The organism is Myxococcus sp. XM-1-1-1 (assembly GCF_020037095.1).
GTDB lineage: Bacteria > Myxococcota > Myxococcia > Myxococcales > Myxococcaceae > Myxococcus > Myxococcus fulvus.
On the sequence record NZ_JAIQDH010000004.1, the window covers coordinates 115,038 to 171,554 of the forward strand.

Below are 56,517 nucleotides of genomic sequence, written 5' to 3' on the forward strand. Positions count from 1 at the left end.
TCCCGGACGCCGTCTCCTTCCGCGAGGCGCTGCTCGACAGCCAGGGCATCGGCCGGGTGCGGCCCGCGCCCCCGCAGCGCACGCGCACGTCGCGCGGGAGCATCTCCATCTTCGGCCACATCCTCCCGGAGGACGACGCCACGCCGCTGCACCGCGCGCTGCGCGAGGTCGCCTACGAGCAGGTGCCGACGGCCGAGCTGACGCCGCCGAAGATGGAGTCGCCCCGGGGCCTGCTCGTGCGGCTGGGGCTGGCCACGGACGCGGAGCTGGTGCCGGTGCGCCTGGGGGACGTGACGGTGGATGGCTTCTTCGCCACGTGGGCGGGGGTGCTGCCTCCGCTCGCCTCGCAGCTCCCGGTGGAGCTGACCTTCAAGGGCCGCAAGGTGGCGTGCGACTGCGACGTGGTCCGCCATGTCACGCGCGAGGAGGCACGGGCGTGGAACGGTGAGTCGGGGCTGCACGTGCAGTTCGCGGGCGAGGCGGCGCGGGAGCTCCTGGCGCACGCGCTGGGGCTGGGCTCGGGGCCGCGCGCGCTGGAGGCGGAGCCGGTGCCGGACGCGGAGCTGGCCCGGGTGTTGTCGCGCGCGGCGGTGGTGGAGAAGGACCCGTACGCGCTGCTCGGCGCGCTGCCGCACGAGGACTTCGAGGCGGTGCGCCGTCGCGCGACCTCGGCGCTGCGCAGGCTGAACCTCTTCCGTCAGCGCACCCTGCCCTTGGGGCAGCGTCAGGCGCTGGAGGCGCTGCTGCGCCGGGTGGAGGCGGCGGGCCGCATGCTGACCGACGTGGTGTCGCGCGCTGGCTACGACGCCACGCGGGGGAACCTCGCGGGGGTCGCCCGCTGCCTCGACGCGGGGCTGGCGGATGAGCAGGCGGAGGTAATGCGCGGTGCCTTCCTCGCGGCGCGTCCGCTGGCGGAGTCGCGGGCCCGGGCGCTCTTCACGCAGGGCCATGCGCTGGAGGTTCGGGGGCAGCACGACGCGGCTCTCGAGCGCTACGCGGAGGCGCTGGCGTTGGATCCGCTCAACGCCTCCTGGCTGCGCCACTACCAGGTCCTGCGCGGGCAGCCGCGCCCTGAGGTGCCGCTCTCCATCGAGAGCGCCGGCGTGGAGGTCACCGCGCACTGAAGGCACGCGTGTTCCGGAGGGGCGCTCCCAGCGGAGCGAGGGTGCGGAGGTCACCGCGCACTGAAGGCGCGCGTGTTCCGGAGGGGCGCCCCCAGCGGAGCGTGAGCGCTGTGGACTCAGGTCCGGCCTCTACCGAGGCCGTCCTCGTGACCCTGGCGATACGGCGAGCACGCACTCGGGCCTCTACCGAGGCCGCCCTCGTGACCCTGGCAATACGGTGAGCACGCACTCGGGCCTTGCCGAGGCGGCGCCCGCTGCCGAGGAGAGGTCGCTGGCACGCGCTCGGCGGCCGCGCCGTCGAGGCGGGGCCCACCCGAACTTCTCCGACCCATGAGGGCTCGCCTGGAGGGCGTTCGCCCCAGGAGGCCGGCCCGACTGGAGCGCTCGCCTCCCTCGACAGAGGGAGCCCGGAGCCCCGGTCGCCCCACAGCCGGGCGGGTGTGGGGGTTGATTGGCACCCCAGGGATTCACAGGGGCGCCGAGGGAGCATCGTTCAGCAGCCCGCGCAGGCCCCCTGTCGGGTGCCGGGAACCGTTGCGCTCGTGTAGAGTCCGCCGCCCTCTGTCATGCCCTCCGGTTCCAGGAGGAGGGCGGGGACACCTTCATGAACGCGCATATCTTCCGCGAGTACGACATCCGGGGTCTGGTGGACAAGGACCTCACGGCCGAAGTGGTGGAGCTCTTGGGCAAGGGCCTGGGCACCATCATCCGCCGCAACGGCGGCCGCTTCATCGCCGTGGGCCGCGACTGCCGCGAGTCCTCCACCCGCTTCCGCGACTCGCTCTGTGCCGGCCTGACGTCCACGGGCCTCAACGTCTTCGACGTGGGCGTGGTGCCCACGCCGCTGACCTACTTCGCCGCCAACACCCTGCCGGTGGATGGCCTGGCCATGATTACCGGCAGCCACAACCCGCCCGAGTACAACGGCTTCAAGATTGGCGCGGGCAAGACGACCTTCCACAGCCACGAAATCCAGGCGCTGCGCCGCCTCATCGAGGCGCGGGACTTCGAGGTCTCGAAGACGCCCGGCACCGTGACGCCGTACGACATCATCACCCCCTACAACCACTTCGTCCGGCAGACGGTGAAGGTGGGCCGCAAGGGGATGAAGATCGTCATCGACGCGGGCAACGGCACCGGCGGCGCCATCGCCGTCCCCCTGTTCGAGTCCATGGGCTTCGAGGTGGTGCCCCTGTTCTGCGAGATGGACGCGACGTTCCCCAACCACCACCCGGACCCCACCGTGGTGGAGAACCTCCAGGACCTCATCGCCGCGGTGAAGCGCGAGAAGGCCGAGGTGGGCATCGCCTACGACGGCGACAGCGACCGCATCGGCGTCATCGACGACCAGGGCAACATCCTCTGGGGCGACCAGCTCATGGTCCTCTTCAGCCGCTACGTCCTCAAGGACAGCCCGGGCGCGGCCATCGTCGGCGAGGTGAAGTGCAGCTACACGCTGTACGACGACATCGCCAGGCGCGGCGGCAAGCCCGTGATGTGGAAGGCGGGCCACTCGCTCATCAAGGCGAAGATGAAGGAGGAGCACGCGGAGCTGGCCGGCGAGATGAGCGGCCACATCTTCTTCAAGAACCGCTACTTCGGCTTCGACGACGCGGTGTACTCGTCCGCGCGCCTGCTCGAAATCCTCACCCACGAGAAGCAGAAGATGTCGGAGCTGCTCGCGGACGTGCCGAAGACCTACGCCAGCCCCGAGCTGCGCTTCGACACGAAGGAGGAGAAGAAGTTCGAGATGGTCAAGCGCGCCACGGAGACGCTGCGCGCGGCGGGCCACGACATCATCGACGTGGACGGCGTGCGCGTGACGTTCCCCGACGGCTGGGGCCTCATCCGCGCCTCCAACACCCAGCCCATCCTGGTGCTGCGCTTCGAGGCCAACACGCCCGAGCGCCTCAAGGAGATCCAGGCCCTCATCGAGGGCACCGTGGCCCAGGTGCAGCGTGAGGTGGGAGGGTGAGCGCGCCTCGAATCCTGGCCATCGCGGGCAGCCTGCGCACCGGCGGCTTCAACCAGAAGCTCCTGGCGCTGGCCGTCGAGAAGGCCCGCGCGCTCGGCGCGGACGTGGACGTGGTGGACCTCAAGACGGTGGGCGTGCCGCTCTACGACGGTGACGTGGAAGCCCAGGGCCTGCCCCCGAGCGTCGTCGCCCTGCGTGAGCGGGTGGCGAAGGCCCAGGGCCTCCTCATCTCGAGCCCCGAGTACAACTCGTCGATTCCAGGCGGCCTGAAGAACGCCATCGACTGGGCGTCGCGTGCGCCCGGCCGGCTGTTCCAGGGCAAGTGGACGGCCATCATGGGCGCCAGCCCCGGCAACTTCGGCACCGCGCGCATGCAGCCGCACCTGCGGCAGGTGATGTCGTCGGTGGGCGCGCTGGTGCTGCCCACGCAGGTGCACCTGGCGCGGGCCGCGGAGGCCTTCACGCCGGAGGGCCGGTTCAAGGACGACGCGCGGCAGCAGGAAGTCGAGGCGCTGGTGACCGAGCTGGTCCAGCGCGTGAAAGGCTAGAGGGGAACACCGCCATGCCGACGCTGGGAATCGACCTGGGGGGGACGTTCGCTCGAGCCGCCGTGGTGGACGAGGCGGGGAAGCTGCTCGCGTCGACCAAGGTGGCGCTCGCCGAGCGCAGCCCGTCCGGGGTGGTGGAGACCATCGCCCAGGCCGCCTCCGAAGCGGTGCGGTCCGCGGGTGTGCCGGTGGACGCCTGCGGCGTGGGCGCGGCCGCGCAGATCCACAAGGACTCCGGGGTGCTGTCGGTGGCCCCCAACCTGGGCTGGCGCAACGTGCCCCTGGGCAAGATGCTCACGGACCGGCTGAAGCAGCCGGTGAAGGTGGTGAACGACCTGTCCGCGGCCGCGTGGGGTGAGCTGCACGCGGGCGCGGGCCGTGGCGCGCAGGACCTGCTGGTGGTGTTCGTCGGCTCGGGCGTGGGCAGCGCCATCATCGCCGGCGGGCGCCTCCTGGAGGGCGCGGGCGGCGTGGCGGCCGAGCTGGGCCACATCAAGGTCGTCCCCGACGGGCGGCGCTGCGGCTGCGGCGAGCTGGGCTGCCTGGAGGCGTACACCGGCGGCCACAACCTCATCGCCCAGTCGAAGGAGCTGCTCGTCGCGGGCCGCGCTCCGCTGCTCGCGAAGCTCGTGGAGAACGACGCCTCCCGGCTGACGCCCGTGTCGCTGGAAGAGGCGGCGGAAGCAGGCGACGAGGCCGCTCGGGAGGTGTATGAGCGGGCCGCGCGTTTCCTGGCGCTGGCGGTGGCCAACCAGGTGACGGTGTTGAACCCGGCCAGGCTCATCCTCGGGGGTGGGGTGTTGAACCACTGCCCTGGGATGCGGCGCCGGGTGTTGGACGGTGTGAGGGCGTGGGCGTCCCAGACGTCCCGCGAGGGGTTGCTCATCGCCGACGCGGAGCTCGGCGACGACAGCGGCCTCATTGGTGCGGCACTGCTGGCCGCGTGACGTGAGAGGAGTGCAGTGATGGCCGAGTTCAAGGACCAGGTCACCTACCGCGGCAAGCCGGTGACGCTGGAGGGCGACGGGCAGGTGCAGGTGGGCGACCTCGCGCCCGACTTCACCGTGTACAAGGGCTTCTACGAGTCCCACCGCCTGTCGGAGCTCAAGGGGCAGGTGGTGGTGTTGAGCGTGGCGCCGAGCGTGGACACCAAGGTCTGCGCCATCCAGCTGCGCATGTTCAACCAGCAGGCGACGCAGCTGGGGCCGGACGTGAAGGTCTGGTACCTGAGCCTGGATTTGCCCTTCGCCCTCAACCGCTTCAGCGCGGCCGAGGGCATCCAGAACGTGGCGGTGCTCTCGGACTACAAGGACCGGGACTTCGCGCGGAAGTACGGGCTGTACATGAAGGAGCTGGGCCTCCTGGCGCGCAGCACCTTCGTGGTGGACCGCGAGGGCCGGGTGGTGTTCCGCGAAATCGTCCCGGAGATGATGCACGAGCCGGACTACGACGCCGCGCTGGAGGCGGTGCGCAAGGCGCTCTGAGGCACGCCTCGCGCCGCGCTCGACGCACGCTCAGGCGGGCACCATGCGGGCCTGCTTGAGGGCCATCAGCTCCAGGCCGCTGAAGGCGGCCACGGCCACGGCCTGCACCACGGTGAAGGCCACGCCCCAGACGGTGGGCTGCACCCAGCCCGTGGCGAGCAGCGCCAGGCTGTCCACCGTCCACAGCACGTTGGCGCCGATGATGGCCCAGACGAGCCCCCGGGGGACGAGGGGCCGGTTGGCCAGGAACACGAGCAGCGCGGCGAAGGGCAGCAGGCTGAAGCCCGCCGAGCGCAGCAGCGTGACGGGCAGGCCGAGCAGCTCGCTCAGGGGCTGGGCGGCGAAGAACATCAGGGCCCCGGTGGCGCCGCTGATGAGGCCGTCGGCGAGCAGGATGTGGCCCAGGAAGGTACGCGACGCGGGAATGGCGCTCATGGCTGTGTCCTTGGAATGCGGCGCCGGGGAAATCCCGCCGCCGTCTGGGGACACACATTGCGCGTGGGCGGTGCGCGGGTCGATTACGCGGGAGGTAATGGGCAGGCTTCCCCGTTGTTCCTAGGGTCAGGGGCATGATGATGCCGAGCCGTCCGGTGGGAGAGTTGCTGCGCGAGTGGCGTCAGCGCCGCAGCCTGAGTCAGTTGGACCTGGCGTGCCGCGCGGAGGTGTCCGCCCGCCACGTGAGCTTCCTGGAGACGGGGCGCTCCACGCCGAGCCGGGACATGCTGCTGCACCTGGCCGAGGAGCTGGACGTGCCGCTGCGCGAGCGCAACACGCTGCTCGTGGCGGCGGGCTTCGCGCCCGTCTACTCGGAGAACGAGCTGGACGGGCCGCGCATGACGGCGGCGCGCGAGGCGGTGGAGCTGGTGCTCTCCGGACACGAGCCGTACCCGGCGCTCGCGGTGGACCGGCACTGGCACCTCGTCACGGCCAACCGCGCGGTGGGCGTGCTCCTGGAGGGCATCCCCGGCGAGCTGCTCCAGCCCCCCGTCAACGTGCTGCGGCTGAGCCTGCACCCGGACGGCCTGGGCCGGCGCATCCTCAACCTGGAGCAGTGGCGCGCGCACGTGCTGGCCAGGCTGCAGCGGCAGGTGTCGACCACCGCGGACGCGACGCTGGCGGCGCTGCTCGACGAGCTGCGGGGGATGGGGCCGGTGCCGAGCCACGCGTCCGAGCCGGACTACGCGGGGGTGGTGGTGCCCCTTCGCATCATGACGCCCCGGGGCGTGCTGGCCTTCATCGGCACGACGACGGTGTTCGGCACGCCGGTGGACGTCACCCTGGCGGAGCTGGCGATTGAGTCCTTCTTCCCCGCGGACGCGGCGACGGGGGAAATCCTGCGCCGGGCCGCCGCCGAGGCCCCGCGGCGCTCCGACGCGTGAAACAAGGACGCCCCGCCTCGGCCATAGGGAAACCGGAGCGGGGCGCGGGTTTGGGGACTGCGACTACAGCGTGGGCGTACCCACGCGATTGCTGCAATACGCACTGGAGCCGCACGTGGTGCCGACGCTGGTGTACCAGGCCGTCTTGCGGGTGCCGTACTGGCGGTTGTCCGCGTGCACGTGCGCGCCGGTGGAGTTGCCCGTGGAGCCCACCAGGCCCAGCGCGCAGCGGTCGCAGGTCTTGGAGCCGGAGGACACGTTGGAGTTCAGGTGGAGCTGGCGGAAGTCCCAGCCGCTGCCGCCGGTGACGACGTAGTAGTTGCCCGCGCCGCCGTTGCAGCTGGTGCCGCCGCTGCAGTTGTTCGCACAGCCGCCGTAGTAGGCGTAGTAGCGGCTGACGTTGATCATCCCGCGGTGGTTCCACACGCTGCACGTGCCATTGCTCATGTCGAGCGCGTTGTGGCTGCTGCCCGAGCACGAGTAGTACGTCGTGGAGCCCACGCGCGCGGCCGTGTCACAGATGGGACCGACGGCCGTCGCCGACGACGCGCTCGTGGACCACCCCGTCACGGCCAAGGCCACCGTGGCCAACATCCACTTCATTGCCTTCATGGAACTGCCTCCTCTGGTTGTTTCGCTGCGGCACTGCCCGGTGATGCAGGGGTCACCTCCTCAACCGCTGCTTCTCGCGCAGCAGCAGGTGCCACTCCTGGAGGTTGAGCTTCAGCGCGGACAGCCACGCGTCGATTTCAGGGTCCATGCGCGGGTCCACGCCGCGCAGCGACTCCAGCAGGGGCCGCGCGGAGGCCTGGCCCAGCCGGGCGATGCCCTCGAGCGCCGCCTTGCGCACCGCCGGATTCGTGTCCCCGCGGAAGGCCTCCACCAGCGCGCGCCGCGCCCCCGCTGACTCCGCTCCCGGCGCGCCTCCCAGCGCCGTCGCCGCCGCCGCGCGCAGCTCCGGGGACTCGGCCTTCAGGTGCCGGGTGACGCGCTCCACCGTCTCGTGGCCCACGGCCTCCATGGACACCTCGCCCAAGAGCCTCGCCGCCACCGCGGGGTCCTCGGCCGCCGACGCCACCGCCACCGTCGTCTCCGACACCGTGCGGTCATGGCCCGAGTACACCTGCGCGCTCTCCGCCAGCAGGTTGTCGGCCACCGCCTGGCGCACCTCCGGGGAGCTGTCGCGCACCAGCTGCTCGTACGTCACCACGCCGCCGTTCTTCGCCATGAACTCCACGGAGGGTGTGGCCCTGAGGGCCCGCACCGCCGCCGCGCGCGCCGCCGGGTCCGCGTCTCCCGCGGCCCGGGCCAGCAGCGGCTGCACCAGTCCGGGCGACTCCGCGTGGCTCGCCTTCGTGGCCAGCGCCGCGCCCAGGGCCTCCAGCACCTCCGGCTGGTGCTCGCGCTCCAGCGCGGCCTGCAGCTCCCCGGCGGGCATGGCCAGCGCCGCCTCCCGCAGCCGCGCCTTCACGTAGTGCTTCAGCGCGGGCGAGCCGTCCTTCATCGCCGCGCGCACGTCGCGCAGCATCGTCTCCACCGAGCAAGTCTCGGGCGTCAAGAGCGGCGCGGCCGCGCTCGCGGGCCACGCACCCAGGAGGAACGACACCAGGAGCCCGCGCCCCCATCGCCTGTTCATGAGGGCATGCATCAGTGCGGCGCTCCTTCCTCGACGAGGCACGCGTGGTGCTCGCCCTTGCCCAGCCAGATGCGGGCGAAGTCCACGGTGCCGGAGGCGTACAGCTGCTGGAACTCGGTGTAGTCGCGCTGGAAGCGCGGGTCCTTCGCGGCGAGCCGCGCCAGCATCGGCAGCGCTCCCTCTCCCGCGGCGCGCACGGCGAAGCGGAAGATGGCCCAGCGCACGCAGACGTCGTGCTCCTTGTCGAACGCCGCCTCGTAGATTTTCAGCGCCTGCTCGGGCTCGCGCGTGACGCCCAGCCGGAAGGCGGCCATCTCCCGCACGTCGCGCTCGCGGTCCGTGGTGAGGATGTGCTCCAGCTCGTCGAAGGACTCCGGGCCGATGAGCGGGTCGGAGTACGACGGCATCTCCAGCGCGAGCAGCCGCACCGCCATGTCGTCCGAGGTGCCGGCGATGGAGAGCAGCTCCTTCCAGTACGGCGCATGGGTGCCCGTGCGCTCGAAGTCCTCCTTCATCACCCGGCCCAGCGTGCGCGTGGCCACCCACGCGGTGGAGTCCGCCGTCTCGTCCAGGGCCACCGCCTTGAGCCGCGCCAGGTCCCCGGGCGACAGCCGCCGCTGGGTCTCCAGGGCGTCCAGCGCCGCCGAGCGGTTCTGGGTCGGCAGGCTCTTGTCCTCGCCCATCCCCAGGAGCGCCGCCGACACCTTCGCGTCGTGCACGGCTGGCGCCGCCTTCACGGCCTCCAGGTAGAGCCCCAGCTCCGGAGGGCTGGCCTGCTTCGCCCACTCGATGACCTGCAGCGCGCGCCCCGCGTCCTGCCCCACCAGCTCCGTCAGGCGCTCCTGGAGGTAGGTCGCCAGCAGGTTGTCGCGGTGCCCCACTGCCACCCCCAGCGCCGCGCGCAGCGCGTCCAGCGAGGTCGCCTTGTCCAGCTCCCGCAGGCCATCCCAGCACCCGGGCATCGGCAGCTGCTCCACCGCGGGCGTCGGCTCCGAGGCCGGCGGCACCCCCGAGGGCGTGCCCACCATGACGCCGCTGGAGGTGGGCGGCCTCGCGGCGCTCGCGGCGGGGGCGGATTCATTCGAGGAGGCAGACAGGCCTCGGGTCAGCAGCGCGACGACCGAGGCCACCAGCACCACCCCCAACAGGACCACACCGGACTTTTTGGAGTTCATCAGGACGAAGTCGAGAAGCTCGTGATTCCTTTAATTCTTGATTACTTGGAAATCGCGAGCCAGGCAACGGCTTTGTCACGGCCGCGACGCGTCGCCTGCCTCCTGCGAGGGCGGGCGTGGGGCGCGGGCCTGGGGCGGACATAGCTTGAGGGGAGAGAGCTGGTTGCTGACTGGGGGAGTCGAATGCGCGAGCCGCCACCCGCCGCGTCCGGCGTCGAGGACGCACGTGAGCCCGCTTCGGGAGCGGTGCCCTGGCATGCCCTGCCGGTCGAGCGGGCCTTCGAGCGGCTGGAGAGCGGACCGTCAGGGCTGACGGACGAGCAGGCGCGCGAGCGGCTCTCCCGTCATGGGCCCAACGTCCTGGAGCGACAGAAGGGCGAGGGGCCGCTGAAGCTGTTGTGGCGACAGGTGAACAGTCCGTTCATCTGGGTGCTCATCGTGTCGGCGGTGCTGGCGGTGGTGATGGGCAAGGTGACGGACGGGCTGGTGGTGGCCGCCGTGGTGGTGCTCAACACGCTCATCGGCTTCGTGCAGGAGTTCCGCGCGGGCAAGGCCATCGAGGCGCTCAGCCGGATGGTGCCGCAGAACGCGACGGTGGTGCGCGCGGGCCACAAGCGCGCGGTGCCCGCCGCGGAGCTGGTGCCCGGGGATGTGGTGGAGATTGCCGCCGGGGACAAGGTGCCCGCGGACATGCGGCTGGTGGGCTCGCGCAACCTCCAGGTGGAGGAGGCCGCGCTCACGGGCGAGTCCGTGCCGGCGTCGAAGCAGCCCTCGGTGGTGGCCAAGGACGCGGAGCTGGGGGACAGGACGAGCGTCGTCTTCGGCGGCACGCTGGTGACCTCGGGCGTGGGGCAGGCGGTGGTCATCGCGACGGGAGGCGCCACGGAGCTGGGGCGCATCTCGGAGATGTTGAGCGAAGCGACGGATTTGCAGACGCCGCTGACGAAGGCGCTCGCGAGCATCGCCAAGGTCATCACCGTGGCCATCCTCGTCGTATCGGTGCTGCTGCTCGGGGTGGGGCTGTGGCGCGGGTATGACATGAGCGAGGCGGTGGTGGTGGCCATCACCCTGGCGGTGGCGGCGATTCCGGAGGGCCTGCCCGCCATCGTCACCATCGCCCTGGCCATCGGCGTGCAGCGCATGGCGGCCCGGCGTGCGGTCATCCGCAAGCTGCCCGCGGTGGAGACGCTGGGCAGCACCACCGTCATCTGCTCGGACAAGACGGGCACGCTCACGCGCAACGAGATGACGGTGCAGGCCCTGTGGACGCCGACGGGGCGCTACACCGTCACCGGCGTGGGGTACGCGCCCCGGGGCGAGCTGCGCCGCGACGGCCCGGCGCTCAGCGAGTCGCTCCTGCCCGACGACGCGAAGGAGCTGCTGCTCGCGGGCGCGCTGTGCAACGACGCGGCGCTGGAGGGCGGTGATGGCAACTGGCGCATGACGGGCGACCCGACCGAGGGCGCGCTGGTGGTGGCGGCGGAGAAGGCGGGCCTGCGCGTGGAGGAGTCCCGCTCGCGCTTCACCCGCGTGGACGCCATCCCGTTCGAGTCGGAGAACCAGTTCATGGCCACGCTGCACGACGATGGCCGCGAGGGCCGCGTGGTGCTCCTCAAGGGTGCGCCCGAGGTCGTCCTGGCGCGCTGCGAGCTGGACGGCGCCGTGTCACGCGAGGCGGTGCTGGAGGAGGTGGAGCGGCTGGCGCGGCGGGGCATGCGCGTGCTCGCGGTGGCGTCGCGGCAGGTGCCCGAGGCGAAGGACGACCTGGCGCTCGAAGACGTCGAGGGTGGGCTGGAGCTCCTGGGCCTGCAGGGGATGATGGACCCTCCGCGCGAGGAGGCCATCGAGGCGGTGCGCGCCTGTCACGAGGCGGGCATCGTCGTGAAGATGATCACGGGCGACCACCTGGCGACGGCGGAGGCCATCGGCGCGAAGCTGGGTCTTCAAGAGGCGGGGATGCCGGGCGTCGCGGGCGCGAAGCTGGGGGCGCTGGACGACGCGCAGCTGGCGCACGTGGCCGAGAGCACGAACGTCTTCGCGCGCGTGGCGCCGGAGCACAAGCTGCGCCTGGTGCGCGCGCTCCAGGGCCGAAGGCACGTGGTGGCGATGACGGGCGACGGGGTGAACGACGCGCCCGCGCTCAAGCAGGCCAACATCGGCGTGGCGATGGGAATCACCGGCACGGCGGTGTCCAAGGAGGCGGCGGACATCGTCCTCACGGATGACAACTTCGCCTCCATCGCGGCGGCGGTGGAGGAGGGGCGGCGCGTCTACGACAACCTCATCAAGTCGCTCGCCTTCGTGCTGCCCACCAACCTGGGGCTCGCGCTCATCCTGCTGTGCGGCGTGGCGTTCTTCCCCATCCAGGACATCGGCGGGAGGGCGGTGCCGCTGATGGCGATGCTGCCCACGCAGCTGTTGTGGATCAACCTGGTGGCCACGGTGTCGCTCGCGCTGCCGCTGGCGTTCGAGGCGCGCGAGTCGGACGTGATGCGCCGCAGGCCGCGCCGTCCGGACGCGCCGGTGCTCAGCCACTTCGTGGTGATGCGCACGGGGCTGGTCGCGCTGCTCATGGCGGCGGGGGCCATCGGCCTGTTCCTCTGGGAGTACTCGCGCGAGCTGCCGGCGGTGGGGCACTCGCGGGCGCTGGCCGAGGCGCAGACGATGGCGGTGAACACCGTCATCAGCTTCCAGATTTTCTACATGGTGATGTGCCGCACGCTCACCGGCTCCGTGCGCAAGGTGGGCCTGTTCAGCAACCCCACGGTGTTCATGGGCATCGGCGCGCTGGTGCTGCTGCAGCTCGCCTTCATGTACGTGCCCTTCATGCGGAGCATCTTCGGAACGGCGCCCCTGTCGCTGGAGGCCATCGGCCTGTCCGTGCTGGTGGGCGCGGTGGTGCTGCCCGCCGTCGGCCTGGAGAAGTGGCTGCGAGGGCGCAAGGACGGTGGCCCCGTGCAGCGGCCCCGCGCCCGGGAGCGGGGGGACGAGGACCACACGCCGCCGCCCGGCAGACGCGAGCGGCTGCCCGCGTAGGCGTCAGCGCTCCGAGCGGACCTCGCGCGCCGCCGCATCCGGGAGCGCGGGGTCCTCCGGCTCGTACACGATGTGGCAGCGGTCCAGCTTCGGCCCGCAGGCGTGGTCCAGGTCCGCGCGCGTGTCGCAGCCGGGACGATCCTCGCAGGTGTCCGGCAGGAACGCCCAGACGAACTGGAGCACGTTGCCCCGGCGCCCCTCGGGCAGCGCGGCGAGGAAGTCCTCGCGCCAGGTCTCGAACAGCTTCGCCAGGTACACCGTGTCGCGGTCCAGGCGCACGTGGCGCTTGTCGCCCACGAACCGGCGGCTGGCCTCGTTGAGCTGCGCGTCGAGGAACTCGGGCTGGAAGTGGGTGCTGTCCATGCGAGGCCCGCCGCGCGTGGCCTGGAACAGCGCCAGGTGGATGCGCGGGTCGGCGTACTCCCGGGCGAGGATGCGGTGGTGCAGCGACCACAGCGTCATGCGCTTGCCGCCCACCGGCCACGAGCGCCCCCAATAGAAGCGCCCGAGCAGCGGCCCGTGCACGCTCTCCAGATAGGGATACCCATCCACCACCTGCTGGAGCACCAGCGCGTGGTAGGCATTGAGCCAGAAGGCCAGCGCGTCCTCCGACGTCGGGAAGACGTCCGGACGGTTGTGCGGCGAGAACGACGCCAGCGATTCGACGAACCGGTCCAGCTCCGCGCGCTCGCGGCCGATGGAGGAGAAGTCCACATCCCCATCCGCGCGCACGTGCCGGAGCACCTTCTCGTAGCCCTGATAGTGGAAGGGCTCCGACGCGGACGGGACGGAGGCCGGCAGCAGGCCCTGCACATACAGCGCGGCCAGGGCGACCAGCGTGCTCGCGACGGCGAACACCACGGCGGGCACCAGGAGGCGGCGGCGGGAGGGCAGGGGAGCGTCCACGGGAGCGCGCAGCATAGACCAGTGCCGCGCCGTCCCGCTGCGGTCCACCGCTCTCCCGCCAGGAGGGTGGCCCGCCTACAACGTCCGACGCTGTCCCGACGCCGAGGACTCCGCGAAGGTGTCCAGTACCCGATGCAGCTTCAGCGCATACGCGAAGTCGGGCGCCAGCGACGTGCCCTCGTCCCAGTCCCGGGCGAAGGCCGTGTAGAGCTGGCCCGTCTGGTACGCGTCATCCGTGAGCGAGCCCTGTGGCCCCCAGACGTAATGCTCCGGCGTCGGCAGCGGCTGGAGCGGCTGGTCGTCGCCCCGCGCGCCGGACACCTTCAGGCCGTGTGACAGGTACAGGTCTCCCTCCGTGCCGGTGAAGGTGGCGCCGATGACGCCGCCGTTGCGCTTGCCCGCCTCGATGTGCGCGGACAGCAGCGCGCCGCTCGCCAGCGTTCCGCTCACCAGCACCTGGTCCGGCGCGGTGACGGGGATGACCTCGCCCGTCTCAATCAACGTCGTCTGCTCCAACTGCCGGGCCACGAGCGCGGACGCGCTCCGCAGGTCCCCCACCGCGGACAGCACCGTGTCCAGGAAGTGCGCGGTGATGGTGGCCAGCGTGTTGGCGCCCTGCGTGGCGTCCGCCGTGTAGCCGTAGGCCTTGGGCCGCCGGTGTCCGAGCATCGACGTGGTGACCTGCAGCGACACCGAGCGCAGCCGCCCCAGGTACCCCTCCTGGAGCAGGTCCTTCAGGTAGCGCACCCCGGGCGCCAGCCGCCGCTGCAATCCGATGACGGTGCGCACCCCCGCCCGCCGGGCCAGCGCCTCCAGCTCCGTCGTCTCCGCCAGCGACGCGCCCAGGGGCCACTCGCAGAACACGTGCTTCTTCGCGGCGAGCGCGGCGCGCACCAGCTTCGCGTGCTCGGCTGCCCGCACCGACACCACCACCAGGTCCACCTCCGGATGCGTCACCAGCGGCTCCGCGCTGGCGAAGGCGTGCGGCACGTCGAAGCGGCGCGCCGTCTCGTCCGCGCTCTCTTGCCGCGTGGTGCTCACCGCCGTGACGTGGAAGCGCGGCAGCGTCTGCAACGCGGGCAGGTGCGCATACGTCGCCCAGCCCCACTGGGGGCTCGCCCCGATGATGCCCACCCGAATCCGGTCCGACGTGCTCGTCCTGCGCATGGCCTCACTCCCTCGGGAGGACCCGGGCGGCGCTCCTCCTCGCCCACCCAGGTCCCCGTCGCCCACCAAGCTAGCGGCCGTCCTATTGTCCATCAAGACGACTGGTCATATTGAGTAAAAACTGCCCTGGAATCATGGGGTTGGTGGAACCAGGGGGCCCTTTTTGACGACCCGGGACGCGGGGCCGTAAAAGGGGCCGATGCCGAGAGCCAGTGTTCGCGACAGGCTGCTCGCCGCCGGTCTGGAGACGCTGCGCACGCAGGGCTTCAACGGCTGCGGCGTCCAGGACATCACCGACGCGGCGGGCGTGCCGAAGGGGTCCTTCTACAACCACTTCGACAGCAAGGAGGCGCTGGGCGCGGCGGTGGTGGACCAGTACATGCGCGCGAGCACGCAGGATTTGTCGCTGCTCCAGGACCCCGGGCGCACGCCGCTGCGACGGCTGCGCGACTACTTCGCCCAGCAGGTGGAGCGGCTGGTCGAGGGCCGCTTCGAGTGCGGCTGCCTGTTGGCCAACTTCGCCGCGGAGCTGGCCGACCACAGCCCCCTCATCCGCGAGCGCGTCGCCGCCTCCTTCACCGAGTGGTCCTCCCACCTCGAGAACGTCCTGCGCGAGGCCCAGGCCTCGGGCGAGGTGGCCCCGGACGTCGCGCCGGAAATGCTCGCCACCTTCATGCTCGGCGCGTGGGAAGGCGCCGTGCTGCGCAGCCGCGTGGAGAAGGGGCGCGCCCCGCTGGACGCCTTCCTGCGCCTGGCCTTCGACCGCTCCCTGGAGCAGGGGACTGCGGCCTGTTCCCTCCCGTCCGGGTGACGCGCCTTGACGCGCTGTCCTGGTTGATTGGGGATTGTTGCTTTCTCGCGTCTTGAGACAGAGTGCCCTCCGGAATCAAAGGGAGGGAGTCAGCTTTGTCCATACGTGTGGGTCTCGCCCGCGGGGTGTGTCTCGCGGTCCTGCTCTGTGGCGCCGGAGCGTTCGCTCAAGGCGTCTCGGTCATCACCGGCACCATCACCAGCGCGGAGGACAAGAAGGCGCTGGGGGACGCGGTGGTGACGGCCACCTCGCCGAAGCTGCAGGGTGAGCGGGTGGTGGTCTCGGATGCGAGCGGCCTGTATCGCATCCCGCAGCTGCCGCCGGGCACGTACACGCTGCGCGTGGAGCGCGAGGGCTTCGAGCCCTTCGTGCGTCCGGACATCGTGCTGCGGTTGGACCGGACCATCCGGGTGAACATCCAGTTGTTGCCCTCGGCGTTCGGCGAGGAGATCTCCATCAGCGCGGCGCCCACGCTGGACGTGGGCTCGAGCACGCAGGGCATGAGCGTGGACGCGGACTTCCTGCGCAACGTGGCCGTCATCCGGCCGGGCAGCAAGGGCTCCGCGTCGCGCTCGTTCGAGTCGCTGGCGGAGCTGGCGCCCGGCGCGGTGGAGGACCGCTACGGCGTGAGCGTCAGCGGCAGCAGCTCCCCGGAGAGCCAGTACGTGGTGGATGGCCTGTCGGTGAACGACCCGGGCGTGGGCACGCTGGGCACGCCGCTGTCGGTGGAGTTCGTCCAGGAGGTCAACGTCATCACCGGCGGCTACATGCCCGAGTACGGCCGCTCCACGGGCGGCGTGCTCAACGTCGTCACCAAGTCGGGCTCCAACGAGTTCCACGGCTCGGTGTTCGCGAACATGGCGCCGGGGGCGCTGCAACGCGACGGCCCCTGGGTGCGACAGGAGGGCTCCGTCATCTCCGCGCAAGGCCAGCCCTGGAACCAGGGCGACTTCGGCTTCGATTTCGGCGGCCCCATCCTCAAGGACAGGCTCTGGTTCTACGCGGGCGTGGCGCCGTCGTTCAATCGCATCCGCGTGGACCGGCAGCTCAGCCGGCTGGAGTACTGTGGTCCCGACAATCCGAGCTGCGGCGGACCGAACGATCGCGACAAGGACCCGGAGACGGGCTTCGGGCTGGTGACGCCCATCGAGGGCACTCGCACCACGCGCTTCGCGGACGAGCGCTCGCTCCAGTACATGACCAAGCTGACGTACCTCTTCAATCCGGACCACAACTTGTCGGTGTCGGTGTTCGGCACGCCGCGGTCCTCGGGAGGCGCGGGCAAGTTCTCCTATAGCGATGACGGTGACCCGGAGGTGTGCACGGGCCTTGCCTGCACCGGCTTCGTGCAGGGGTCCTACGAATCCATCGCCACGCGGCGCAGCAACGGCGTGATGGACATCGTCGCCAAGCAGTCCTCGTCCTTCTTCGGCAAGACGCTCCTGGTCGACGCGACGGCCGGTTGGCACCACCAGGCGGACAGCATCCTGCCGTCGGATGGCTCGGGCCTCTTGTCCCCCACGGGCCTGGCCGCGGAGCCGAACGTCTCCTGGCGCCGTACGAGCAATCCCGGCCCGCGCTCCATCACCGACTTCGAGACGCTGCCGGACCCGTCTGTCTGTGGCACCACGCCGGAGGAACAGCGGCTCTACTGTCCCGTCAGGACCTACTCCACCGGGGGGCCTGGCACCATCAGCGAGCAGGAACTGGACCGCTTCCAGGGCAAGGTGATGGGCACCCTCCTGGTCCAGGCACTCGGCCACCACATCATCAAGGCGGGCTTCGACGCGGAGCGGATGAGCTTCTACAACCACCGCGCGCGCACGGGCGGCGCCCCCTGGCAGGAGTGCGCCAACGGCCGCTGCTTCTTCACGCTCAACCAGTACGGCTATCTCGAGGGGCCGGACCAGCCGGTGTTCCTGGCGAGCAAGGAGGGCACGTCCACGTCGGTGACGATGGGCGGCTTCATCCAGGACAGTTGGTCCATCCTGGACAAGGTGACGCTCAACGCGGGCCTGCGCTACGACGTGCAGACCATCCGGGGGCTGGACGACAAGGTGGGCCTGCACCTGCCCAACCAGTGGTCGCCGCGCGTGGGGCTCATCTACGACTTCACCCAGCAGGGCCGCTCGAAGCTGTTCGTCAACTTCGCGCGCTTCTTCGAGAACGTGCCGTTGGATTTGGCGGACCTGTCCTTCCCGCAGCAGCAGCTCCTGTCCGCCACGTACGGTGCGGAGAACTGCATGCCGAGCGACCGGGAGTCACGGCTCACGGGCTGCATGGCGCCGGGCAACCGTCAGACCATCGGCAGCCGGGAGGGGCCGAACCAGCGCTGGGACGCGCAGGGTGGAGACCGCGTGCCGGTGGACCCGAACATCCGCGCGCAGTCCGCGGACGAAATCATGGTGGGTGGTGAGTACGAGGTGCTGCTCGGCCGCTTCGGCCTGACGTACACGCGGCGCGTGCTCAACGACGTCATCGAGGACATGAGCCGCGATGACGGCAACACCTTCTTCCTGGGCAACCCGGGCAAGGGGTTCTCGACGGACTTCCCCGAGGCGAAGCGCCACTACGACGCGGTGAACCTGTACTACCAGAAGGCGTTCACCGACGGCTGGCTGGCCCAGGCCAGCTACACGTGGTCCAAGCTGCGCGGCAACTACTCGGGTCTGTTCCGCGCGGACACCGGCCAGTTGTCGCCCAACCTCACGCGCGACTTCGACCTGGTGTCGCTGACCACCAACCGCGACGGTCCGCTGCCCGGGGACCGCACGCACTCGTTCAAGGCGTTCGGTGCGCGGGAGTTCAACCTGACGCGCACGACGAGCCTGAACGTGGGTGGTGGCTATCGGAGCCGCTCGGGCACGCCGCTCAACTACCTGGGCGCGCATCCTCGGCGCAGCGGCTCGGAGACGTTCATCCTGCCGCGAGGCAGCGCGGGTCGGCTGCCGTGGGTGCACAACATCGATACCCGCGTGAGCGTGAACCAGAAGCTGAGTGGCGACTACGTGCTGAGCATGTCGCTGGACGTGTTCAACGTCTTCAACTTCCAGCAGTACACGGCGGTGGACCAGACGCTGACGAATACGCGGGTCTACGCCATCGAGCAGGGGGGCAAGCCCGCGGACCTGTCGGCGTGCCTCGTCGCCAACAACCCGGACTGCAAGGTCATCTCGACGGCGACGAACCTGCCCATCGTCCCCGCGGACATCAACCCCAACTTCAAGCGTCCCACGGCCTACCAGGCGCCGCGCTCCGTGCGGCTGGGCGCGAAGCTGACCTTCTAGGCGCTCGCCATGAAAGGACATCTGCCAATGATTCGTGGAATGGGATGGAGCGCGCTGGCGGCGCTGGTGCTCGCGGGCTGTGGGGTGGAGGACCCGGAGGCGCAGTGTGTGGTGGCCCGGGCCGTGACGGATGGTTCCATCGGCTCGTTCGCCACGGTGTACACGCTGCTGCCGGGACAGAACCCCGACCTGCAGTGCGCGCGGTTGGCGCCGGAGGCGGTGGGGATGCAGAAGTACTTCAGCCAGGACCCCAAGGCGCCGGACACGGTGGCGCTGCGCAGCGCGCGGATGGGGAAGCTGCTGGTGGACTTCAAGGACCGGCCGGACCTGGATGCGTCGCACACGCCGTACTCGGTGGGGCCGTTGGCCAGCGAGGGGCCGGGGGCGGACAATTTCTGCGACGTGCCGCAGTTGTCGACGACGCGTCTGGAGGTGCCGGCGACGGACACGCTGCCCGCGCAGAGCTTCGCGTACGAGTGGTCCAACCTGCGCATCTACAACACGCCGGGCATTCCGGGGACGCAGTTCAAGGCGGACCTGCGCTACTCGGAGAACGGGTGCACGGCGACGTATCAGGCCAAGGGCATCTGGCCGGTGGTGAGCTGCGCCACCGCGGGCAAGCCGGACGACGTGAAGTGCGACCCGTACCCGGACTTCGAGGCGGGCCGCCTGCGTGGCTCGGGTATCAATCCCGTGTTCCCGGTGAAGTGCGACCCCGTCGCGCTCATCTGCGTGCTCACGGGGGAAGTGCCGTCCGACGAGACGCCCTGAGCGAGCGTCGAGCCCCTTCCCGCTTCTGTGGATTGAAGCGGGGAGGGGGCGTGGCTCCTTGCGCGGCGGCCTGCGCGGAAGGGGCGCTGGTGAGTGAGTGTCAGGCGAGCTGAAGCCGCGTGCGTCGAGTCCGTCCTGCTCCGTGCGTTGGCGCGAGCTGCAAGAGCCTCTCCGCGAGAAGACGCCCCGAGGGCCGAGTCCCTTCCTGCGCTGCACGTCGCTGCAAGCGGAAGGGGCGCGCCGGTGAGCGGCCTTCAGGCGAGAGATGCCGGGCTCGGTCTCGCCGAGTCCAGGCTCGCTCGGGACAGTCGAACGGGTGGGCTCCTACTGGAGTGGGGTGGACTTCTGGTCCACGCCCGACACGCGGCGCCACTGCGCGAGGCTGCGGGTCTCCTCGGGGTCGGCCTTGAAGGTGCCCTCGGCGGCGTACTGGTTGCCGTCCATCTTCAGGCCGGGGCGGTGCTTGCCCAGTCGCACCAGGTGCCGACCCTGGATGGAGTTGCCGCGCACGGTGAGGTTCTCGCTGGGCGCGCCGTTGGAGCCCAGCCCGAGCATCATCCCGAAGCCCTCCGTGTCGGAGATGGTGTTGCCCACCACCGTCACGTCGCGCGAGTTCTCCACGCGGATGCCCGCGCCGTCGCTGCCGCCGCTCTGGGTGATGCCCTTGATGGTGTTGCCGCGCACCACGACGTTGGCGGGGCTGGGCTGGTTCCCCTCGCGCGAGCCGCCCACCGCGATGCCGCGTCCCGCGTCGGAGATGCGGTTGCCCTCGATGCGCACGTTCCGCGCGGAGAAGTGGACGACGACGGCCTCGCCCGCCGACGTGGGGGACTTGCGGAAGCCGTACATCGTGTTGTCACGGATGACGACGTCGTGGCACGTCTTGATGTCCACGGCGTTCTCGTCGTTGTCGTGGAGTTGGTTGCCCTCGATGACCACGTTGCGCGCGGGCGCCTGACCCTTGCGGTCCGGCAGCAGGCACTGCACCGAGTCGCCCGAGTTCCCGTGGATGTCATTGCCGCGCACGGTGATGTTCCGCGACGTGGCCTGGATGACCACGCCGTGCGAGTCGCCCTTGGGCGCCCGGCGGAAATCGTGGATGTGGTTGTTCTCGATGAGCACGTCGCGCGCGCCACCGTGCGTCGCGACGCCGGCGCCCAGCGTGCCGTGGTGGATGTGGCAGCCGGTGAGCACCGCGCCGGTGGTGTCGCCCTCGAAGAGGACGGCGAAGCGCGGCTGCCCGCGCACGTCGATCTCGAAGCCCTCGATGACCCAGTGGGGCTTTCGCACCTGCACCAGCGTGCCGCCGCGCGCCGTCGGAATGATGCGGGGCTTGCCCTCGCCCAGCAGCGTGATGGGGGCGTTCGGCTTGCCGGCCTTCACGGCGGGGCCATCGATGAAGACCCCTTCCTCGTACTCGCCTGCCTGGACGCGGATGACCTCGCCAGGACCCGCGGTGCGCACCGCGCGGCCGATGGTCCGGAACGGGGCGCGCTTCGTCCCCGCGGCCATGTCGTTGCCCGAGGGGCTCACGTACCACTCGCGGGTGAAGCGGCGGGGACGCGGGGAGGAGGCCTTCGCGACGCTCTCCTGGCTGCCCTGCTCCCGGGCACTCGGGGGCTCTGCCGCCCATGCGGGCGTCGTGGCCCACATGGCGCAGGCAAGGCCCCATCCCAGTGTTCGCTGGCCGACCCTCATCCCCATCCCCTTCCGCACGAGACCGTCCCCAAGGTGCGCACGATGGCGCCCTGGGGAAGCGGGGCGAGGTGGGAGTTGTGCGCCCTGGCGAGCGAGGCGCCGGGACGGAGGACTCCAGGAGCGACGAACGGTCCTCGGAGCCCTCCGCCAGGGGGCTCAGGGAGGCGCGGGCGTCTTGAACTCGGGGATGAGCTCGCCGGTGAGGCGGATGCTCTTGAGCACGGCCTCGTGGGAGAGGGCGCCCACCTGGTGGAAGGACATCAGCGCGTCGATGCCCAGGGCCTCGTAGCGCTTGAGGCCCTGGCGCACCTGGTCCTTCGTCCCGACGATGAGCGAGTCCTGGGCGCTCAGCACCTCCCAGACCTGCTCATCGGGCACGGCCTCGCCGGACATGATGCGGCCGAGGATGCGCTGGGCCTGGGACTGGGGTGCGTTGGGGTCCTTGCGTCGCAGGTACTGGCCCGTGAGCCCGCCGCCAGCGGGGTCCTTGGCGAGCGCTTCCAGCTCCGCGGCGGATTTGACGAAGTGGTCCTTGGCCTCGAAGAACGTGAAGGAGCCGCTGGTGTACCAGGCGGCGGCCTTCGCGGCGCCGTTCTGCATCGCCTCGCGCTCGGTGTCAGCGCAGTGCACGAAGGTGAAGAAGGCCACCTGGTCGTTCACGAAGTCGCCGACGGGCTCACAGCGGGTCCGCAGCGCTTCGCGGTAGAGGTGGATCATCTCCGCGACTTCTTCGGGGGAGGCCCACAGCGTCACGCCGAGCGCGCCGACGCCGTTGCGTCCGGCCTGTTCGAAGGACGCGGGGCTGGAGCACGCCTGCCACAGCGGCGGGTGCGGCTTGCGGAAGGGCTTGGGGATGACGTTGATGTCCTTGACGCGGAAGTCGGGTGAGTCCCAGGAGAACTTCTCCTGGGTCCACAGCTTCGGAATCATCTGGAAGGCCTGCTGCATCTGCGAGCGGGTGGCGTCGGGCTCGATGTTGAAGACGCGCCACTCGGGGATGGTGCTGCGGGCCATGCCGAGCTGGAAGCGGCCGCCGCTCAGGTGGTCGAGGAACGCGGAGCGCTCGGCGATGCGGATGGGGTGGTTGAAGCGCGCGGGCGCGAGCGCCGCCGAGTGGCCCACATGGATGTTCTGGGTGCCCATCGCGATGGCGGTGAGCATGACCTCGGGTGCGGAGCTGTAGCTGAACTCCACCGCGGTGTGGTGCTCCACCTGCCACCAGACGCCGTAGCCCATCTCGTCCGCGAGCCGAGCCTGCTCCAGCGTCTCACGGATGATTTGATGCTCGTGGTCCGCGCCAGTCCACCGCTCCTTCGGGTGCTGCATCTCCGAGAAGATGTCGAGTCTCATGTCGGGTCCTCCCCCTGTAGACCTCGGGTTGCGGAAGACTGTAGCACCGTGGCTGCGGTAATCAGATGCCACGACCCAATCCTTGTCATGGAGAGGGCCTGGGTTGACATCCATTGTTTGTTTCGGCGGAGGGGCCCGCAAGCGCCGGTTCCTCGTGATGAACGTGCGGGCACCCGGAGCCGAGGAGTCAAGACGCCGCGCGGCCACCGATTTCCGGGAAGCGCGCATAGGCGCGCTGGAGCGCGTCCAGATGAGCGGGGTCGTCCAGGTCGAGCGGCGCCTCCGTGAGCTGTACGACCCAGCCCCCTGTCGCCGTGCGTCGAGCCCGTGAGAGCAGCTCCGCGTCACGGGCGGGGTCCGGGAACCCGATGGCCTGTGCGGCGGCGGAGGACCAATAGTTCAGCCACCCGAGGTGACGTGGCGTCTCAGGTGAATGGATGTCCCATGGCATCTTCAACGCGGGCAGTCCGAGTGGCGGCTTGCTGGGGCCGTATCTCTTCGGGCCGGTCTGGTCCGCGATGACCTCCATGATGGCCCCCGGTGCCACGAGGCCCCACAGCGCCCGGATGCCCTCTGCCACTTGCTCCAACACATCCGCAGCTGCCGCGAGAGCGACCGTGTCCTGCGGTAGCTTCGCATGAACCTGAAGCTGGGGCTGGCCTCCTGGACTCTCACTGGCGAGTTGTTGCCGCCCTACAACCGTCACCGGGTAGCGCTCGTCCCCGTTGCAAACAAGAGGAAACTCTCCGCGTGCGGCTGCCTCGGCGAGCCATGCGTCGCGCTTGGGTATCGCGATGAGCTGACCTTTATTTGAAACCTGCCACGTCATGCTCAGGCCGGGGAACGCCCGCTCCAAGCCGTGGACGGCAGCGAGCGGACGGCCATCGTTCTCACTGAGCGCAGATGCATAGAGGTTCAGAATGAGGCGGTTTCGAGTGCTCATCGCGTGCACCCCGTCACGACAATGTCAAAGGTGTCGTCTGCCATCTTCAGTTCAGCTTTGTGCGTAACGGTGCTGACGCCAATGACGAAGTCATAGCCACAAGTCCGTGCGATACTCCGCGCATCCTTGAACTCTCTTATCTGGTCTTCGATGACCCGTTCCCGGAGGAAGTCACTGTACGTGTCGAACTGGTAGGTCTTGATTTCCCATAGGACACGCGCACCGACTTGAAGCGCATCGAAGCGCTTGCCACCCACCAGCACGTCCATTCCAGGATATCGGTTGGGCGGAAACTTATCGGCGCACTCGTCATGGGCGGCATCCTCGCCCGCGTGCGGCACCGGGACGGGCTTGCAGTCCGGGCGGCGCTCACTCGCCACTGGCTCGGTCGGCCCTGGAGGAAACCAATCCTGTCCTGATGGTTCGGGCTTTCGGTTTGCCGCAGGCTTCTTGAGGGGCTGCGTCTGGACCTCTGGCCGCGCGCTCGCACGGGATGCCCGCCGATACGCAGCCAACTCCTCGCTGATGGCGGCTGCCACCACGACCGCACCTGCGACAATCACGGCCCCGACGATGATTTCGGGCGCAATCAGAACGCAGACGCCCAAGCCAAGTGCGGCGGCTCCCGCGGAGGCGACCGAGCATCGTCCCGTGACATCACGAAACTCGAGCCGGTCATGGTCGAGCGAATGGAAGCACCGCTCCACCAGCACGGCCCATTCGTTGGAGGCCTCCCGCACCACACAGCGCCCGTCATCCACCCACGGCAGAGTCGCCGCTCTCTGGAGGTTGGCGACCCTGGAGTCTTGGGCCGCTGAGCCTCGTGTGTTCGACTCTGTCGTCGCGCAGGCCGAGAGTAGCAGCAGAAGTGCGGCGCAGGCGCGGAGTCGCATGGTCACGTCCGTTCAATCAGGCCGGGCTGTCGCGGGTCAAGGAGGGCCAACCGCGTCCGAGCGGGGACAGCGCCGCGCGGCCACTTCAGGCATTCTCCCGCGCATGGCACAGCCACCTCCCTTCCGGACCTACGCGAAGATGCCCGCGGCGGGCGAGCCGAAGTCGGTCCCCAGTCCCGGCGGCCCGTGGATCGCACTGGAGAAGGTCCATGGCGCGCAGCTCGTCATCGCCGTGCGTGAGGGACAGGCGTGGTTCGGCAAACGCAAGGCGTGGCTGACCGAGGAGGAGTCCTTCTTCGGATGGCAGCTCGGCCGAGCACAGCTGGGCCACGCCGCCGAGCAGATGGCCCAGGCGCTGGGGGCGGCCACCAGCACGTTGTACTTCTACGGAGAGCTCTTCGGCGGGCACTATCCGCATCCCCAGGTGCCACCCGTGCCGGGCCTGTCCGCCGTGCAGACGGGCATCTGGTATGCGCCAGACCTTCGCTGGTCTCCGTTCGACGTCCTGCTCGCGCGAGATGATGAAGACGAGGGCGTCTTGCTGGCCCACCCGGAGCTGGAGGCCGCGGCGAGGGACGCGGGGCTCATGACGCCTCCCGTGCTTCGCAGGGGAACCCGCGGCGACATGGACAGCGTCCCCACTCGGTTTCCGACGCGGGTCCCCGGCCTGTTGGGGTTGCCGACGCTCGTCGACAACGTGGCGGAGGGGCTGGTCATCAAGAGCGAACTGCGCGCCTCCCCGAGCGCGCGTGCCTCCGTCAAGCGAAAGATCGACGAGTTCAGCGAGGGCCGCTTCGACGAGAGCGAGGCATGGAGTCCGAATCAGGCCCTCTCGGTGGAGACGCTCGTGGACTGGTCCGCGCGATTGGTCAACCCCGCGCGAATCGCCAGCGCCATCTCCAAGTGTGGACGCGACCACGTCGACGCCCTGCTCGACGAAGTGGTCCTCGACGTGCGCGTGGACCTGGAGCTGGCGTTCCCGCTTGCCTATCGCTCGCTCGATGTCGCGGCGGAAGAACTCCTCTCGTCTCGGATTCGCGAGCGAGCCCGTGTGCTCATCCAAGCCGCGCTGGTGCCTCACGGTGTGTGACGACAAATGGACAGCATCCCGCCATCTTCAATCGGCCTCCCATTTTCTTCTGTCGCCGTGAATACACGCAGTCTTCAATTTTGCGCGGGCAAGTAATTATTGATTTCCAGGCAACTCGTTCCTGAGCGGCAAGAAAACCCATTCGTCACACATCACCGAATGGGTTTCCCCTCACCCCTGGAGCGACATGAGAAGACAATTCCTGGCACTCACCGTGCTGACGCTGGCTGCGACCAGCGCCGCCGCGGCGGACCGCATGAATCCGACGGACCTGCGCCGCGTGACGAAGGCGCGTGAGCACCTCGTACCCGCCGTCGCGAAGGAGTTCGGACCCAAGGCCCGGTTCGTCCACCTCTTCGGGCAGGGCAAGGGAATGCTGGCCGGCGTCGTCGCGGAGATTCCCGCCGACGCCCTGGGCACGGACGAGCTGCCGCTGCTGGCCATCGTCCAGTACGACGAAACCACGGGCGCGGTGCGCGTGGTGGGCCGTGAGTTCAAGTACCGCGAGGCCCGCACGGTAGGCCCCGAGGTGGCGCTGCTGGATGGCGAGGGCAATCTGCACCTGCGCGACGCCAACGGCCGCGAGCGTCTGCTGGCGCAAGGCGTGGGCGGGGACCTGTTCCCCACGGCGAAGGGCGACGCCCTGGTGGCCACACTGGCGATGTCCCGTGGGCCCAAGCACGAGACCTCCGTGGGCCTCATCGACCTGAAGGGCCGCGTGAAGGTGCTGGCGGATGGGCCCGGCGTGGACGCGACGCCCAGCATCTCTCCGGATGGACGGACCGTGGTCTTCGTCTCCGGCCGCACCACCGTCGCATCGTTCTACGTGACGGACGTGGACGGCGCGGCGCCCAGGCAGCTCACCAACCTCGGGATGGACAGCACGATGCTGTATGGCGGCCCGCCCAAGGGCTTCGTGCCACCGCCCGTCTCCAGTCATCACATGACGTGGTTGAGCGACGACGTGCTCCGCTACAACGCGGGTGGCGGCGAGTTCTGGAAGCTGAACGTGCGGACGGGCGAGGCCTCCGCGGACCTGGGCGGTGAGAAATGAGTCTCGCGATTCGGCAACTGCTCATGCTGGCGCTGTGTGTCCTTCCAGCCCTGGCCTCCGCGCAGACGATGTTCCGCTTCCCCGCGTCGCAGCTCGCGGACCAGTGCGGCAACGGCGGCTGTACCGTGAGCGCGTACAAGGATTACGGCGGTCGGGACTACGCCTGTGGGGGTGTGCGCTACAGCGGCCACACGGGCACGGACTACGCGCTGGTCGGCGGGTTCAGCAAGATGGACTACGGCGTCTGGGCGATGAATGCCGCGCGGGGCTACATCGAGTCCAACGTGGATGGGTATTACGACCGGTGCAACTACTGGAACCAGTCCAACCCCTACGCCGCCTGTGGCCTCTACACGGCCAACTACATCATCATGCGGCACCCGGACAACACCCAGACCTGGTACTGGCACCTGAAGGCCTATACGCAGCAGTTCGCCCGGGGCACGTCGCTCGACTGCGCCTACTGGATTGCACGGGTGGGCTCTTCCGGGGCCTCCACGGGGCCGCACCTGCACTTCGAATACTGGGTGCCGGGCTACGGCACGGATGACCCGTACGCGGGTTCCTGCGGCACTCCATACACGCGTTGGACCTCACAGGGCGCGTACCGGGGCCTGCCGGGAATCGCCTGTCAGTAGCTCACGCTTCCATCGCCGGCGTGGTGGGTTGGGATTGCCCGCCACGCCTGGCGTAGGATGAGGCGTGCACTCTCCAAGATGGCTCCTCCTGGTTGCCCTGACGTTCGCCTGCGTCGCCTCCGCGGCAAGCCCCGCTCCCAGCTACCGGACCCGGGCCATCGAGGGCTGGACGGTTCGCATCGATGACCGCCTGCTGTCAGCGGCGAACAAGCCCCTGACGGACAAGGCCCTGGTGCTCCTGGGGGCGCAGCTCAAGGAGGTCGTCCGGCTCATCCCCGCGGGGCCCGTGGCGCAGCTCCGCAAGGTGACGCTGTGGCTGTCGCCGCCCTATCCCGACGCGCCGGATGCGGCCCGGTACCATGCTGGCAGGGTCTGGCTGGGCCAGCCCGGTCGCAACATGGCGATGCTGAAGGGCATCGAGTTCTCGAACGTCCTCATCTTCGAGAAGGAAACCAGGCGGATGCCGCTCTTCGTGCTCCACGAGCTCGCCCACGCCTATTACGACCAGGTGCTCCACCAGCACGCCGACATCCGGGCCGCCTATGCGCGCGCGGTGGCAAGCAAGAACTACGAATGCGTGGAGCGTCGGCGTGCGTCCGACAAGCCCATCACGTTCGAGCGTGCGTATGCCATCCTCGACGACTGGGAGTACTTCTCGGAGACCTCGGAGGCGTTCTTCGGCCGCAACGACTACTTCCCATTCACGCGTGAAGAGCTGGCCAGTCACGACCCGGGCATGCTCATGCTGCTCGAGCGGATGTGGCAGATGCCCACGACCACGGCCACGCCTCCCGCCACGCCACCTCCGTCCGCCGACTTCGATGCGCGTTGCTACTACCGGCTGACGACCCTGTGGCAGGGCGAGGGCATGTCGCTGGACATCCTCGGGGATGGCAAGGACGACAACGTGCCCATCCTCGCCAGGTCGGCGGAGCTCACGGGTCAGAAGTGGAAGGTGACGCCGGAGGCCAACGGCTACTACCGGTTGACGACCCAGTGGCGTGGGGCCGACCTGTCCCTGGCCAGCACCGCCGACAATCGCCCCCTGCTCGTCAAGACCGCGGATGTTCCGGAGCAGCGGTGGAAGTTGATTCCGGAGCCCAACGGCATCTATCGGCTGACCACCCAGGCGCAGGGTGATGCGCAGTCCCTGGGCATCCTCAATGACAGCAAGGAGAACAACATCTCCGTCCTCTCCAAGACGACCTGCAATGACTCGGCACAGTTGTGGAAGGTGACCTCCGAGTGGCCCGTGAAAGAGGCGCTGTGAGCGACGCCCCGATGGGCGTGCTGGCCACTCGTTCGGGTCAGGGCGACTCCAGGGCGAGGTCGTCCGCTCCCATGGGTCCATCCTTGTCACGCGAGGGTCTGGGCTGACATCCATTGTTTGTTTGAAGTGAGGGTGTTTCCCGGGCGCGAGGGAATGGTCTACTTCGCGGGCTCGCACGCGCTGGTTCCCTCAAGGCGCGTGTGAGCGTTTCCCCACGGCCCGCGACCCTCCGCTCACCTTGCATCCACCTCCTTCGTCGGAGGGCGAGGCCGTTTCCTGCTCGTGCTGGAAAGGAACGCCCGAATGAGGATGCAAGCCAGGCAGCGCTGGAGTCAGTTGTGTTGGGTCATCGCGATGGTGTTCACCGTCTGGGGCTGTGGCTCCTCCGTTGAGCAGGAGCAGACGGGCTCCGTGGAGTTCATGAGCGCGGTGTCCGACGCGCTCGCGGGAGAGGACGTCACCCGCGTCACGGTGACGCTGACGGCCACGGGCGTGCCCGCGTCGACGGTGGTGTTGACGCAGGAGTCCGGGGCGTGGCGCGGCACGTTCCACCAGGTGCCCGTGGGCAGCGCGCGGACCTTCACGGCGGAGGCGTTCGATTCGCAGGGCGCGCTGCGCTATCGCGGCGTGGCGGAGGGTGTCACCATCGTCGCGGGCGAGACGGCGGTGGTGGCAATCACACTCCAGTCGCTCTCCAGTGGTACCCCGTTCGAGAACACGGTGCCGTGCATCGACTCGCTCATCGCGTCGGCGAGCGTGGTGATGCCGGGTGGGAGTATCGTCCTTCGCGCCACGGCGCACGACAAGGACACCCAGGACACGATTTCGTACGCGTGGAGCGCGACGGGTGGTTCCTTCACCACGACGGGCACGGCGACCACCACGTGGACCGCGCCGCAGGTGGCGGGTGAGTTCGCGCTGACGCTCACGGTGACGGACTCGCGTGGCGCGGCGACGAGCCTGCGCATCGACGTGCGGACGCTGTCGACGGATGGCGGGGCGGGGATGGGCAGCGCGAACGTGACGGTGTCCTTCAACATGGCGCCCACGGTGCGCGGAATCACTGTCACCCGTTCTCCGGTGCCGGTGGGGCAGGGGACCACTGTCACCGTGGACGCGGTGGACGCGGATGGGGATGCGCTGAGCTACCAGTGGTCCACGACGTGCGCGGGTGCGTGGACGCAGGCGACGTCCGCCGCCGCGACCTTCACGCCGAGCGCCGTGCCGGCCGGTGACCCGTGTGGCAACTGCGCGCTCAACGTCAGCGTGTCGGACGCGCACGGTGGACGGACGCAGGGCACGCTGCGCATCTGCGTGGGCCCTGGCACCGGTCCGAGCATCCCTCCGCGCATCGTGCAGGCGTACCAGTCCGCGACCACGGTGGCGGGCGGTGAGTCGGTGACGCTGCGGGTGCTGGCGGAGGATGGAGATGGCGGGGCGCTCGGCTTCGGCTGGGCGGCGAGCGTCGGCACGCTGGGCACGGCGACGAGCGGCTTCACGTCCAGCGAGGTGCGATGGACGGCGCCGGCCTGTGTCGCGCAGGGCAGCGCGCCGACCGTGACGGCCACCGTCACGAATGCTCGCGGCTTCTCCGCGTCACACACGTTCAACGTGAGCGTGGTGAACGGGACGAACTGTGGCAGCGGCTCCGCCGCGAAGTGGGATGCGACGGGGAGCTTGCAGGTGGCACGCGCCCGCCATGAGTCGGTCCTGCTGCCATCCGGCAAGGTGCTGGTGGCGGGAGGCTACAGCAACACGTCGACCTTCGCCTCGGCCGAGCTCTACTCGCCGGACACTGGGACGTGGACCGCGGCAGGTAACATGCGCCGAGGGCGCATCAACCACACGCTGACGTTGCTGCCTTCGGGCAAGGTCCTGGCGATTGGCGGGATTACGACCGTGAGCGCGGGGAGTGAGACGCAAGAGGTGGATGTGTATGACCCCCAGACGAATACCTGGTCTGCAGGGCCCTCGATGACGTTCGCTCGGGAGACGCACACCGCGACGCTGCTCGCATCCGGCAAGGTGCTCGTCATTGGTGGGGCGAATTCGGCCAGCGGTGGAGGTCGCATCCCGGAACTCTATGACCCGGAGACGAACGCCTGGACGCCCGTGGCGAGCATGAGCGCCGCGAGTCGTCTGGGCCACGTCGCGCTCCAGTTGCCCTCGGGCAAGGTGCTGGTGGCCGGCGCTGGCGGCGTGGCCGAACTCTACGACGTGGCGACCGACACGTGGGCCCCCGCCACGGGGCTGACGGGAACGAATTGGACGCGCGCCTTCCTATTGCCCTCGGGGCGCGTGCTGCTGCACGGCGGCACCACCTTGTTGGAGTATGACCCCGCACTCAATCTGCAGCGGACCGTCGGCTCCTGGATGCATGGCCGGAGCTGGTCGTTCCTGCTCATGCTGCCCTCCGGACAACTGCTGCACACGGGCGGGACGGACGCGATCTCCGCCACGGGCGAGCTGTTCGACCCCGCGACAGGGACCACCCGCTACACCGTGAGCATGCCGGGCGCTCGCGGCGGGGGACGCCCCATCCTGTTGTCCTCAGGCAAGGTGCTCGTGGAGGGCGGCTTCATCTTCGGCTCCTCGAGTACGACCTTCCTCAACACCGCGGCCCTCTACACGCCGTAGGCCGCATCACCCCGCCACCCTCGCGTGACCCGGCGCGAGGGTGACGGCCCCTCTCCGGGCACCTGTGCGCTCACAGGCTCGGGTGCCCATCCCCCACGGCTCCAAACACGTGCCCCCAACCCCCGAACCACGTATGCAGGAGCGCATGAGCCGCGCTGACTCCCGTGGAATCCTCTTCGACCTCGACGGCACGTTGGTGGACTCGCTGCCGGACATCATCGACAGCTTCCTGTACGCCTTCCCCGCGAATGGCCTCCAGGCACCCACCTACGCGCAGGTGCGCGCCCTCATCGGCCTGCCGCTCGACATCATGTACGCGGAGTTCGCGCCCCAGCACGTGCCCGCGCTGTGCGCCTCCTACCGCGAGCACTACCCGCTGAACTTCCACAAGAACTCCCGCCCGTACCCCGGCGTCCTCGAGCTCCTCCACACCCTGCGCGAGCGCGGCTACCTGCTGGCCGTCGCCACCACCAAGAAGAGCCCCATGGCCCGCCGCTTCGTCGACGCCATGGGCCTGGGTGACGTCCTCCACCACGTCCAGGGCACCGACGACTTCCCCCACAAGCCCGCGCCGGACGTCCTCCACCGCGCCCTCGCCGCGCTCGGCACGCAGGGCCTGTGGATGGTCGGGGACACCTCCCTGGACCTCCGCGCCGGCAAGGCCGCCGGCCTGCGCACCTACGGTGTCACCTGGGGCACTCACCCCGTGGAGGAGCTCGCCCGTGAAACGCCGGATGAGCTCCAGCCAGACCTGAAAAGACTGCTGGAGCGCCTTCCTCCCCTGTCCTGAGTGGCCCGCTATACTTGGAAAGTATGGAGCCACTGCCCGACGTCCTTCGTCACTTCCATCCCGTGCTCCCTTCCGAGTCCCTTCGCCGAGAGCCCGTGCGCGTGGAGGTGGCCGGTCGCGCCTACGCGCTGTTCCGGGACGAGAAGGGGAGCCCCGCGGCGCTGGCGGACACGTGTCCCCACCGCTTCGCGCCCCTGTCCAAGGGCAAGGTGCGCCCGGACGGCCGGCTCCAGTGCCCGTACCACGGCTGGCGCTTCGACTCGCAGGGCCGGGGCTCCAATCCCAGCCAACCCGAGCTCAAGCACTGCGACGTGAAGAGCTTCCAGGTCGTGGAGCACCACGGCTACCTGTGGCTGGCCCACCGGGAGACGCCGCGCTCGGCCCTGCCCGAGCTGCCCCTGAACGACGGCTACGTCTTCGGCGGCAGCTTCTCGGTGCCCTTCGAGGCGCCGCTGCACGTCTCGCTCGACAACTTCAGCGAGGACGAGCACACGCCCTACGTGCACACCCGCCTGGGCTGGGACGACCCGCACGCGGGCCAGGTCGAGTTCGACGCGAAGAACCACGACGACCACACGGAGGTCCATTACCGCGCCCCCCAGCGCCCCGCGCTCCTGATGAAGCTGCTCGGCGTGCGCGACGGCGACTTCTTCCACAATGACTGGCTGACGCGCTTCGACCCCGTGCAGAGCGAGTACGTCGTGAGCTGGGTGTCGCCCACGGGGGAGAAGCGGCCGTTCATCACCCGCGCCAACATCTTCTTCGTGCCGGAGACGGCCAGGCGCACGCGCCTGCATGTCTTCTCCTTCCTGCGCTGCGTGCACCCGTGGCTCACCCCCTTCCTGCCGGTGGCGGCGAAGGTGGCGCGCGAGCTCACCCGCTGGGAGATCGTCGACGACGCGCGCTTCATCCCCACCGTCGCGGACACGCCCTACAGCCACAAGGGCATGCGGCTGGACCGCTACGACAAGCCGCTCGTCCACCAGCGCCGGCTGATGGAGCGCATCTATTTCCGTCAACCCCGCGCCGTCACCGAGGACGAGGTGCCCGCGCGCGAGGCGGTAGGCTGAAGGGCGCATGAGCCTGGATGAACGCGTCCTCGAAACCCTCGTGGCCCAGCGAAGGCGCTTCCTCGCCTTCCTGGCCCCGCGTGTCGGCAGCCCCGAGGAGGCCGAGGAGGTCCTCCAGCTCGCCCTGGTGAAGGGCCTGGAGAAGGGCGAGGCCCTGCGCGACGAGGAGAGCGCGGTGGCCTGGTTCTACCGCCTCCTGCGCAACGTGCTGGTGGACCGCCACCGCCGCGCGCGGCGCGAGTCCCAGGCCCTGGCCCTCGAGGAGGCCGAGGCGCCTCGCTCCACCGAGGACACCGCCGCGCTCGAGTCCACCGTGTGCGCGTGCGTGGCGGGGCTCGCCGACACCCTCAAGCCCGAGTACGCCCAGGCCATCCGCCGCGTGGACCTGGAGGGCACGCCCGTCTCCGCCTTCGCGGGGGAAGAGGGGCTCACCGCCAACAACGCCGCCGTGCGCCTGCACCGCGCCCGGCAGGCCCTGGGCCGCAGGCTCATCGAGCTGTGCGGGACGTGCTGCACCCACGGCTGCGTGGACTGCGTCTGCGAGCCGGACCGTCCCCGCGTGGGTGACGCGCCTTCATCCTGAGGTGGGGTGGAGCCGCGGTGCCTGCATCCGCGCACGCAAGGCGCGAGGGCTCGACGCGGTAGGGCTTCCCGGGGCCGTCTTGCTTCGTGGAGTCATGTGCTCCACGAAGGCTCGACGGATTCCCGCTGGACGGGCGTCAGTGCGCCGGTTGAGCGGGTTCCTGTTGCGGCTGCGAGCCAACCCCGACCCGGGCCTCGTACGCGTTGCAACCGCTCGCGCCGGAGACCTTCAGGTCGAACTTCCGCAGACTCGCCTGCATGCAGCGCTGCGTCTCGTTGTCACTGGGGTTGGGCTTGTCGCTGGCGAAGTAGCGACAACCCTTGCAGGTGCCCCACGTTCCTTCCGCCATGTTGACCTCCTCGGTGAAAAGGGTGCTTCGACTTCTCTCCGAGGGTGGGGCCGGTGGTGGGCTCCCACAAGAGCCCCGCCCACCCGCCCCGGGAAGCGGTCGCCCCGGTGCCTGGCGTCGAGCGTCCAGGCCACCGGATGGCGCTCGAAGCCTACTGCTGCTCGGGTGCCGGCTGCTCCGTCTGCACCGGCGCGTCCTGCGGCGCGGTCTGCTGCTGCAACTGGGTGGCGTCGCCGGGCAGCGGCTGCACCACGGGCGGCGCGGCGCTCTCGTCCTTCAGGTCCGAGTCGAGGCTGCGCGCCTCGAACGCACCCACCGAGCGCAACAGCTTCAGCGCCGCGACGGAGGCCTGGAGCCGCTCGGCCACCAGGCCAATCTCCGCCTGCGTCAGCGCCGTGTTCGCGTCCGCGACCTCCAGGTACGTGGCGACGCCCGCCTTGAAGGAGACGTCCGTCAGCCGCTGGCCCTCACGCGCCAGCTCCACCGTCTGCTCCGCCTTGAGGCGGTTGGCCAGCGCGCTCTCCAGGTCCAGCTGCGCCGTCTTCACTTCCTGCCGCGCCGTCAGCTCCGCCTTGCGCTGCGTGGCCAGCGACTCGGCGATGCGGGCGGAAGCCTCGGAGAGGTTCGCCTCGCGAAGCCCGCCATCCCACAGCGTCCAGTTGGCGCCGAAGGTGATGAGCCACACGTCCGAGCGGCCCTGGAAGCCCGCCGCGTTCGCCACGCGGAACTGACCGGTGACGCCCAGCGTGGGCAGGTAGCTGAACCACACGCCGCGCTTGTTGATGCGCGCCAGCTCCGTCGTCTCACGGGCCGCGGCCACGTCCGCGCGCTGCTCCAGCGACTTCTGCACCAGCACCTCCGCCTCCGTCTTCACCGGCACCTGCGGCTCGGGAGGAGGCGCCACCTCGAAGTCCGGGCTGTCCAACGCCAGGAGCGTCGCCAGCACCAGCTTCGCGGACGCCAGCGCGTTCTTCGCGCGGATGAGGTCCTGCTCGGCGCGCGACAGGTCCTGCTCGGCGCGCAAGAGCGCCACGCGCGTCACCGTGCCGGCGTCGAAGCGGATCTTCGTGTCCTTGGCGCGGGCGCCGTTGAGCTCCACCAGCCGCTCCTGCACCGTCACCGCCTGGGCCTGCGCCGCGGCGCCGTAGTACGCCTGCGCCACGCCGAAGAGGATTTCGCGCCGGGCCTGCTCCACGTTGAGCTCCGCGACGCGCTCGCTCTTGTACGCGGCCTGGATGCCCGCCCACAGCTGCGGGGCGATGATGGCCTGACGCACCTCCGCCTGGAACTGGCGCTGCACCAGGGGCTGGATGACCACCGGCTCGGGGCCCAGCGGGCCGGGGGGGATGATGGCCGCGTTGGAGTTGCGGATGATGGCCGCGCCCACGGTGACGGTGGGCAGGTAGCCCGCCCACGCCTTGCGCGACGCCGTGTCCGCCTGCCGCAGCCGGGCCTGGGCCGCCTTCAGGTCCAGGTTCTCCTTGCGCGCCTGATTGAGCGCGTCCTCCAGTGTCAGCACGGGGGGCGGTGCCGCGGCCAGGGTGGCCGCCAGGGTCAACGCCAGAAGTGAGCTCATAACCGCCTCTGCCTCCTCGTGGAGCCCCGCGCCGGCGCGGTGTGCCCCATTTGCGTCCTCGAAGGACTTGCTACGGGTTGTGTCTTGGGTGCGCGCGCCCGGACGTCTTGCCCGGGTGCGTCATGCTCTGTGGGAATTCAGCGCGAAGTGCCGAACCGGCTCTTATGAAGTTCGTCCGCCGCCGCATCGCTTCTTCCGCCGTCCTGTTCCGGGTCCGGCCCCACATAGGCCATGTCGTTCTATTTTGGAAGCTCCGGAATGTAGTAACCCTCAATAGTTGATGAAGTCAATTGTTTAGGTGGGCGGGGTGAATTACCATGAGGGGCATGAGCGGAAGCAGCGAGAGTCTGGAGCGACGCGGCAGGTCACCGGACGCCGGGCAGCAGGCCCCTGAGGAGGCGGGGCTGCCCAGGCAGGCGTGGACGCTGCTGTTCGAGCTGATGCACGCGCACATGCGCAACTTCCCCGCGCTGGCGGCGGAGTTCGAGCTGTCCCCGGTGCAGGCGCACGTGGTGCGTCAGCTGGGCGAGGGCCCGCTGGCGATGAGCACGCTGGCCAACTACCTGTCCTGTGACGCGTCGAACGTGACGGGCCTGGTGGACCGCATGGAGGCGCGGGGCCTCGTCGAGCGGCGCAGCAGCGAGCAGGACCGGCGCGTGAAGATGCTGGTGCTGACGGAGGCGGGCGTGGCCCTGCGCGAGCGGCTGCTCGAGCGGCTGGCGGAGCCGCCCGAGCCCATCGCCGCGCTGTCGGACGAGGACCTGCGCGCGCTGCGAGACATCATGCGCCGGGCGCTGCGCTCGCAGTGACGGCGCGCCCCCGGCGCCTTCAGTCCAGCAGGAACGTGTACGAGTACTTCATCTCCGTGGAGACCGCCTCACCGCCCTTGATGGCGGGCTTGAAGCGGAAGCGCTTGATGGCGTCGCGGGCCGCCTCGTTGAGGCCGTAGCCCGGGCCGGAGAGCACCTTGGCGGAGACGACGCGGCCCTCGTTGTCGATGGTGATGGACAGCGTCACCGTGCCCTCGATGCCGGCGCGGCGCGCCTCCTCCGGGTAGGGGACCTTCACCTCGGAGGCCACGGTGGGCTCGGAGTCCACCTGGTAGATGGGCGTGTACTTGGGCGCCGAGTACCCCTTCACGTCCTTGGGGTCCTTCGCGGTGCTGTCCACCTTGCCGTAGGACGTGTTGCCCACGGGCGCGGCGAACGAGCCGGCGCTGGTGGTGGACGACATCGTCATGCCCACCACGAGCGGCGGCGGCTTGGCCTGGGGCGTGGGCGGCGGCGGCTCGTTGGGCGGCGGCGGGGCCTGCTCGGGCGGGGGCGGCTGGGGCTTGGACTCCGCGACCTTGATGGGCGGCGGCTTGACCGGCTTGGGCTTGGGCGGAGGCGGCTTGGGCTCCTCCTTCTTCTCCTCGGGAGGCGGCGGCGGAGGGGGCTTCTGTACCTCCACCATGACCAGCTCCACGGGGCGCTGCACCACCGGCCGGGGCCGGTCCGCCATGTGGCTCAGGTACCAGAAGCCCACGCCGTGCAGCACCAGCGACACGAGCAGGAAGGCGCCCACGAACACGAGCGAGCGCTCGCGGCGGGGAAAGGAGTTGTCTTGGAGGACCGCCTGGCTCATGTGCTGGGTCGTGCCGTCAGGGAGTGGCGGGCGCGGCCGCGGGGGCCACGTCCTTCTCGATGTTGAGGGCGAACTTCGCGATGCCCTGGCCCTTCACCGTGTCGATGAGGCGCATCACCTGACCGTAGGCGATGGTCTGGTCGGCGCTGATGATGGCGCGCGTGTCCTTGTCCTTGGCCACCGCCTCCGCGACCTTGGTGGTCAGCTCCGGCTCCGTCACCTGCGCGCCGTCGAAGTAGAGCTTGCCCTCCTTGTCGAGCACCACGTTGACCAGGCCCTGCACCGTCTCGCCGCCGTTGGCCGCGCGGGGCAGGTCCACCTCCACCGTCTCCCGGACGATGAAGTTCGCCGTCACCATGAAGATGATGAGCAGCACCAGCACCACGTCCACCAGCGGCGTGACGTTGATGCCGGTGATCTCCTCTTCGTTGTCCTGCGCGCCGCCCGCCATGGCCTAGCGGACCTCCGCGGCCCGGGCGGCCGTGTCCGGCGTGCGACCCGAGGCGCGCATGCTGCCGACGAGCGCGTGGCCCAGGGCGTTGGTGCGGCTGGTGACCGTCTTCAACTGACGGTTGAAGATGTTGAAGGCGACGACGGCGGGAATCGCGACGGCCAGGCCCACCGCCGTGGCGACGAGCGCCTCGGAGATGCCGGCCATGACGGTCTGCTGGATGGCCGCGCCCTTCACGTTGCTGGCGCCCAAATCATTGAACGCCTTGATGATGCCGAGCACGGTGCCGAACAGACCGATGAACGGCGCGTTGTTGCCCAGCGTGCCCAGGAAGGACAGGAAGCGCTCGTACTGGGGACGCTCGCGCGCGACGGTGGAGGCGATGACCTGCTCCACGGTGTCGGCGCCCTGCGCGCTGGCGGCGAGCGCCTCGCGAATGACGGCGGCCTCCATGCCCGTCTTGCCCTCGATGGCCTTGCGCCCCGCATCGAAGTCGCCCTTCGCGAGCCGCACCGCGAGCGCCTCCGAGTCCGGCAGCCGGTGGCGGGCGAAGTACACCGCGCGCTCCAGCATGATGGCGATGGAGAGCACCGAGAGGACGACGAGAATCCAGAGGACCCACTCGGCGGACGTGAGCGTGACGCCGAGCAGCTTGCTGCTGAGCCAGCCGAGCTCGGAATGCCCTGACTGGGCCAGGAGGATGGGGGGGAGCGTCATGCGCCCATCTGTTTCTCCGTCCGCCCTGAAAGTCAAATGGATCAGCCGGTTTGTCCGCTTCCCGGGCCCTCGGGCCACGACTGGAAACACATTTGTTGCCCGGCCGTCCGCCCCTTTTCAGGCCCGTCTCCCCACGCGGACTCGGAGTGCTGGTCCGCGTGGGTCCGGCACCTTCATTGGGGTGTCATCTTGAGCAGGCGGCCGTTCGGGTCGTCGGTGAGCAGGTACAGCGCGCCCTCGGGGCCCTGGACCACCTCGCGCACCCGCGCGTTGTTGGCGGGCTTGAGCCGCTCCTCGCCCACCACCCGGTCATCCTGGAGGACGAGCCGGATGAGCGCGTGCCCCGACAGCGCCCCGATGAAGATGTTGCCCTGCCACTCAGGGAACAGGCTCCCCGAGTAGATGGTCATCCCGGATGGAGATACCACCGGGTTCCAGAAGTAAACGGGTTGCTCCATGCCCGGGCCCTGGCCGGACTGGTGGATGGGGGCTCCGGAGTACTCGGTGCCGTAGCCGATGGTGGGCCAGCCGTAGTCCTTGCCGCGCTCCACCAGGTTGAGCTCGTCGCCGCCCAACGGGCCCATCTCCGCCTCCCAGAGCCGGCCGCGTGAGTCGAGCGCGGCGGCCAGGATGTTGCGGTGGCCCAGGGAGAAGATCTCCGAGCGGGCGCCGACCTGGTTGTAGAAGGGGTTGTTCGAGGGGACGGTGCCGTCGGGGAAGATGCGGACGATCTTGCCGAAGTGGCTGTTGAGCTGTCGGGCCTGGACGCGGCCGGGGAGGATGGAGCGCTCGCCCAGCGTGACGAACAGGGTGCCGTCCGGGTGGAACACGATGCGCCCGCCCGCGTGCAGCGTCGAGTCCAGCGTGGGCTTCATTCGGAAGATGATTTGCAGGGCCTCGATGCGCGGCTGGGGGCCGTCCACCAGCTTGCCTCGCGCGACGGCCAGGCCGTTGCCCGCGGTGGGCCGGCCGTTGCCCGCCTCGCGCGGCTCGTAATAGCTCCAGTAGATGTAGCGGCTCTGGGCGTAGTCGGGGCCCACCTCCACGTCCATCAGCCCGCCCTGGCCCCGGCCGTCCACGGGCGGCAGGCCCGCCACGGGCGCGGACTTCGCGCCCTGCTGCGTGACGATGTAGAGCTTCCCGGTGGGCTTCTCCGTCACCAGCATCCGCCCGTCCGGGAGGAAGGCGATGGCCCAGGGGTAGTTGAAGCCACTTGCAATGGTGGTGACTTTGTAACGCGTCTGCGAAACGACGACGGGGCCGTTGGTCTGGCCGGGGAAGGCGGGAGGGAAGGGGGACGCCAGGGCCGCGGCGCCCTGTGGGGTCTGGGGCGGCTCGACGGGTTTTGCTGTCTCCGGGGGTGGGGGCGCGGCGCTCTGGGCGTGGGCGGTTCCCGTGAGGGACAGGAAGAGGGCGCAGGCGAGGCTCGACAAAGACAGACACAAGCGCATGGGGATCCTCGGCGGGTGGTGGGTGGTCGAAGGGCAGCTAACCATCGCGTGCGCGGGCCGAGGCCCGAGGCTCGGGTGGCTGTGGCCGGTTGGACAGGTGAAGGGTTCGGCGTCAGTCCTTGCGGGGCGGCGCACGTCCCTTCGGGGCATGAAGACCGTCGCGACGCTGACAGAGGACGCCGACGCTCCGGGAACTGGGAGCGCGGCCCGCACGCTCCTGGTCCTCGACCTGGACGAGACGCTGATTCACGCGCGCGAGACGCCGCTGGCGCGCGCGGCGGACCTCGAGGTCTTCGGTTACCACGTCTACCTCCGCCCGCATCTGGCGCGCTTCCTGGCGGACTGCGCGAGGCGCTTCCGGCTGGCCCTCTGGTCCGCGGCGTCGGACGACTACGTGGCGGCGCTCACCGGGCGCATCCTCCCGCCGGGGCTCCGGCTCGACTTCGCGTGGGGGCGCAGCCGGTGCACCTTCGCGGCGGACTCGGCGCGTATCCAGGAGGAGGGGTTCATGGACCCGTCGCACTACGGCTACGTGAAGAAGCTGCGCAAGCTGCGGCGTCGGGGCTACCGGCTGGAGCGCGTGCTCATCGTCGACGACACGCCGGCCACGTGCGTCCACAACCATGGCAACGCCATCTACGTGAAGCCCTTCGAGGGCGACGTGGAGGATGCCGAGCTGCCGGCGCTCTCGCGCTACCTGGCGACGCTCGCGCACCTGCCCGACGTGCGACGGCTGGAGAAGCGGGGCTGGAGGACGGCGGGGACTTGAGGGACAGTCAGGAGCCTTCCTCCTGGAGGACTCCCGCATGTCGAACACGCCGCCCGATGACGATTCCTGGCGCTCCGTCCCGCCGCCGCCCCGGCCGCCGCACATGCCGCCCTCGCCCGAGGCGCCCGCGAGCGACCCGCGGATTCCCGAGGGCAGCGCGGACTACTCCGCGGCGTTGGCGGACTCGGCGGCGTACAAGCGCGGGGACATCGCCTTCGAGGAGCTCCAGCGGCGCGTGCTCGCGCGGGCGCTCCCGCCGCACCCCCTGGGGGACGCGTATCTCATGATGACGCCCCCTCCTCCGCCCCCCGGCATGCTCTCGAGCTTCAATCCGTTGCGGATGCCAGGCGACTGGCGCGGGACGTGGGGCGAAGTCGCGATGACGCTCTTCGCGGGCGACATCACCCATGCGGAGTACGAGCGCCTCCACGCGGCGGCGCATCCAGACTGCCGGCGCTGAGCGCCTGGCGTCACTCGGGATAGGACGACTTCGCGCTCGGCTTCGGTGCATCGCGCTGGCGCCGGTACTCCTCCATGTTCCGGCGGTACGCGGCCTCGCTCTCGAGTTCCTGGCGCAGCTTGTCCGGGTACTCGGCGGCGATGATGGGGGCGAAGGTCTCCAGGGCCTCCTTGAGCGCGGGGAAGGGCACCGCGTCCTTGTCGACGAGGATCTCCCAGGGCTCCGACGTCGAACCCCGCTGCATGGTGAAGCCGACGCCCTGCTCCAGCCAGGTCTGGGGCACCTCGATGCGGAGGATGCCGTGGGTGTTGCTGTCGCAGTCCTGCATGGAGACGGCTTTGGGGTACCTGTTGCGGCCCTTGGCGTCCCACCGCTTGTATTCGATGCCGCAGGCCTCGAGCGGTCGGAGCTGCTCCTGGACGGAGGCGAGCTCGGCCAGGTCTCCCACGTCCGAGGTCCGCAGGAAGCCCTCCTTCTGCAGGCCGATGGCCACCGCGGCCAGTCCCCCGCCGGCCGCGAGGATGAAGCACAGCATGACGAGCACCCACCAACTGGATGGCTGCTTGCGGGGGCCGGGGAGCGCGGGGAGGGGCGCGGGCTCGTGCATGTCGATGTTCTCGAGGGCGGCGCGTCCGAACAGCGGCGCCGCGTGGTAGCCGCAGAAGAAGGCGGCGAGCCAGGAGAGGGCGCGCACCCAGTTGGCGGTGGGCGTGACGGGCAGGAAGGTCAGACCCTGGAGCCACACGAGCGTCTTCGCCGCGAGCATGCCCGTGGTGAGCACCATGGCCGTGGCGAACAGGGTGACGTTCACGAGCGTCATGAAGGTCGACGAGCGCGAGCGGGCGAGGGGCAGGACGGCGGGGAGCAGGCGCAGCAACTTCGGGTACACCCACCGGCCCACGAAGAATCCCGCGAGCAGCGGAATCCAGAGCAGCAGCATGCCGAAGGCCTGGGCCTTGAAGAGTGGATCCATGCAGTGAAGATGCTCCGAGTGGCTCGCCCCTTGAAAGCCCCTTCGCGCAGCCGAAAGGCAAAAGAAACCCAGGGGCGAAAAGCGCCCCCGGGTCGAGGGCCTACTTGCAGATCTCCTTGGTCAGCTTGTCGCGCTGGGCCTGCTCGGAGGTGGCGCGCTTGACGGCGTCTTCCATGGCGTCGTCGGCCTTCTCCAGCGCGTCGAGCGCGCGGCTGTGGGCGCGGCCCTTCTTGGCGGCGACGAGCACCTCGCGCATGTCCTTGCGAGCCTGCTTCAGGGTGGTGAGCTGACCCTCGCGCTCGACGTACTCCTTCTTCGCCGCCTTGCACTCGGGCGTCTGCGCGGACGCGCTCGACGCGAACAGGATTGCGGAGATTACGAACCAACGCACACGCCACCTCCAGGAGAAGGACCTGGGCGCGAGTATAGGGCGGCGCGGCGACGGGGTGCAGCGGCGCGAGCACGCCGGGCTCACGTGGAGACCCGGCGCGTCGCGTGGGGCTTCAAATCTTGCGGTCCGGCACGTCGGTGAGGGCGGGGTTGCGCTCGATGACGGGGCCGAGCACGTCGTCGATGCGGCGCATCAGCTCGGGCTCCAGCTTCACGCCGGCGGCCTTCACGGTGTCGTGGACCTGCTCGGGGCGGGAGGCGCCGATGATGGCGGAGGAGACGCCCTTGTTCTGGAGCACCCAGGCGACGGCGAGCTGGGCCATGGTGAGGCCGGCCTCTTGCGCGAGCGGCTTGAGGTTCTGCACGCGGGTGAGCACGTCCTCCTTGAGGAAGCGCGCGATGAAGCGCGAGCCGGTGGGGTCGGTGGCGCGGCTGCCCGCGGGCGGCGGCTTGCCGGGGAGGTACTTGCCGGTGAGCACGCCCATGGCCATGGGGGACCAGACAATCTGACCGAGGCCCTCGTCGAGGGACGCGGGGATGACGTCTGCCTCGATGACGCGCCAGAGCATGGAGTACTGGGGCTGGCTGGAGACGAAGGGAATCTTCAGCTCGCGGGCGAGCTTCGCGCCCTGGCGGATCTGCTCGCCGGTCCACTCGGAGACGCCGATGTAGAGGGCCTTGCCCTGACGGACGATGTCGGCGAAGGCGAGCATCGTCTCCTCGAGCGGCGTGGCGGTGTCGAAGCGGTGGGCCTGATAGAGGTCCACGTAGTCCGTCTGGAGGCGGGTGAGCGAGCCGTGGATGGACTCCATGATGTGCTTGCGCGACAGGCCCCAGTCGTTCTTCCCGGGGCCGGTGGGCCAGTAGACCTTGGTGAACAGCTCGTAGCTGGCGCGGCGCTGGCCCTTGAGGGCTCGGCCGAGGACGGACTCGGCGCGGGTGCTCGCGTAGACGTCGGCGGTGTCGAACGTGGTGATGCCCACGTCCTGCGCGGCCTTCACGCACGCGAGCGCGGCCTCTTCTTCCACCTGGGAGCCGTGCGTGAGCCAGTTGCCGAAGGAGATTTCACTGACGGCCAGACCGCTGCGACCAAGATGACGGAAGTTCATGGGGTGGCGAGCCTAACCAGCCATGGCGCGCCTCGCACGGCTTTGGGAGGGCAACAGTCCACCGGCCCACGCCACCCAGGCGATGTAGACGAGCTGGAAGGGGAGGCGCAGCCAGAAGTACCAGTCCGGGAAGGGCAGCACGTGTGAGGCGGAGTTGGCCGAGGCCTCGTGGAGGTTCGCGGGGAGGATGGCGACGAGCAGCGCGATGAGGCCGAGTGCCGCGAGCTTTCGGGTGCGCGGGAGGAGGAGGCCCACGCCGCCTGCGACTTCGAGCACGCCGGACAGGAGCGTCCAGAAGCGGGGTGAGGGGAGCTGCGGCGGAATCATCGCGTCGTAGCGCGCGGGCATGAGGAAGTGCATGACGCCGGCGCCGATGAAGAAGACGCCCGCGGCCACGGCGGCGCGGCTCGCGGGGGTGGAGAGCGCGGGCAGCCTGCGCAGCGGGGGCAGGTGGAAGAGGGCGAAGAACGAGAGCAGCACGAGGGCGAAGGACACGGCGAGGCTCCTGGCTCGGAAGGTCGGGAGGGGTCCCGGCCTGACGCTGCTCAAGATGCGTCGAGGGCCCTGGCCTGGGCTTGAACGAACTGGCTGCGACGTTGGAGGAAGGAGGGCGTGGTGCCGAACATGCGCCGGAAGGTGCGCGTCAGGTGGGCGGAGTCGGAGAAGCCGGCGGCGTGCGCGGCCTCTCCGGCGGTGCGTCCGGAGGCGATGGCGCCGGCGGCGCGCTGGAGTCGGAGCCAGAGGAGATAGGGGCGCAGGGGCACGCCGGTGGACTCGGTGAAGGCGTGCATCAGGCGGCCGGAGGACAGGCCGGCGACCTCGGCGAGCGCTTCGAGGGAGGTGTCCTCGGGAGCGGGGTCGGCGCGCAGGTGGCGCAGGAGCTTGCGCACGCGAGGGTGCATGCGCGGGGCGGCGGTGGTGCTGGGGCCGGCGAGGGCTTCCAGCGTGGACTCCATCCACGGGCCGATGTCCGCGTGGGGAATGGGCCCCGCGCGCTGCAGACTGGCGAGCAGGGCGTCGCGCGCGGCCTCGTCGAAGAGTCGGACGGATTCGGTGAGGGACGCGCGGAGGCGCAGACCGTCATGGCTCTCGGGCTCGACGAAGAGGAGGACGACCTCCGTGCCTCGGGCATCGAGCGCGTGTGGGACATCGGGCCCCACGAGGACTCCGGCCGCGCGCGTGTCCTTCCTGGCCGAGTCCACGCGGATGGAGAGCGTGCCCGTGCGGCACAGCATGAGGTGCATCGCGTGGTGGGCGTGCTTCGACGACATGTCCCCGGGGCCCCACATGGCGAGCGCAGCCGGCCACACCACCAGGGGCATGTCCGGCCACGGAGCGCGAGGCGCGAGGTCAGGAGGTCGGGCGAGCAGCATCCGCCCGCAGGCTACCAGCGGTCCCTGGAGAGAATCACCGCGCTGTACGCGCCCAGGGACACGGCTCCGCGCGCGGGCATTCCATCCCGCGCTCCCCACGTGCTCCAGAAGTCGTGCACGTGCGTGCCGCCGAAGTCCGGTGAGTAGCCCTGCCAGTCGCTGTTGAACCGCACCCGCCACAGTCCATCCGAGGGCAGGCCCAGCTCGTACCCGCTGAACGTCCGGTGCCCCAGGTTCACGATGACCACCACGTCGTCACCCGCTCCACCGTGCTGCCACCGGTGGAACGCGAGCACCTTGTCGTCGTGGTTCAGGTGGAAGACGTTGACGCCCTCGCCCCGCAGCCCCGCGCTCGTGTCGTGCCAGTTGCGCCGCAGGCGGATGAGGTCCCGATGCGCCTGGAGGATTCCCCCGAACCAGTCCGACTTGTTCCAGTCCAGCGGGTCCCCATCATCGAAGTGCCCGTCCTCCAGGAACTCCTGCCCCATGAACAACATCGGAATCCCCGGCGCCGTCAGCGTCAGCGCCGCGCCCAGCAACGCCTTCTTCTTCGCCAGCACGTCCCCGGGGTTGTACGGCGACACCTCCGTGGGCAACCGGCTGCGGCCGTTCGCCACCTCGTCGTGGCTCTCCGTGAAGATGACCCGCTGCATCGACTGACCGTTGTAACGGAAGTACAGCGCGTCCCGGACCGCGCTCAAGTCCCGCCACTCGTCGAACGGCGCCGTGAGCGCGGCGCGCACCGGGTGCACGAAGGCCGCGTCCCACTGCGCGTCGAACCCCGCTCCTTGCGGATGCGTCACCGCCGGGTCCGCCGCCATGTCCTCCGCGATGAGCAGCTTCCACGGGAACTCGCGCTTCACCGCCTCCGTAATCGAGCGCAGCAGGTCCCAGCCCGCCGGATTGTCCACGCCGCTCGTGGTGCGAATCTCCTTCGTCGCGTCCACGCGCAAGCCATCCATGTGGTACTCGCGCAGCCACATCAGCGCGTTGTCACGCAGGTAGTCGCGCACCTCGTGACGCCCGTAGTCCGGACGCGTGTCCCCCCACGGCGTGCTCGCGCGCCAGTCCGCGTAGAAGTACACGCCCCCTCGGCCGAACGTCTCTCCATCGAAGTCCCAGTGCGGCAAGTCACTGGGCCCCAGGTGGTTGTAGACCACGTCCATGATGACGCCGATGCCGCGCCGGTGCGCCTCGTCCACGAAGCGCTTCAGGTCGTTCGGCGCGCCATACGTGCTCTCCGGCGCGAACGGGAACGTCGGGTTGTAGCCCCACGAGAAGTCCCCCGCGAACTCCGCCGAGGGCATCAGCTCCACCAGGTTCACGCCCAAATCCCTCAGGTAGTCGAGCTTGTCGATGGCGCTCAACCAGTGCCCCGGCCCCCAGCCCGGTGAATCGTGGAACGTGCCGATGTGCAGCTCGTAGATGACCGCCTCGTGCCGCGCGGGCATCTGGAAGTGCCCGTCGTACCGCCACACGAAGTCACGGTGGTCCAGGATGACGCTGTTGCCCGTGGAGTGCGTGACGTCCGCGGCCCTCGGGTCGTTGCGCCAGCGCCAGTCGCCATAACGGCCCTGCACGATGTACTGGTACTGCTGTCCGTTGTACGCCCCCTGGATGTCCCGGGAGAAGTTGCCCGAGGGCTCGCGCGCCAGCTCCACCGCGTGCCAGTGGCTGAAGTCCCCCACCACCTGCACGCGCTGCGCATGCGGCGCCCACACGCGGAACGTCGCGCCGCCGTCGTACGGAATCACGCCCATGCCCGGACGCCATGACGGCTCCGGCTGTGCCTCCATCGGAACGAACGCCGTGAGCTCGCCCGGGACCTGGAGCTGCTCCGCCGGTCCGAACAGCTCGGGCGCCGAGCGCGAGCGCGCGGTGCGCCGTGACACCTCGTTGCCTCGGGCCCTGCACGCCGTCTCGCTGAAGTCCTTGCGCGGCTGGCGCACCTCGTTCGATTTCGCCTCTCGCGTCGACATGGATTCCCCCCGGAAAGCGGATGCTTCGCGATGCGCGCCATTCCGACAGCGCGTCGCGGCGGGAGGCAAAGCCCACCTTGTCGCCCCCCGTTCAGTTCAGGGCAGTGCCCGGGTGTTTTCCCGTCCTTCGAGAGCAGGCGACCGTTCAGGTCGACACGAACGCCGCCCACCTGCCCCCGCCGACGCTCGACACCGAGCGGCTTGTCCGGGCACCCCGAGTGTCCGACACTGGTCCTTCCTCATGGCCGCCAGCGAAGAACGCCGCCTCCAGGCTCTGGTGCTTGCTCCGGTGCGCCGCGTCCAGCGACGCCTCAATGCCCTCGCGTGGGCGGAGGCCGGCCTCGCTCCCCTCTGGGCCACCAGCACCGCCTGCGTGCTGGCCCGGCTCCTGTTGCGCCAGCAGTGCGTCTGGGCCCTGCCGCCGCTCGTGCTCGCGGGCCTCGCATGGTGGTGGCGACGTGCCCGCGCGCGCCATGTCTCGCTCGAGCATGCGGCCGTGCTCGCGGACCGCTCGGCCAACGCGGGCGGGTTGCTGCTCACCCGGCTGGAGCGCCCCGTGGGGGAGTGGGAGCTCTCCGTCAATCAGCTCGCCCGCGAGGTGAAGCCTCCGCAGCTGAAGTGGCGGCGCCCCGTGGCGGCGCTCGCCGGCGCGCTGGTGTTCGCCCTCATCGGCTTCCTGATGCCGTTGCCCGCGCCGCGCGCGTCCCGGGGTGTCCATGCCGCCGCCGCGGCGAAGGTGGACGCGGTGAAGGCACAGGCCGAGGCCCTGGCCCGCGAGGAGCCCCTGGGCGAGGCCGTGGAGGACGAGCTGCGTCGCCTGTCCGAGGAAGTGGCTTCGGGTCGCTTCGACTCGGGTGACTGGGAGGCCGCCGACTCGATGGAGCGTCGACTCGCCGAGCGCGCCGCCGAGGCCGCCGCCGAGCTGGCCCAGGCCTCCGAGGCCGCGCGTGAGCTGGAGGATGCGCTCGGCGCCGCGGGGGGCGCGGAGTCCGCGTCCCGTGAGCGCGAGGCCCTCGAGCGCGCGCTCATGGCGCTCCAGTCCGCGGGCGCGGAGGGCTCGGCGCAAGAGGGCTCCGAGAACGGGCAGCAGGGCTCGGAGCAGGGCGCCTCGAACTCCGGACAACAGGGCGGCGAGCAGGGCGCGTCGAACTCGGGGCAACAGGGCGGTGAGCAGGGCCAGGCGAACGCGGGACAACAGGGCGGCGAGCAGGGCCAGGCGAACGCGGGACAGCAAGGCGGCAATCCGAGCGAAGGTCAGCAGGGCGCTTCGCGCCAGGAGCAGGCGCGCGCCCAGTCCTCCGGTTCGGTGGACCAGATCTCGGAACTGCGCCAGTCGCTGGAGCGTCGAAGGCAGTCGCTCGCCCAGCGCTTCGAGCCGCGTGAGGGGCAGGGCGCGCAGGCCCGCAGTCAACGCTCGCGTCCTCGACAAGGCTCGAGTGGGCGGCAGGAAGGAAATCGCCAGCAATCGGGCCAGGGACAAGGCGGCGAGGGGCAGGAGGGCGGTGAAGGGCAGGAAGGCGGCGAGGGGCAGGAGGGCGGCGAAGGCCAGGGCGGCGGGCGCGGCAACAGCCAGGGCCACGCGAGCCGTGCGGTGCGCCAGGGCGCGGGCTCGGGGGCTCCCTCGGAAGGGGGCGGCTCGAATCCGCTCGTCTTCGGGGGCGCGGCGGAGATGGACCCGGACCGGCTCGCGTTCGAGCCGCTTCCGGAGGGACACGGCGGCGAGGCCGGTGAGCTGTGGGGGCTCGAGGCGGCGGACCCTCGGCGAGGCACGGGGGCCCGGGGCGCGGCGCGCGGTCAGGGGACCAGCGCTCAGGGCGACGCGGCGGCGGGGACCGGCGGACAGCCGCTGCTGCCGCGCAACCGCGACCTCGTGAAGCGGTACTTTGGTGGAGAGTAGTCCGGAAGGGGAGAACACACGTGGCAGCGGAACTTCTCAGTCCCGCCGAGGCGCAGGGGGCGGCGGAGGTGGCGAACCAGCTCAAGGCCCGGCTCGACACCGTCATGCTGGACCAGCAGACCGTCGTCGAGCAGGTCGTCATGGCGGTGCTCGCGCGCGGACACGTGCTGCTCGAGGGCCTGCCCGGCCTGGGCAAGACGGAGCTGTGCAAGTCGCTGGCGAAGCTGCTCGCGCTGCCCTTCCGCCGCATCCAGTTCACCCCGGACCTCCTGCCCGGCGACATCACCGGCACCTACGTGCTGGAGGGCGAGGGCCGCCGCGACTTCGTCTTCCGCGAGGGCCCGCTGTTCGCCAGCCTCGTGCTCGCGGATGAAATCAACCGCTCCAGCCCGAAGACGCAGGCCGCGCTGCTGGAGGCCATGCAGGAGCGCCGCGTGACGGTGCTCGGCCAGACGCGCGCGCTGCCGGACCCGTTCTTCGTGCTCGCCACGCAGAACCCCATCGAGCTGGAGGGCACCTATCCCCTGCCCGAGGCCCAGCTCGACCGCTTCCTCTTCCGCATCCAGGTGCCCCCCGTGGGCGCCAAGACGCTGCGCGCGCTGCTCACCACGCGCGTGCGCGGCGCGCCGCCGGAGCTGTCCCCCGTGCTCGACGCGGACGGGCTCGCGCGCCTGTTCGCCGCCGTGGACCGCGTCCACCTGCCCGGCCCGGTGGCGGACTTCATCGGGCGGCTGGTGGAGGCGAGCGACCCGCGCCAGGCCTCCGCGCCCGAGGCCGTCCGCCGCTTCGTGCGTTATGGCGCGAGCCCCCGCGCCGCGCTCGCACTCGCGGCGGCCGGACGCGCGCGGGCCTTGATGCACGGCCGGCCCAACGTCGGCTTCGACGACGTGGTGGCCGCCGCCCCCGCCGCGCTCAACCACCGGCTGGTGCTCGCGTACGAGGCCTCGCTGGAGAAGGTGTCCGCGTCGGACGTGGTAGGCGCGCTGCTGCAGGCCGTGCCCGAGGTGCCGCGTGACTAGCGTCGTGGTGCTGTCGGTGTGGCTGCTCCTGGGGACCCCGCCGCCGGTCGTCGAGGCGGCCGCTCCCGTGGACGTCGCCACCGCCGCCACGGCCGTGAAAGCGCCTACCGGCTACCGCGATGCGAGCGGCTCGGTGGACTCGCTCGCCCAGGACTACCTGCGCGTCACGGTGCGCCGGGGCTCGCTCAAGCCCCAGCGCGGCTACTGGGCGGCGGAGGTGACCCTCCACAACGGCGACGCCCAGCCGCACCCGGTGCACCTGTCCTTCCGACCCTCCTACGGCGACGTCACGCACGCCGTCGAGCGCACCGTGGAGCTGGCGCCTCGCCAGCGGCTCGTCACCTGGTTGATGGCGCCCGTGGCCTGGCACTCCGGCGCGCTGACCGTCGAGGTCCCCGGCCTGCCGCCCATCACCGAGCACCTGTTCCCCGACAACGACCGCTTCGAGCCCGTGCTGGTGGTGGGCAACAGCGAGTCCTTCGAGGCCGTCACGGGCCTGACCAAGACGCCGGAGCAGGAGGACCCGCTGTTCTCCGTGCGCTTCATCGACGCGCAAGAGGCGCCGCGCGAGCTGGCGGCCTACGCGGGCTTCGAGATGGTGGTCCTCACCGAGACGGCGACGAAGGTCCCCGCGGATGTGTGGGCCGTGCTGGAGTCCTATGCGCTGTCGGGAGGCCGGCTCGTCGTCGCCAACCCTCCGAGGGACTTGCGCGAGCGGCTGCAGCTGCTCCAGTCCGTCCCGCTCCAGGACGGGCCCTACGCCTTCGGCGGCGTGTGGACCTGCGACAACTCCGCGGCCACGTGTCGGCACAAGATTCAGTCGGAGCTGTCGACCCTCACGGATGACAACCGGGGCAAGACGCGCCCGCAGGGGCTGCGCTCGCGGTGGGCCTCGAAGGTGTCGTTCGGTGACGACGAGGCGCCGCTGCTGGGCACCGCCCGCGCGCCGGTGGGGCCGTTCCTGCTCCTGATGACGGCGTTCGCGCTGCTGGTGGGGCCCGGGGCCTGGTGGCTGACGAAGCGCCGGGGCCCGGTGGCGGTGCTCATCGCGGTGCCCGCCGTGTCGCTGGTGACGTGCCTGGTGCTCATCGCCTGGTCCGTGCTGGTGGATGGCTTCGCGGTGCACACGGCGCGCTACAGCCTGACGTACCTGGATGGCGCCCGGGCCCGCGCGGTGACGGTGGGGTTGTCGGGCTGGTACGCGAACCTGTCACCCGAGCCGCTGCGCCTGCCCTCGTCGAGCGTGCTCATCGCTCCGCACGACACGGAGGACCTGATGGCCGACCTGGACTGGACGGGCGGGCTCACCGTGGGAGACGGCTTCCTGCCACCGCGCACCTATCGCGAGTGGGGAGAGCTCGCGGTGGTCCCCTCGCGCGCCCGACTGGTGCTGGTGGAGACGGGCGGAGAACCCAAGGTCCAGAACGCGCTGGGCGTCGTCGTGGAGGAAGGCATCCTGCGCTGGAACGGTCAGGTGCGCCGGCTGCCCCGGCTGGCGGATGGCGAGGAGGGCGCGCTGGGGGCCGCGGAGCCGGACCTGGGGCCCTCGCAGGCCAACGCGGCGGACACCCTGGTGGAGGTGGGCATGCCCTCCTCGGCCCAGTACCGCCTGCAGGCCGCGCTGCCGCTCTTCCGCAGGGAGCTGAAGGACAAGGAGTTCGTCGTGCGCACGAGTGGCCCGGGCCCGTTGCCCACCAGCGCCTTGAGCGCGGAGGTGGAGGCGAGCGTGCATCTGATTCGGGGCGAGGTGAGGCCATGAGCGCGTTGCTGGAGGTGAAGGGCCTCAGGCGCGACTACGGCGCCCTGCGGGCGGTGGACGACGTGTCCTTCCAACTGGAGGCGGGCAGCATCCTGGGGTTCATCGGGCCGAACGGCGCGGGCAAGAGCACCACGCTGCGCATCCTCGCGACGCTGGACGCGCCCACGTCCGGCGAGGTGCTGCTCGGGGGCCACTCGCTGGTGGACACGCCGGACAAGGTGCGGCCGCTCATCGGCTACATGCCGGACCGGTACGGCACCTATGACGACGTCACCGTCTTCGAGTTCCTGGACTTCTTCGCGCGCGCCTATGGGCTGACGGGCGCGAAGCGGCGCCAGCGCGTGGAGTCGGTGATGGGCTTCACGGGCCTGGGGCCGCTCGCGGACAAGCTCACCACCGCGCTGTCCAAGGGAATGCGGCAGCGCGTGGCGTTGGGGCGCACGCTGTTGCACGACCCCCAGCTGCTCTTGTTGGACGAGCCGGCGGATGGCCTGGACCCCCGGGCGCGCATCGAGCTGCGCGAGCTGCTGCGGGCGCTGGCGGACCAGGGCAAGGCGGTCATCATCTCCAGCCACATCCTCACGGAGCTGGCTGAAATCTGCGACACGTGCGCCATCATCGAGCAGGGGCGCCTGCTGGCCACGGGCAAGGTGGAGGACCTGCTCCAGCAGGACACGAACCTCGCCTCGGTGGAGCTGACGGTGCGCCTGGCGACGGGGCCGGAGTCGGAAGGTGCGTGGGCGCGCGCGGAGCGGCTCCTGCTGGAGCAGCCCCGGGTGTCGCGGGTGTCGAAGGAGGGTGAGTCCCTGCGGGTGGGTCTGGAGCTGGAGCCCGGCACGGGCGCGGACGTGGCGTCGGCGGCGCTCCTGGCGGTGCTGGTGACGGCGGGCCTGCCGGTGTGCGCGTTCGGCATGCGTGAGCGCAACCTCGAGGATGCCTTCATGACGGTGACGAAGGGGAGGCTCGCGTGAGCGCGCCCATGGAGACGACCTCGGGGGCGCCCGTGGCGGAGCCGACCGGTGGCGCGGTGTCCGCGAGCGGCGGCGGCTTCCAGGCGCGGTGGGGGGACCGGCTCAACCCGCTGGTGGTGAAGGAGGTCCGTCAGGGCTTCCGCACGCGCATCTTCTGGGCGTGCTTCGGGTTGATGCTGCTGTCGTGCGTGGTGCTGGCGCTGGTGGCCTTCGTGCAGACGCGGGACGCGGCGTTCTCCCAGTTCGGGCAGACGTACTTCTTCGCGTTCTTCGTGTGCCTGGCGGTGGTGCACTTCTTCGTGATTCCGTACAGCGCGTACCGCTCGCTGGCGCGGGAGCGCGAGGACGACACGTGGGTGCTGCTGGTGCTCACGGGGCTGGGGCCTCGGAGGATTCTACGGGGCAAGGTGCTGTCGTTCCTGGTGCAGGCGGCGCTGTATGCCTCGGCGGTGGGGCCCTTCCTGCTCTTCAGCTACTACCTCAACGGCATCGCGCTGCCGACCATCCTGGTGGTGTTGGGGTTGAGCGCGGCGTGGCTCGTGTTCCTCACGGTGGTGGCGGTGTGCGCGGCGACGCTGGCGGACAGCCGGATGGGGCGGGGCCTGGTGCACTTCGTGGTGCTGGGCGCGTTGGGCCTCGCGTTCGCGATGGCGCTCGGCATCGCTAGCGCGCTGACGGACGCGGCGGACCGGCTGCTGCACACGGACGGGGTGTTGCTCGCGATGAGCATCTGTCTGGGGTTGATGCTCCTGGACGGGTGGCTGTTGTTCGAGGTGGCCGCGTCGCGGCTGTCCTTGTCCACGGAGGACTACACGCGCGGCCCGCGTCGGGCGGTGGCGGCGCAGATGGGGGTGGCCCTGCTCGCGGGCCTGGTGCTCTGGTGGGTGGATGACAAGAAGCACGTGGTGACGGAGGTGTTCGCCACGCTGGGGACGGTGCACCTGACGCTGGTGAGCCTGTTCATGGCCTCGGACGTGGATGGACAGGCGCGCGCGCTGCGAGCGGACACGGGCCCCTGGTCGCTGATGCGGCCGGGCGCGCTGCGGGGCTTCCGGCTGGCGGTGTTGCTGTTGGTGGGCTGGAACGTCGCGTGGTTCCTGGCGGCGCTCTTCTCCGAGCACACCTCGTCGCGCAGCGAGCCGTTCCGCATGGTGATGGCGGTGATGCCGGCGTACTCGGTCCTCTACCTGTCGTTGGCGTTGCTGTTGGGGCGGATGTCGAAGTCGGACCGGTTCTCCTCGCCCGCGGCGGTGCGGCTGCTCTTCGTGGCGACGGTGGGTATGGCCGCGGGCCTGCCGCCGCTCTTCGCGGAGGTGGTGGGGCTGGAGGCGGGCGATTCGTTGATCAACCTCCTGAACCCGGTGGTGGGGGTGGCCAACTTCTCGTCGCATGACTACTCCACGGGGCTGCCCGAGATGTCCTGGGCCATGGTGGGCTTCCTGGGAGGGCTGGCGCTGCTGTGTGCGTTCATGGCCGACCGGGTGCTGACCGAGCGTGAGAAGCGGGCCCATCGGCTGTGAGCGGGCCCGCTCCCATGGACGAAGCGGCGGTGGGGCGGCTGGCCCCGGGGCTCGCGCTGGCGCTGCCGCGAGGGCCGCACCGGGGCCGGGTGGGCGAGGTGCGCGCGTCGTCGATGGGCAGCTCGCTGGAGCTGCATGACTTCCGGGCGTACCAGCCGGGAGATGACCTGCGGCAGCTCGACTGGAACGCGGTGGCGCGGACCGATGAGCTCATCCTCCGGGTGCGGCAGGACGAGGTGTCGCCCCGGGTGGAGGTGGTGGTGGATGGCTCTCGCTCCATGGCGCTGTCGCCGCGCAAGGCCGCGTGCGCGAGGGAGCTGGCGCTGCTGGTGTGCGAGGTGGCGGCGCGGCAGGGGTTGAGCCCGACGCTGCTCACCACGGCGGTCCGCGCGGAGCGGATGCAGGGGGCGGGGTGTCGGGCGGTGCTGCGGGCGCTCGAGTTCGACGCGCGGGATGACCTGGCGACGGCGCTGGGGCGACTGCCTCCGCCCCGGCCCTGTGGGCTGCGCGTGGTGGTGAGTGACTTCCTGTTCGAGGCGGACCTGCCCGCGCTGGTGTCCCGGCTGTCGCGTGGGGCGGCGGGGTGCTTCCTGGTGCAGGTGTTGGATGAGGAGGACCTTTCGCCTTCGGGAGGTGAGGGCGCCAGGTTGGTGGACTCGGAGAGCGGCGCGGCGTTGGAGGAGCTGCTGACGGAGGACGTGCTGGCGGCATATGCGCGGCGCTTCGAGGAGCATCAGAGATTGCTGCGGGGCGCGGCGCTGCGTGCGCGTGGGCTGCTGGTGACGGCGCCAGCCACGGAGTCGCTGGCCGCGCTGGTGGCGGGGCCGCTGCATCCGCTCTTCGTGGCGGGAGGTGGCGCGTGAGCTTCGGCTTCCCGTGGGGCTTGCTGGCCCTGGGCGCGCTGGTGCCGTTGGTGGCGGCGTACTTCCTGCGGCGGCGGCAGAAGCCGGTGGTGGTGAGCGCGCTGTTCCTGTGGCGCACGCCGAGCCCTCGCGCCGAGGCGGGGCCTCGCTGGGAGCGCTTCACGCGGGAGGTGTCGCTGCTGCTGGAGGTGCTCGCGGTCATCGCCGCGGCGCTGTATCTGGCGGACGTGCGACTGGGTGAGTCGGCTCGGAGTCGACACCTGGTGCTCGTGGTGGATGGGAGCCTGTCCATGTCCGCGCGGGGGCCGGACAACGTGACGGTGCTGGAGTTGGTGCGCCGCGAGGCCGCGCGTCGGGTGGAGACCGCGAAGGCCACGCGGGTGACGGTGCTGGCGACGGGCATGACGCCCCGAGTGCTCGCGGGGCCGGAGGCGGAGCCTTCGCGGGCGTTGGCCGCGCTGGAGTCCTTCAATGCGCTGGGCGCGGACCATGACCCCATCCCCACGTTGTTGTGGGCACAGGAACTCGCGGGGCCGGGGAAGCACGTGGACTTCTTCACCGATGCGCCGCCGGCCGAGGGGCTCGTGGTGCCCGCGCCGGTGCGGTGGACGGCGCTGGGCACGGCGCGCGACAACGTGGCGCTCGTCTCCGCGCAGCGGAAGGACGAAGGCGGTGCGTCGACGGTGACGCTGCGGGTGGCGCGCTTCGGTGTGGGGCCGGACTCGGTGTCGGTGCGGATGACCGCGCAGCCTGGGGCGGGCGCGAAGCAGGGGACGTCGCGCGCGGAGACGGTGTCGTTCAAGGATGGGGAGACAGCCACGGTGCGCGTCACGTTCCAGGACGCGGGCGAGGTGAGCGTCTTCATCGCTCCGGATGCACTGCCGGAGGACAACCGGGCGACGCTGCCCGTGTCGTCGGCGCGGCCGCTCGCGGTGCGTCTGGCGCAGGGGCTGGGGCCGCTGGAGCGGGGCGCGCTGGAGCGCTTCGTCTCGGCCATCCCGGACCTGTCGCGCGAGGCCGCGGCGGAGGACGTGTTGCTCATCGGTCCGCAAGGCACGGATGCACGGGTGACCGTGGGGGCGACGGGCAAGCCCCGGACCTTCGTGGGTCCGTTCTTCTCCGAGAAGGGGCACCCCTTGCTCGACGATGTGCAGCTCGCGGGTGTGCGTTGGTCCGCGGGGGAGAACCCGCCCGGACGTCCGCTCATCACCGCGGGGGAAGCGGTGCTGGTGTCGGAGGGAGAGGACGGACGTGTGCACCTCAACGTCGACCTGGCCCGCTCCAATGTGCAGCGTGTGTCCGCGTGGCCGGTGTTGCTGGGCAACGTGGTGCGCGAGGCGCGTCGCTCGCGGGAGGGCTTCGCGCGAAGGCAGCTCTCGCTGGGCGAGCCGCTCCAGGTGGTGACGCTGCCCGGCGAGCGCTACACGCTGGTGGGGCCGGAGGGGGAGAATCCCGTGTTCGGCGCGGGCGCGGTGAGCCTGCCTCCGCCTTCCTCGCCTGGACGCTACGAACTGGAGCGCGACGGTGAAGTCGTCGACGCCGCGGTGGTGCTGACGATGGATGCGCGCGAGTCGGACCTGCGCGGACGCGGCAGCGTGGACATCCCCCCGCGTGAGTCCGGCGAGGATGCAGAGGGAGCAGGGGCCTCCGAGCGGATGCGCTGGCCGCTGGTGCTGCTCCTGCTCGCGCTGATGGGCGACTTCTACGTCACGAGGCGGGTGTCATGACCTTCGCGCTCCCGCAGGCGTGGATGCTGCTCATCCCGCTCGGCCTCTTCCTGTGGAAGTACGGCCGCAGGCCCGGTCCGCCGATGTGGCTGCGCGCCACGTTGGTCGTGCTGGTGGTCGGCGCGCTGTCCGGCCCGAGCTGCCGCCGCGAGGACGCGGGCAGTGACGTGGTCGTCGTGGTGGACCGCTCCGCGTCCATGCCTCGCGACGTGGACCGCACGGC

The 56,517-nt window shown here is 70.3% G+C and carries 51 protein-coding genes (2 of these 51 running past the window's edge); 29 read left to right on the top strand and 22 right to left on the bottom strand.

Going from position 1 to position 56,517, the window contains the following annotated elements:
* From K8640_RS10960 to tpx, 5 genes are all read left to right on the top strand, one after another.
* Positions 1-1,124, top strand: partial view of a protein kinase domain-containing protein gene (locus K8640_RS10960; protein WP_223746997.1) — the 3' portion only. Its footprint begins 820 nt before the window's first position; only the last 1,124 of its 1,944 coding nucleotides appear in the window; the start codon falls outside the window, past its left edge; it ends in the stop codon at positions 1,122-1,124.
* Positions 1,125-1,728: 604 nt separating this feature from the next.
* The gene (locus tag K8640_RS10965; RefSeq protein ID WP_223746998.1) at positions 1,729-3,099 is read left to right on the top strand and encodes a phosphomannomutase/phosphoglucomutase; all 1,371 of its coding nucleotides are present in this window, start codon (positions 1,729-1,731) and stop codon (positions 3,097-3,099) included.
* Positions 3,096-3,647 (top strand): NADPH-dependent FMN reductase, encoded by a 552-nt coding sequence (locus K8640_RS10970; RefSeq protein WP_141328863.1) that lies wholly within the window; start codon positions 3,096-3,098, stop codon positions 3,645-3,647. Before K8640_RS10965 ends, K8640_RS10970 begins: the two co-directional genes overlap by 4 nt.
* Positions 3,648-3,661: 14 nt before the next feature.
* Positions 3,662-4,594, top strand: coding sequence for an ROK family protein (locus K8640_RS10975; RefSeq protein WP_223746999.1), 933 nt, complete (start codon positions 3,662-3,664; stop codon positions 4,592-4,594).
* A gap of 18 nt (positions 4,595-4,612) precedes the next feature.
* On the top strand, positions 4,613-5,131 hold the full coding sequence (tpx, locus tag K8640_RS10980; RefSeq protein ID WP_223747000.1) for a thiol peroxidase: 519 nt from the start codon (positions 4,613-4,615) through the stop codon (positions 5,129-5,131).
* Between the two features lie 30 nt (positions 5,132-5,161).
* Here tpx and K8640_RS10985 read toward each other — a convergent pair whose 3' ends face one another.
* A complete protein-coding gene (locus K8640_RS10985) occupies positions 5,162-5,566 on the bottom strand; it encodes a hypothetical protein (protein ID WP_223747001.1) in 405 nt (134 codons plus the stop codon).
* A 134-nt stretch (positions 5,567-5,700) separates the two neighbouring features.
* Between K8640_RS10985 and K8640_RS10990 the strand changes: the two genes are divergently transcribed.
* The gene (locus tag K8640_RS10990; protein ID WP_305070652.1) at positions 5,701-6,510 is read left to right on the top strand and encodes a helix-turn-helix domain-containing protein; all 810 of its coding nucleotides are present in this window, start codon (positions 5,701-5,703) and stop codon (positions 6,508-6,510) included.
* A 63-nt stretch (positions 6,511-6,573) separates the two neighbouring features.
* Here K8640_RS10990 and K8640_RS10995 read toward each other — a convergent pair whose 3' ends face one another.
* From K8640_RS10995 to K8640_RS11005, 3 genes are read right to left on the bottom strand one after another with little or no spacing between them, the layout of a single operon-like run.
* Positions 6,574-7,122, bottom strand: a complete 549-nt coding sequence (locus K8640_RS10995) for a peptidase M23 (RefSeq protein WP_074953462.1) — start codon at positions 7,120-7,122, stop codon at positions 6,574-6,576.
* A gap of 52 nt (positions 7,123-7,174) precedes the next feature.
* Entirely contained in the window at positions 7,175-8,146 is a 972-nt protein-coding gene (locus tag K8640_RS11000) for a HEAT repeat domain-containing protein (RefSeq protein WP_223747002.1), read from the bottom strand.
* Between the two features lie 11 nt (positions 8,147-8,157).
* A complete protein-coding gene (locus K8640_RS11005) occupies positions 8,158-9,321 on the bottom strand; it encodes a HEAT repeat domain-containing protein (RefSeq protein WP_223747003.1) in 1,164 nt (387 codons plus the stop codon).
* Positions 9,322-9,504: 183 nt separating this feature from the next.
* On the opposite strand from K8640_RS11005, the gene K8640_RS11010 reads away from it, so the two are divergent.
* Positions 9,505-12,357: an HAD-IC family P-type ATPase gene (locus K8640_RS11010; protein WP_223747004.1), complete on the top strand. Its 2,853-nt coding sequence runs from the start codon at positions 9,505-9,507 to the stop codon at positions 12,355-12,357.
* Positions 12,358-12,360: 3 nt separating this feature from the next.
* Here K8640_RS11010 and K8640_RS11015 read toward each other — a convergent pair whose 3' ends face one another.
* Together K8640_RS11015 and K8640_RS11020 are read right to left on the bottom strand one after the other, a co-directional pair.
* Entirely contained in the window at positions 12,361-13,278 is a 918-nt protein-coding gene (locus K8640_RS11015; RefSeq protein ID WP_223747005.1) for a DUF547 domain-containing protein, read from the bottom strand.
* Positions 13,279-13,338: 60 nt separating this feature from the next.
* Entirely contained in the window at positions 13,339-14,430 is a 1,092-nt protein-coding gene (locus K8640_RS11020) for a Gfo/Idh/MocA family protein (RefSeq protein WP_223747006.1), read from the bottom strand.
* A gap of 199 nt (positions 14,431-14,629) precedes the next feature.
* Between K8640_RS11020 and K8640_RS11025 the strand changes: the two genes are divergently transcribed.
* The 3 genes from K8640_RS11025 (at position 14,630) to K8640_RS11035 (ending at position 19,299) form a co-directional block, all read left to right on the top strand.
* Positions 14,630-15,241 carry a TetR/AcrR family transcriptional regulator gene (locus K8640_RS11025; RefSeq protein ID WP_223747007.1) on the top strand — a complete coding sequence of 204 codons (612 nt, stop codon included), beginning with the start codon at positions 14,630-14,632 and terminating at the stop codon, positions 15,239-15,241.
* A 125-nt stretch (positions 15,242-15,366) separates the two neighbouring features.
* Entirely contained in the window at positions 15,367-18,528 is a 3,162-nt protein-coding gene (locus K8640_RS11030; RefSeq protein WP_223747008.1) for a TonB-dependent receptor, read from the top strand.
* A gap of 27 nt (positions 18,529-18,555) precedes the next feature.
* Positions 18,556-19,299, top strand: a complete 744-nt coding sequence (locus tag K8640_RS11035) for a hypothetical protein (protein WP_223747009.1) — start codon at positions 18,556-18,558, stop codon at positions 19,297-19,299.
* Between the two features lie 324 nt (positions 19,300-19,623).
* Here the strand turns inward: K8640_RS11035 and K8640_RS11040 are convergent, their stop codons facing one another.
* The 4 genes from K8640_RS11040 to K8640_RS11055 form a co-directional block, all read right to left on the bottom strand.
* Complete coding sequence (locus tag K8640_RS11040) at positions 19,624-20,952, bottom strand: nitrous oxide reductase family maturation protein NosD (protein WP_223747010.1); 1,329 nt, start codon at positions 20,950-20,952, stop codon at positions 19,624-19,626.
* A 201-nt stretch (positions 20,953-21,153) separates the two neighbouring features.
* On the bottom strand, positions 21,154-22,347 hold the full coding sequence (locus tag K8640_RS11045; protein ID WP_223747011.1) for an LLM class flavin-dependent oxidoreductase: 1,194 nt from the start codon (positions 22,345-22,347) through the stop codon (positions 21,154-21,156).
* Between the two features lie 187 nt (positions 22,348-22,534).
* Entirely contained in the window at positions 22,535-23,290 is a 756-nt protein-coding gene (locus tag K8640_RS11050) for a DUF5953 family protein (RefSeq protein WP_223747012.1), read from the bottom strand.
* Positions 23,287-24,183 (bottom strand): DUF6310 domain-containing protein, encoded by an 897-nt coding sequence (locus K8640_RS11055; RefSeq protein ID WP_223747013.1) that lies wholly within the window; start codon positions 24,181-24,183, stop codon positions 23,287-23,289. Before K8640_RS11055 ends, K8640_RS11050 begins: the two co-directional genes overlap by 4 nt.
* 103 nt (positions 24,184-24,286) lie before the next feature.
* On the opposite strand from K8640_RS11055, the gene K8640_RS11060 reads away from it, so the two are divergent.
* The 8 genes from K8640_RS11060 to K8640_RS11095 all read left to right on the top strand — a co-directional run bounded on the left by K8640_RS11060 (position 24,287) and on the right by K8640_RS11095 (position 33,315).
* A complete protein-coding gene (locus tag K8640_RS11060; protein WP_223747014.1) occupies positions 24,287-25,273 on the top strand; it encodes an RNA ligase family protein in 987 nt (328 codons plus the stop codon).
* Positions 25,274-25,460: 187 nt separating this feature from the next.
* The gene (locus K8640_RS11065; protein WP_223747015.1) at positions 25,461-26,327 is read left to right on the top strand and encodes a hypothetical protein; all 867 of its coding nucleotides are present in this window, start codon (positions 25,461-25,463) and stop codon (positions 26,325-26,327) included.
* Positions 26,324-26,965 (top strand): M23 family metallopeptidase, encoded by a 642-nt coding sequence (locus K8640_RS11070; RefSeq protein ID WP_223747016.1) that lies wholly within the window; start codon positions 26,324-26,326, stop codon positions 26,963-26,965. Before K8640_RS11065 ends, K8640_RS11070 begins: the two co-directional genes overlap by 4 nt.
* 64 nt (positions 26,966-27,029) lie before the next feature.
* Entirely contained in the window at positions 27,030-28,235 is a 1,206-nt protein-coding gene (locus tag K8640_RS11075; RefSeq protein WP_223747017.1) for an RICIN domain-containing protein, read from the top strand.
* Positions 28,236-28,538: 303 nt separating this feature from the next.
* Complete coding sequence (locus tag K8640_RS11080) at positions 28,539-30,872, top strand: kelch motif-containing protein (RefSeq protein ID WP_223747018.1); 2,334 nt, start codon at positions 28,539-28,541, stop codon at positions 30,870-30,872.
* Positions 30,873-31,017: 145 nt separating this feature from the next.
* Entirely contained in the window at positions 31,018-31,662 is a 645-nt protein-coding gene (locus K8640_RS11085; RefSeq protein WP_223747019.1) for an HAD family hydrolase, read from the top strand.
* A gap of 23 nt (positions 31,663-31,685) precedes the next feature.
* Positions 31,686-32,732, top strand: coding sequence for a Rieske 2Fe-2S domain-containing protein (locus K8640_RS11090; protein WP_223747020.1), 1,047 nt, complete (start codon positions 31,686-31,688; stop codon positions 32,730-32,732).
* A 7-nt stretch (positions 32,733-32,739) separates the two neighbouring features.
* The gene (locus tag K8640_RS11095; protein ID WP_223747021.1) at positions 32,740-33,315 is read left to right on the top strand and encodes an RNA polymerase sigma factor; all 576 of its coding nucleotides are present in this window, start codon (positions 32,740-32,742) and stop codon (positions 33,313-33,315) included.
* Positions 33,316-33,451: 136 nt separating this feature from the next.
* Here the strand turns inward: K8640_RS11095 and K8640_RS11100 are convergent, their stop codons facing one another.
* A complete protein-coding gene (locus K8640_RS11100; RefSeq protein WP_223747022.1) occupies positions 33,452-33,664 on the bottom strand; it encodes a hypothetical protein in 213 nt (70 codons plus the stop codon).
* Between the two features lie 151 nt (positions 33,665-33,815).
* Entirely contained in the window at positions 33,816-35,240 is a 1,425-nt protein-coding gene (locus tag K8640_RS11105) for a TolC family protein (protein ID WP_223747023.1), read from the bottom strand.
* Positions 35,241-35,557: 317 nt separating this feature from the next.
* Between K8640_RS11105 and K8640_RS11110 the strand changes: the two genes are divergently transcribed.
* Positions 35,558-36,049, top strand: a complete 492-nt coding sequence (locus K8640_RS11110; RefSeq protein WP_223747024.1) for a MarR family winged helix-turn-helix transcriptional regulator — start codon at positions 35,558-35,560, stop codon at positions 36,047-36,049.
* Between the two features lie 19 nt (positions 36,050-36,068).
* Here the strand turns inward: K8640_RS11110 and K8640_RS11115 are convergent, their stop codons facing one another.
* The 4 genes from K8640_RS11115 to K8640_RS11130 form a co-directional block, all read right to left on the bottom strand.
* Positions 36,069-36,866 (bottom strand): energy transducer TonB, encoded by a 798-nt coding sequence (locus tag K8640_RS11115; RefSeq protein ID WP_223747025.1) that lies wholly within the window; start codon positions 36,864-36,866, stop codon positions 36,069-36,071.
* A gap of 16 nt (positions 36,867-36,882) precedes the next feature.
* Positions 36,883-37,317 carry a biopolymer transporter ExbD gene (locus tag K8640_RS11120; protein WP_141333310.1) on the bottom strand — a complete coding sequence of 145 codons (435 nt, stop codon included), beginning with the start codon at positions 37,315-37,317 and terminating at the stop codon, positions 36,883-36,885.
* A gap of 3 nt (positions 37,318-37,320) precedes the next feature.
* Positions 37,321-38,034: a MotA/TolQ/ExbB proton channel family protein gene (locus tag K8640_RS11125; RefSeq protein ID WP_046716312.1), complete on the bottom strand. Its 714-nt coding sequence runs from the start codon at positions 38,032-38,034 to the stop codon at positions 37,321-37,323.
* A gap of 173 nt (positions 38,035-38,207) precedes the next feature.
* Positions 38,208-39,485: a PQQ-dependent sugar dehydrogenase gene (locus K8640_RS11130; protein ID WP_223747026.1), complete on the bottom strand. Its 1,278-nt coding sequence runs from the start codon at positions 39,483-39,485 to the stop codon at positions 38,208-38,210.
* A 148-nt stretch (positions 39,486-39,633) separates the two neighbouring features.
* Here K8640_RS11130 and K8640_RS11135 point away from each other — a divergent pair, with 148 nt between their 5' ends.
* Complete coding sequence (locus K8640_RS11135) at positions 39,634-40,254, top strand: NIF family HAD-type phosphatase (RefSeq protein ID WP_223747027.1); 621 nt, start codon at positions 39,634-39,636, stop codon at positions 40,252-40,254.
* 37 nt (positions 40,255-40,291) lie between these two features.
* Entirely contained in the window at positions 40,292-40,714 is a 423-nt protein-coding gene (locus tag K8640_RS11140) for a hypothetical protein (RefSeq protein ID WP_223747028.1), read from the top strand.
* A 10-nt stretch (positions 40,715-40,724) separates the two neighbouring features.
* Here the strand turns inward: K8640_RS11140 and K8640_RS11145 are convergent, their stop codons facing one another.
* From K8640_RS11145 to K8640_RS11170, 6 genes are all read right to left on the bottom strand, one after another.
* Positions 40,725-41,687, bottom strand: a complete 963-nt coding sequence (locus tag K8640_RS11145; protein WP_223747029.1) for a hypothetical protein — start codon at positions 41,685-41,687, stop codon at positions 40,725-40,727.
* Between the two features lie 100 nt (positions 41,688-41,787).
* Positions 41,788-42,078 carry a hypothetical protein gene (locus K8640_RS11150; protein ID WP_046716308.1) on the bottom strand — a complete coding sequence of 97 codons (291 nt, stop codon included), beginning with the start codon at positions 42,076-42,078 and terminating at the stop codon, positions 41,788-41,790.
* Positions 42,079-42,190: 112 nt separating this feature from the next.
* Positions 42,191-43,186, bottom strand: a complete 996-nt coding sequence (locus tag K8640_RS11155) for an aldo/keto reductase family protein (RefSeq protein WP_223747030.1) — start codon at positions 43,184-43,186, stop codon at positions 42,191-42,193.
* A 12-nt stretch (positions 43,187-43,198) separates the two neighbouring features.
* On the bottom strand, positions 43,199-43,681 hold the full coding sequence (locus K8640_RS11160; protein ID WP_223747031.1) for a DoxX family membrane protein: 483 nt from the start codon (positions 43,679-43,681) through the stop codon (positions 43,199-43,201).
* Between the two features lie 50 nt (positions 43,682-43,731).
* Positions 43,732-44,457 (bottom strand): helix-turn-helix domain-containing protein, encoded by a 726-nt coding sequence (locus K8640_RS11165; RefSeq protein ID WP_370640333.1) that lies wholly within the window; start codon positions 44,455-44,457, stop codon positions 43,732-43,734.
* 113 nt (positions 44,458-44,570) lie between these two features.
* Complete coding sequence (locus K8640_RS11170; protein WP_223747033.1) at positions 44,571-46,538, bottom strand: alpha-amylase family glycosyl hydrolase; 1,968 nt, start codon at positions 46,536-46,538, stop codon at positions 44,571-44,573.
* Between the two features lie 241 nt (positions 46,539-46,779).
* Between K8640_RS11170 and K8640_RS11175 the strand changes: the two genes are divergently transcribed.
* The 8 genes in view from K8640_RS11175 to K8640_RS11210 are tightly spaced (at most 20 nt apart) and all read left to right on the top strand, a layout consistent with a single transcriptional unit that may run on beyond the window.
* Positions 46,780-48,435, top strand: a complete 1,656-nt coding sequence (locus K8640_RS11175; RefSeq protein ID WP_223747034.1) for a hypothetical protein — start codon at positions 46,780-46,782, stop codon at positions 48,433-48,435.
* Between the two features lie 20 nt (positions 48,436-48,455).
* The gene (locus K8640_RS11180) at positions 48,456-49,454 is read left to right on the top strand and encodes a MoxR family ATPase (protein ID WP_223747035.1); all 999 of its coding nucleotides are present in this window, start codon (positions 48,456-48,458) and stop codon (positions 49,452-49,454) included.
* Positions 49,447-51,213, top strand: a complete 1,767-nt coding sequence (locus K8640_RS11185) for a hypothetical protein (protein ID WP_223747036.1) — start codon at positions 49,447-49,449, stop codon at positions 51,211-51,213. Before K8640_RS11180 ends, K8640_RS11185 begins: the two co-directional genes overlap by 8 nt.
* On the top strand, positions 51,210-52,184 hold the full coding sequence (locus K8640_RS11190; protein WP_223747037.1) for an ABC transporter ATP-binding protein: 975 nt from the start codon (positions 51,210-51,212) through the stop codon (positions 52,182-52,184). The genes K8640_RS11185 and K8640_RS11190 overlap by 4 nt, the downstream gene beginning before the upstream one ends.
* Positions 52,181-53,704 carry an ABC transporter permease gene (locus K8640_RS11195; protein WP_223747038.1) on the top strand — a complete coding sequence of 508 codons (1,524 nt, stop codon included), beginning with the start codon at positions 52,181-52,183 and terminating at the stop codon, positions 53,702-53,704. Before K8640_RS11190 ends, K8640_RS11195 begins: the two co-directional genes overlap by 4 nt.
* A gap of 14 nt (positions 53,705-53,718) precedes the next feature.
* On the top strand, positions 53,719-54,567 hold the full coding sequence (locus K8640_RS11200; RefSeq protein WP_223747039.1) for a DUF58 domain-containing protein: 849 nt from the start codon (positions 53,719-53,721) through the stop codon (positions 54,565-54,567).
* The gene (locus K8640_RS11205; protein ID WP_223747040.1) at positions 54,564-56,294 is read left to right on the top strand and encodes a BatA and WFA domain-containing protein; all 1,731 of its coding nucleotides are present in this window, start codon (positions 54,564-54,566) and stop codon (positions 56,292-56,294) included. The genes K8640_RS11200 and K8640_RS11205 overlap by 4 nt, the downstream gene beginning before the upstream one ends.
* On the top strand, positions 56,291-56,517 hold the beginning of the coding sequence (locus K8640_RS11210) for a VWA domain-containing protein (RefSeq protein WP_223747041.1). The gene runs 2,539 nt beyond the window's last position; 227 of the gene's 2,766 nt are visible here — the first part of the coding sequence; the start codon lies at positions 56,291-56,293; its stop codon lies beyond the right edge, outside the window. The genes K8640_RS11205 and K8640_RS11210 overlap by 4 nt, the downstream gene beginning before the upstream one ends.

What these genes read in the sequence shown, in the direction of transcription:
- K8640_RS10965 (WP_223746998.1), top strand. Translation starts at nt 1,729, where the DNA reads ATGAACGCGCATATCTTCCGCGAGTACGACATCCGGGGTCTGGTGGAC.
- K8640_RS10975 (WP_223746999.1), top strand. Translation starts at nt 3,662, where the DNA reads ATGCCGACGCTGGGAATCGACCTGGGGGGGACGTTCGCTCGAGCCGCC.
- tpx (WP_223747000.1), top strand. Translation starts at nt 4,613, where the DNA reads ATGGCCGAGTTCAAGGACCAGGTCACCTACCGCGGCAAGCCGGTGACG.
- K8640_RS10985 (WP_223747001.1), bottom strand. Translation starts at nt 5,566, where the DNA reads ATGAGCGCCATTCCCGCGTCGCGTACCTTCCTGGGCCACATCCTGCTC.
- K8640_RS10990 (WP_305070652.1), top strand. Translation starts at nt 5,701, where the DNA reads ATGATGATGCCGAGCCGTCCGGTGGGAGAGTTGCTGCGCGAGTGGCGT.
- K8640_RS10995 (WP_074953462.1), bottom strand. Translation starts at nt 7,122, where the DNA reads ATGAAGGCAATGAAGTGGATGTTGGCCACGGTGGCCTTGGCCGTGACG.
- K8640_RS11000 (WP_223747002.1), bottom strand. Translation starts at nt 8,146, where the DNA reads ATGAACAGGCGATGGGGGCGCGGGCTCCTGGTGTCGTTCCTCCTGGGT.
- K8640_RS11005 (WP_223747003.1), bottom strand. Translation starts at nt 9,321, where the DNA reads ATGAACTCCAAAAAGTCCGGTGTGGTCCTGTTGGGGGTGGTGCTGGTG.
- K8640_RS11010 (WP_223747004.1), top strand. Translation starts at nt 9,505, where the DNA reads ATGCGCGAGCCGCCACCCGCCGCGTCCGGCGTCGAGGACGCACGTGAG.
- K8640_RS11015 (WP_223747005.1), bottom strand. Translation starts at nt 13,278, where the DNA reads ATGCTGCGCGCTCCCGTGGACGCTCCCCTGCCCTCCCGCCGCCGCCTC.
- K8640_RS11020 (WP_223747006.1), bottom strand. Translation starts at nt 14,430, where the DNA reads ATGCGCAGGACGAGCACGTCGGACCGGATTCGGGTGGGCATCATCGGG.
- K8640_RS11025 (WP_223747007.1), top strand. Translation starts at nt 14,630, where the DNA reads ATGCCGAGAGCCAGTGTTCGCGACAGGCTGCTCGCCGCCGGTCTGGAG.
- K8640_RS11035 (WP_223747009.1), top strand. Translation starts at nt 18,556, where the DNA reads ATGATTCGTGGAATGGGATGGAGCGCGCTGGCGGCGCTGGTGCTCGCG.
- K8640_RS11040 (WP_223747010.1), bottom strand. Translation starts at nt 20,952, where the DNA reads ATGTGGGCCACGACGCCCGCATGGGCGGCAGAGCCCCCGAGTGCCCGG.
- K8640_RS11045 (WP_223747011.1), bottom strand. Translation starts at nt 22,347, where the DNA reads ATGAGACTCGACATCTTCTCGGAGATGCAGCACCCGAAGGAGCGGTGG.
- K8640_RS11050 (WP_223747012.1), bottom strand. Translation starts at nt 23,290, where the DNA reads ATGAGCACTCGAAACCGCCTCATTCTGAACCTCTATGCATCTGCGCTC.
- K8640_RS11055 (WP_223747013.1), bottom strand. Translation starts at nt 24,183, where the DNA reads ATGCGACTCCGCGCCTGCGCCGCACTTCTGCTGCTACTCTCGGCCTGC.
- K8640_RS11060 (WP_223747014.1), top strand. Translation starts at nt 24,287, where the DNA reads ATGGCACAGCCACCTCCCTTCCGGACCTACGCGAAGATGCCCGCGGCG.
- K8640_RS11065 (WP_223747015.1), top strand. Translation starts at nt 25,461, where the DNA reads ATGAGAAGACAATTCCTGGCACTCACCGTGCTGACGCTGGCTGCGACC.
- K8640_RS11070 (WP_223747016.1), top strand. Translation starts at nt 26,324, where the DNA reads ATGAGTCTCGCGATTCGGCAACTGCTCATGCTGGCGCTGTGTGTCCTT.
- K8640_RS11080 (WP_223747018.1), top strand. Translation starts at nt 28,539, where the DNA reads ATGAGGATGCAAGCCAGGCAGCGCTGGAGTCAGTTGTGTTGGGTCATC.
- K8640_RS11085 (WP_223747019.1), top strand. Translation starts at nt 31,018, where the DNA reads ATGAGCCGCGCTGACTCCCGTGGAATCCTCTTCGACCTCGACGGCACG.
- K8640_RS11090 (WP_223747020.1), top strand. Translation starts at nt 31,686, where the DNA reads ATGGAGCCACTGCCCGACGTCCTTCGTCACTTCCATCCCGTGCTCCCT.
- K8640_RS11095 (WP_223747021.1), top strand. Translation starts at nt 32,740, where the DNA reads ATGAGCCTGGATGAACGCGTCCTCGAAACCCTCGTGGCCCAGCGAAGG.
- K8640_RS11100 (WP_223747022.1), bottom strand. Translation starts at nt 33,664, where the DNA reads ATGGCGGAAGGAACGTGGGGCACCTGCAAGGGTTGTCGCTACTTCGCC.
- K8640_RS11105 (WP_223747023.1), bottom strand. Translation starts at nt 35,240, where the DNA reads ATGAGCTCACTTCTGGCGTTGACCCTGGCGGCCACCCTGGCCGCGGCA.
- K8640_RS11110 (WP_223747024.1), top strand. Translation starts at nt 35,558, where the DNA reads ATGAGGGGCATGAGCGGAAGCAGCGAGAGTCTGGAGCGACGCGGCAGG.
- K8640_RS11115 (WP_223747025.1), bottom strand. Translation starts at nt 36,866, where the DNA reads ATGAGCCAGGCGGTCCTCCAAGACAACTCCTTTCCCCGCCGCGAGCGC.
- K8640_RS11120 (WP_141333310.1), bottom strand. Translation starts at nt 37,317, where the DNA reads ATGGCGGGCGGCGCGCAGGACAACGAAGAGGAGATCACCGGCATCAAC.
- K8640_RS11125 (WP_046716312.1), bottom strand. Translation starts at nt 38,034, where the DNA reads ATGACGCTCCCCCCCATCCTCCTGGCCCAGTCAGGGCATTCCGAGCTC.
- K8640_RS11130 (WP_223747026.1), bottom strand. Translation starts at nt 39,485, where the DNA reads ATGCGCTTGTGTCTGTCTTTGTCGAGCCTCGCCTGCGCCCTCTTCCTG.
- K8640_RS11135 (WP_223747027.1), top strand. Translation starts at nt 39,634, where the DNA reads ATGAAGACCGTCGCGACGCTGACAGAGGACGCCGACGCTCCGGGAACT.
- K8640_RS11140 (WP_223747028.1), top strand. Translation starts at nt 40,292, where the DNA reads ATGTCGAACACGCCGCCCGATGACGATTCCTGGCGCTCCGTCCCGCCG.
- K8640_RS11145 (WP_223747029.1), bottom strand. Translation starts at nt 41,687, where the DNA reads ATGGATCCACTCTTCAAGGCCCAGGCCTTCGGCATGCTGCTGCTCTGG.
- K8640_RS11155 (WP_223747030.1), bottom strand. Translation starts at nt 43,186, where the DNA reads ATGAACTTCCGTCATCTTGGTCGCAGCGGTCTGGCCGTCAGTGAAATC.
- K8640_RS11165 (WP_370640333.1), bottom strand. Translation starts at nt 44,457, where the DNA reads ATGTCGTCGAAGCACGCCCACCACGCGATGCACCTCATGCTGTGCCGC.
- K8640_RS11170 (WP_223747033.1), bottom strand. Translation starts at nt 46,538, where the DNA reads ATGTCGACGCGAGAGGCGAAATCGAACGAGGTGCGCCAGCCGCGCAAG.
- K8640_RS11175 (WP_223747034.1), top strand. Translation starts at nt 46,780, where the DNA reads ATGGCCGCCAGCGAAGAACGCCGCCTCCAGGCTCTGGTGCTTGCTCCG.
- K8640_RS11190 (WP_223747037.1), top strand. Translation starts at nt 51,210, where the DNA reads ATGAGCGCGTTGCTGGAGGTGAAGGGCCTCAGGCGCGACTACGGCGCC.
- K8640_RS11200 (WP_223747039.1), top strand. Translation starts at nt 53,719, where the DNA reads ATGGACGAAGCGGCGGTGGGGCGGCTGGCCCCGGGGCTCGCGCTGGCG.